This window comes from Rhodobacter lacus (assembly GCF_042683065.1).
GTDB classification, from domain to species: domain Bacteria; phylum Pseudomonadota; class Alphaproteobacteria; order Rhodobacterales; family Rhodobacteraceae; genus Rhodobacter; species Rhodobacter lacus.
Genome location: NZ_JBHUIX010000013.1, coordinates 1 through 55,175, shown reverse-complemented (window position 1 = coordinate 55,175; position 55,175 = coordinate 1). Strand labels below are relative to the sequence as shown.

General features: G+C 65.6%; 52 protein-coding genes, 2 tRNA genes and 1 pseudogene. 25 read left to right on the top strand and 30 right to left on the bottom strand.

Annotated elements, in window-relative coordinates; genetic code table 11:
• Positions 1-233: 233 nt before the first annotated feature.
• Positions 234-2,069: a peptidoglycan-binding domain-containing protein gene (locus ACFSM0_RS12470; protein WP_377390833.1), complete on the bottom strand. Its 1,836-nt coding sequence runs from the start codon at positions 2,067-2,069 to the stop codon at positions 234-236.
• Positions 2,070-2,207: 138 nt separating this feature from the next.
• Between ACFSM0_RS12470 and lipB the strand changes: the two are divergent.
• The 4 genes and pseudogenes from lipB to ACFSM0_RS12450 all read left to right on the top strand — a co-directional run.
• Positions 2,208-2,909: pseudogene (gene lipB / locus ACFSM0_RS12465) on the top strand (lipoyl(octanoyl) transferase LipB); the annotation flags it as partial.
• A 113-nt stretch (positions 2,910-3,022) separates the two neighbouring features.
• Positions 3,023-3,436 (top strand): c-type cytochrome, encoded by a 414-nt coding sequence (locus ACFSM0_RS12460; protein ID WP_377390831.1) that lies wholly within the window; start codon positions 3,023-3,025, stop codon positions 3,434-3,436.
• 256 nt (positions 3,437-3,692) lie between these two features.
• Positions 3,693-4,133 (top strand): YeeE/YedE family protein, encoded by a 441-nt coding sequence (locus ACFSM0_RS12455; RefSeq protein WP_377390829.1) that lies wholly within the window; start codon positions 3,693-3,695, stop codon positions 4,131-4,133.
• On the top strand, positions 4,133-4,561 hold the full coding sequence (locus ACFSM0_RS12450; RefSeq protein WP_377390827.1) for a DUF6691 family protein: 429 nt from the start codon (positions 4,133-4,135) through the stop codon (positions 4,559-4,561). Before ACFSM0_RS12455 ends, ACFSM0_RS12450 begins: the two co-directional genes overlap by 1 nt.
• A 70-nt stretch (positions 4,562-4,631) precedes the next feature.
• Here the strand turns inward: ACFSM0_RS12450 and ACFSM0_RS12445 are convergent, their stop codons facing one another.
• Positions 4,632-5,084, bottom strand: a complete 453-nt coding sequence (locus tag ACFSM0_RS12445) for a GatB/YqeY domain-containing protein (protein ID WP_377390825.1) — start codon at positions 5,082-5,084, stop codon at positions 4,632-4,634.
• 169 nt (positions 5,085-5,253) lie between these two features.
• Between ACFSM0_RS12445 and carA the strand changes: the two genes are divergently transcribed.
• Together carA and ACFSM0_RS12435 are read left to right on the top strand one after the other, a co-directional pair.
• Positions 5,254-6,414 carry a glutamine-hydrolyzing carbamoyl-phosphate synthase small subunit gene (gene carA, locus ACFSM0_RS12440; protein ID WP_377390823.1) on the top strand — a complete coding sequence of 387 codons (1,161 nt, stop codon included), beginning with the start codon at positions 5,254-5,256 and terminating at the stop codon, positions 6,412-6,414.
• A 380-nt stretch (positions 6,415-6,794) separates the two neighbouring features.
• The gene (locus ACFSM0_RS12435) at positions 6,795-8,672 is read left to right on the top strand and encodes a glycosyltransferase family 2 protein (protein ID WP_377392451.1); all 1,878 of its coding nucleotides are present in this window, start codon (positions 6,795-6,797) and stop codon (positions 8,670-8,672) included.
• 12 nt (positions 8,673-8,684) lie between these two features.
• Here the strand turns inward: ACFSM0_RS12435 and ACFSM0_RS12430 are convergent, their stop codons facing one another.
• On the bottom strand, positions 8,685-9,320 hold the full coding sequence (locus ACFSM0_RS12430; protein ID WP_377390821.1) for a GntR family transcriptional regulator: 636 nt from the start codon (positions 9,318-9,320) through the stop codon (positions 8,685-8,687).
• Positions 9,321-9,476: 156 nt separating this feature from the next.
• On the opposite strand from ACFSM0_RS12430, the gene ACFSM0_RS12425 reads away from it, so the two are divergent.
• The 4 genes from ACFSM0_RS12425 (at position 9,477) to ACFSM0_RS12410 (ending at position 12,140) form a co-directional block, all read left to right on the top strand.
• Positions 9,477-10,136: a pyrimidine 5'-nucleotidase gene (locus ACFSM0_RS12425; protein WP_377390819.1), complete on the top strand. Its 660-nt coding sequence runs from the start codon at positions 9,477-9,479 to the stop codon at positions 10,134-10,136.
• 119 nt (positions 10,137-10,255) lie between these two features.
• On the top strand, positions 10,256-10,477 hold the full coding sequence (locus ACFSM0_RS12420; protein ID WP_377390817.1) for a hypothetical protein: 222 nt from the start codon (positions 10,256-10,258) through the stop codon (positions 10,475-10,477).
• Positions 10,478-10,680: 203 nt separating this feature from the next.
• Positions 10,681-10,860, top strand: a complete 180-nt coding sequence (locus tag ACFSM0_RS12415; RefSeq protein ID WP_377390815.1) for a hypothetical protein — start codon at positions 10,681-10,683, stop codon at positions 10,858-10,860.
• 65 nt (positions 10,861-10,925) lie between these two features.
• The gene (locus tag ACFSM0_RS12410; RefSeq protein ID WP_377390813.1) at positions 10,926-12,140 is read left to right on the top strand and encodes a UbiH/UbiF family hydroxylase; all 1,215 of its coding nucleotides are present in this window, start codon (positions 10,926-10,928) and stop codon (positions 12,138-12,140) included.
• Between the two features lie 181 nt (positions 12,141-12,321).
• Here ACFSM0_RS12410 and urtE read toward each other — a convergent pair whose 3' ends face one another.
• The 8 genes from urtE to ACFSM0_RS12370 all read right to left on the bottom strand — a co-directional run bounded on the left by urtE (position 12,322) and on the right by ACFSM0_RS12370 (position 20,369).
• Positions 12,322-13,017 carry an urea ABC transporter ATP-binding subunit UrtE gene (gene urtE / locus ACFSM0_RS12405; RefSeq protein ID WP_377390811.1) on the bottom strand — a complete coding sequence of 232 codons (696 nt, stop codon included), beginning with the start codon at positions 13,015-13,017 and terminating at the stop codon, positions 12,322-12,324.
• A gap of 1 nt (position 13,018) precedes the next feature.
• Entirely contained in the window at positions 13,019-13,759 is a 741-nt protein-coding gene (urtD, locus tag ACFSM0_RS12400; RefSeq protein WP_377390809.1) for an urea ABC transporter ATP-binding protein UrtD, read from the bottom strand.
• Positions 13,756-14,982: an ABC transporter permease subunit gene (locus ACFSM0_RS12395; RefSeq protein WP_377390807.1), complete on the bottom strand. Its 1,227-nt coding sequence runs from the start codon at positions 14,980-14,982 to the stop codon at positions 13,756-13,758. Before ACFSM0_RS12395 ends, urtD begins: the two co-directional genes overlap by 4 nt.
• 94 nt (positions 14,983-15,076) lie before the next feature.
• Positions 15,077-17,062, bottom strand: coding sequence for an urea ABC transporter permease subunit UrtB (gene urtB, locus ACFSM0_RS12390; protein WP_377390805.1), 1,986 nt, complete (start codon positions 17,060-17,062; stop codon positions 15,077-15,079).
• Positions 17,063-17,123: 61 nt separating this feature from the next.
• Positions 17,124-18,416 carry an urea ABC transporter substrate-binding protein gene (urtA, locus tag ACFSM0_RS12385; protein ID WP_377390803.1) on the bottom strand — a complete coding sequence of 431 codons (1,293 nt, stop codon included), beginning with the start codon at positions 18,414-18,416 and terminating at the stop codon, positions 17,124-17,126.
• 219 nt (positions 18,417-18,635) lie between these two features.
• Positions 18,636-19,262 (bottom strand): urease accessory protein UreG, encoded by a 627-nt coding sequence (gene ureG / locus ACFSM0_RS12380; RefSeq protein WP_377390801.1) that lies wholly within the window; start codon positions 19,260-19,262, stop codon positions 18,636-18,638.
• Positions 19,259-19,900 carry an urease accessory protein UreF gene (locus ACFSM0_RS12375; RefSeq protein ID WP_377392448.1) on the bottom strand — a complete coding sequence of 214 codons (642 nt, stop codon included), beginning with the start codon at positions 19,898-19,900 and terminating at the stop codon, positions 19,259-19,261. The genes ureG and ACFSM0_RS12375 overlap by 4 nt, the downstream gene beginning before the upstream one ends.
• Positions 19,887-20,369, bottom strand: a complete 483-nt coding sequence (locus ACFSM0_RS12370; protein WP_377390799.1) for an urease accessory protein UreE — start codon at positions 20,367-20,369, stop codon at positions 19,887-19,889. The genes ACFSM0_RS12375 and ACFSM0_RS12370 overlap by 14 nt, the downstream gene beginning before the upstream one ends.
• Positions 20,370-20,445: 76 nt before the next feature.
• Here ACFSM0_RS12370 and ACFSM0_RS12365 point away from each other — a divergent pair, with 76 nt between their 5' ends.
• Positions 20,446-20,760 carry a hypothetical protein gene (locus ACFSM0_RS12365; RefSeq protein WP_377390797.1) on the top strand — a complete coding sequence of 105 codons (315 nt, stop codon included), beginning with the start codon at positions 20,446-20,448 and terminating at the stop codon, positions 20,758-20,760.
• Between the two features lie 3 nt (positions 20,761-20,763).
• Here the strand turns inward: ACFSM0_RS12365 and ureC are convergent, their stop codons facing one another.
• From ureC to ACFSM0_RS12335, 6 genes are all read right to left on the bottom strand, one after another.
• Positions 20,764-22,470, bottom strand: a complete 1,707-nt coding sequence (gene ureC, locus ACFSM0_RS12360; RefSeq protein ID WP_377390795.1) for an urease subunit alpha — start codon at positions 22,468-22,470, stop codon at positions 20,764-20,766.
• Complete coding sequence (locus tag ACFSM0_RS12355) at positions 22,470-22,775, bottom strand: urease subunit beta (RefSeq protein WP_377390793.1); 306 nt, start codon at positions 22,773-22,775, stop codon at positions 22,470-22,472. The genes ureC and ACFSM0_RS12355 overlap by 1 nt, the downstream gene beginning before the upstream one ends.
• 9 nt (positions 22,776-22,784) lie before the next feature.
• Positions 22,785-23,087, bottom strand: coding sequence for an urease subunit gamma (locus ACFSM0_RS12350; protein ID WP_377390791.1), 303 nt, complete (start codon positions 23,085-23,087; stop codon positions 22,785-22,787).
• 9 nt (positions 23,088-23,096) lie between these two features.
• Entirely contained in the window at positions 23,097-23,909 is an 813-nt protein-coding gene (locus ACFSM0_RS12345) for an urease accessory protein UreD (RefSeq protein WP_377390789.1), read from the bottom strand.
• Between the two features lie 136 nt (positions 23,910-24,045).
• On the bottom strand, positions 24,046-24,504 hold the full coding sequence (locus tag ACFSM0_RS12340; protein ID WP_377390787.1) for an Lrp/AsnC family transcriptional regulator: 459 nt from the start codon (positions 24,502-24,504) through the stop codon (positions 24,046-24,048).
• The gene (locus ACFSM0_RS12335) at positions 24,501-24,959 is read right to left on the bottom strand and encodes an Lrp/AsnC family transcriptional regulator (RefSeq protein ID WP_377390785.1); all 459 of its coding nucleotides are present in this window, start codon (positions 24,957-24,959) and stop codon (positions 24,501-24,503) included. The genes ACFSM0_RS12340 and ACFSM0_RS12335 overlap by 4 nt, the downstream gene beginning before the upstream one ends.
• 125 nt (positions 24,960-25,084) lie before the next feature.
• Between ACFSM0_RS12335 and ilvC the strand changes: the two genes are divergently transcribed.
• From ilvC to ACFSM0_RS12320, 3 genes are all read left to right on the top strand, one after another.
• A complete protein-coding gene (gene ilvC, locus ACFSM0_RS12330; RefSeq protein WP_377390783.1) occupies positions 25,085-26,107 on the top strand; it encodes a ketol-acid reductoisomerase in 1,023 nt (340 codons plus the stop codon).
• A 167-nt stretch (positions 26,108-26,274) separates the two neighbouring features.
• Entirely contained in the window at positions 26,275-27,561 is a 1,287-nt protein-coding gene (locus tag ACFSM0_RS12325; protein ID WP_377390781.1) for a DUF2254 domain-containing protein, read from the top strand.
• A gap of 60 nt (positions 27,562-27,621) precedes the next feature.
• A complete protein-coding gene (locus ACFSM0_RS12320; RefSeq protein ID WP_377390779.1) occupies positions 27,622-27,990 on the top strand; it encodes a hypothetical protein in 369 nt (122 codons plus the stop codon).
• Between the two features lies 1 nt (position 27,991).
• Here ACFSM0_RS12320 and glmM read toward each other — a convergent pair whose 3' ends face one another.
• From glmM to ACFSM0_RS12280, 8 genes are all read right to left on the bottom strand, one after another.
• A complete protein-coding gene (gene glmM, locus ACFSM0_RS12315; RefSeq protein WP_377390777.1) occupies positions 27,992-29,338 on the bottom strand; it encodes a phosphoglucosamine mutase in 1,347 nt (448 codons plus the stop codon).
• Positions 29,335-30,351 (bottom strand): dihydropteroate synthase, encoded by a 1,017-nt coding sequence (gene folP / locus ACFSM0_RS12310; protein WP_377390775.1) that lies wholly within the window; start codon positions 30,349-30,351, stop codon positions 29,335-29,337. The genes glmM and folP overlap by 4 nt, the downstream gene beginning before the upstream one ends.
• 48 nt (positions 30,352-30,399) lie before the next feature.
• Positions 30,400-31,314, bottom strand: a complete 915-nt coding sequence (locus ACFSM0_RS12305) for a dihydroneopterin aldolase (protein WP_377390773.1) — start codon at positions 31,312-31,314, stop codon at positions 30,400-30,402.
• Positions 31,315-31,397: 83 nt separating this feature from the next.
• A complete protein-coding gene (locus ACFSM0_RS12300; RefSeq protein WP_377390771.1) occupies positions 31,398-32,069 on the bottom strand; it encodes a cell wall hydrolase in 672 nt (223 codons plus the stop codon).
• Positions 32,070-32,342: 273 nt separating this feature from the next.
• Entirely contained in the window at positions 32,343-34,880 is a 2,538-nt protein-coding gene (locus ACFSM0_RS12295; protein ID WP_377390769.1) for a putative PEP-binding protein, read from the bottom strand.
• 94 nt (positions 34,881-34,974) lie between these two features.
• The gene (glyS, locus tag ACFSM0_RS12290; protein WP_377390767.1) at positions 34,975-37,185 is read right to left on the bottom strand and encodes a glycine--tRNA ligase subunit beta; all 2,211 of its coding nucleotides are present in this window, start codon (positions 37,183-37,185) and stop codon (positions 34,975-34,977) included.
• Entirely contained in the window at positions 37,185-37,610 is a 426-nt protein-coding gene (locus ACFSM0_RS12285; protein ID WP_377390765.1) for a DUF6446 family protein, read from the bottom strand. Before ACFSM0_RS12285 ends, glyS begins: the two co-directional genes overlap by 1 nt.
• Positions 37,607-38,539: a glycine--tRNA ligase subunit alpha gene (locus ACFSM0_RS12280; RefSeq protein WP_377390763.1), complete on the bottom strand. Its 933-nt coding sequence runs from the start codon at positions 38,537-38,539 to the stop codon at positions 37,607-37,609. Before ACFSM0_RS12280 ends, ACFSM0_RS12285 begins: the two co-directional genes overlap by 4 nt.
• 175 nt (positions 38,540-38,714) lie before the next feature.
• On the opposite strand from ACFSM0_RS12280, the gene ACFSM0_RS12275 reads away from it, so the two are divergent.
• Positions 38,715-40,523, top strand: coding sequence for a trypsin-like peptidase domain-containing protein (locus ACFSM0_RS12275; protein WP_377390761.1), 1,809 nt, complete (start codon positions 38,715-38,717; stop codon positions 40,521-40,523).
• Positions 40,524-40,658: 135 nt separating this feature from the next.
• Positions 40,659-44,093: a pyruvate carboxylase gene (locus tag ACFSM0_RS12270; RefSeq protein ID WP_377390759.1), complete on the top strand. Its 3,435-nt coding sequence runs from the start codon at positions 40,659-40,661 to the stop codon at positions 44,091-44,093.
• 231 nt (positions 44,094-44,324) lie between these two features.
• Here the strand turns inward: ACFSM0_RS12270 and ACFSM0_RS12265 are convergent, their stop codons facing one another.
• On the bottom strand, positions 44,325-44,522 hold the full coding sequence (locus ACFSM0_RS12265) for a CsbD family protein (protein ID WP_377390757.1): 198 nt from the start codon (positions 44,520-44,522) through the stop codon (positions 44,325-44,327).
• 166 nt (positions 44,523-44,688) lie between these two features.
• Here ACFSM0_RS12265 and ACFSM0_RS12260 point away from each other — a divergent pair.
• From ACFSM0_RS12260 to hisH, 4 genes are all read left to right on the top strand, one after another.
• Positions 44,689-44,763, top strand: a tRNA-Gly gene (locus ACFSM0_RS12260).
• Positions 44,764-44,799: 36 nt separating this feature from the next.
• A tRNA-Gly gene (locus tag ACFSM0_RS12255) sits at positions 44,800-44,874 on the top strand.
• 100 nt (positions 44,875-44,974) lie between these two features.
• Positions 44,975-45,562: an imidazoleglycerol-phosphate dehydratase HisB gene (hisB, locus tag ACFSM0_RS12250; RefSeq protein WP_377390755.1), complete on the top strand. Its 588-nt coding sequence runs from the start codon at positions 44,975-44,977 to the stop codon at positions 45,560-45,562.
• Positions 45,562-46,203, top strand: a complete 642-nt coding sequence (hisH, locus tag ACFSM0_RS12245; protein ID WP_377390753.1) for an imidazole glycerol phosphate synthase subunit HisH — start codon at positions 45,562-45,564, stop codon at positions 46,201-46,203. Before hisB ends, hisH begins: the two co-directional genes overlap by 1 nt.
• A gap of 41 nt (positions 46,204-46,244) precedes the next feature.
• Here hisH and ACFSM0_RS12240 read toward each other — a convergent pair whose 3' ends face one another.
• The 4 genes from ACFSM0_RS12240 to fabI form a co-directional block, all read right to left on the bottom strand.
• On the bottom strand, positions 46,245-46,493 hold the full coding sequence (locus ACFSM0_RS12240) for a hypothetical protein (protein ID WP_377390751.1): 249 nt from the start codon (positions 46,491-46,493) through the stop codon (positions 46,245-46,247).
• Between the two features lie 132 nt (positions 46,494-46,625).
• Entirely contained in the window at positions 46,626-47,462 is an 837-nt protein-coding gene (locus tag ACFSM0_RS12235) for an alpha/beta fold hydrolase (protein WP_377390749.1), read from the bottom strand.
• 8 nt (positions 47,463-47,470) lie between these two features.
• On the bottom strand, positions 47,471-48,676 hold the full coding sequence (locus tag ACFSM0_RS12230) for an acetate/propionate family kinase (protein WP_377390747.1): 1,206 nt from the start codon (positions 48,674-48,676) through the stop codon (positions 47,471-47,473).
• Between the two features lie 117 nt (positions 48,677-48,793).
• Positions 48,794-49,558 (bottom strand): enoyl-ACP reductase FabI, encoded by a 765-nt coding sequence (gene fabI, locus ACFSM0_RS12225; RefSeq protein ID WP_377390745.1) that lies wholly within the window; start codon positions 49,556-49,558, stop codon positions 48,794-48,796.
• Between the two features lie 226 nt (positions 49,559-49,784).
• Between fabI and ACFSM0_RS12220 the strand changes: the two genes are divergently transcribed.
• The 5 genes from ACFSM0_RS12220 to ACFSM0_RS12200 all read left to right on the top strand — a co-directional run.
• The gene (locus ACFSM0_RS12220; RefSeq protein WP_377390743.1) at positions 49,785-51,188 is read left to right on the top strand and encodes a phosphomannomutase; all 1,404 of its coding nucleotides are present in this window, start codon (positions 49,785-49,787) and stop codon (positions 51,186-51,188) included.
• A 46-nt stretch (positions 51,189-51,234) separates the two neighbouring features.
• The gene (locus ACFSM0_RS12215; protein WP_377390741.1) at positions 51,235-52,680 is read left to right on the top strand and encodes a mannose-1-phosphate guanylyltransferase/mannose-6-phosphate isomerase; all 1,446 of its coding nucleotides are present in this window, start codon (positions 51,235-51,237) and stop codon (positions 52,678-52,680) included.
• A gap of 3 nt (positions 52,681-52,683) precedes the next feature.
• Positions 52,684-53,850 carry a nucleotide sugar dehydrogenase gene (locus ACFSM0_RS12210; protein ID WP_377390739.1) on the top strand — a complete coding sequence of 389 codons (1,167 nt, stop codon included), beginning with the start codon at positions 52,684-52,686 and terminating at the stop codon, positions 53,848-53,850.
• 3 nt (positions 53,851-53,853) lie between these two features.
• A complete protein-coding gene (locus ACFSM0_RS12205; RefSeq protein ID WP_377390737.1) occupies positions 53,854-55,086 on the top strand; it encodes a WcaI family glycosyltransferase in 1,233 nt (410 codons plus the stop codon).
• A 16-nt stretch (positions 55,087-55,102) separates the two neighbouring features.
• A partial coding sequence (locus ACFSM0_RS12200; RefSeq protein WP_377392445.1) for a GDP-mannose 4,6-dehydratase occupies positions 55,103-55,175 on the top strand: 73 nt, incomplete at its 3' end.

Here is a 55,175-nt window from a genome sequence, read left to right as displayed (position 1 = left end):
CGCCGGTTCACAACAAACGCAAGGGGGGGCGCCAGCCCCCTCTTTTCATTTGGCGTGTGCGGTCCGCTCAGCCTGCCCCGCTCGGCCTGCCCCGCTCAGCCTGCCCCCCCGCGCCATGATCCGGCTCCCGCTGCGGCGCAACCTGCCGCACCGCGCCAAACCATCGCCGGGCCGAGCACGCCATGCAAAAGGGGCGCCAAAGCGCCCCTTTGAAGACTGTTCTGGCCCGTTTCTCAGGGTTGGGTCGGCAGTTGTGCCGCGCCGGTGGCGACCATATTGGCCGCCCCCGCCGCCAGCCCGGCGAGGCCCGCAAGCCCGCCCGCGGCCGACGCCGATTGCGTCGAGACGGTGGCCGCCGGCGCGGAGGCCGGGATCGCAGGCGCGGTTGCGCTCGGGGCCGCCACCGGCACCGGCAGCATCGGCACGAGGCTCGCACGACCGTTAAGCGCCATCGACGCTTTCTTGATCAGACCGGCGCGGTCCGCCTGCTCGGGCAGGAACACCGGCGTCTGGCCGACAGAGAGCGCATTTCCGCTCAGATCATACCAGTCGAGGGCCAGATCGGGATGGGCCTCAAGGCCGACGCCCGAGGTCAGGTGGTGCCCCAGCAGTTCGGCATAGACCATCTGCCCGGCCCCGGTCAGCACAAGCGCCGAAGCGATGGCCACCTCCGGCTCGTCCAGCCCGTAGCCCATCGAGAGGCAGACTTTGGAGGTCGAGACGAGCTGATCTTGCGACATCCCCGATTGCGCGATCCAGCCCTGGATCGAGGCGACCATATCGTCGCGCGGGGTCGTCGTCAGCAGCGCCACCTGATCCTTCAGCGCAGCCCCGAAGCCACGGCATTGCGTGGCGATCTGCTCGGGCGTGAAGCCTTGAATCTGCTTGCCAATCGCATCGCCATCGGCCTTGGCCGCGGCAGAGACGGCGCAGAATTGCTCGCCGAGCGCCTGGCCGGCATCCGAAAGCATCGCGACGGTCTGCGGCCCGCCATTCGCGCCGGTTTTCGCGCGCACGCCCGCGCAGTAGCTCGTCAGCGTCACCTTCGGCGGCGCCATCGAGGCGCCAAAGTTCGGCATCGCGGCGGGCGGCGCCGCGGGCGCGGCAGCGGCGAAGTTCGGCATCGCCGCAGGCGCCGGCGCCGCGGGCTGCGCCGCCATCATCGCGGGCGGTTGCGGCGCGCTCGGCATCGGCATCGGCACCGGGGTCGCGGCCATCATCGCGCCGTCTTTCTTCACTTCGCACAGGCCGTGCGAGCAGGAGAACGAGGCCGGCGTCGCATTGGCGACCTGGAAGTCGTTGCGCTGATAGCCCTGCGGCGTCGAGGCGAAGACCCGCACCGTGCAGGCCGGGCCGTTGCACCAGAAGCCCGAGCCGGTGACCGAGGTGTCGATCAGGTAATCGGTGCGCCCGTCGCTGTTCATGTCGGCCAGTTGCACAAAGCCCGCGCGCTGCATCAGCTGCATCGGTTCAACATTGGTGTTGCGCGCAATCTCGAACACCGCCTCCGAAACTTCGGGCGGCAGGCCACCGATCGTGCCGCCCGCATAGCCCGCAGACGCCATGCCCGCCCCGCCCCCGCCCATCATCTGATCACGTTGCGCAACCAGCATTCCGCGAATCCCCTGCGGGCTCGTCGAGATGATGTTTTGCACCTGCGGCCCACCGAGTTGGGCGCGGTTATAGGCGGTCACGAGAATGTTGCGCTCTGTCTCGGTGAGCTGGCCCGTTGCCGGATAGCCGAGCAGCGCCTGATACTGCGAGATCGCGGCGCGCGATTTGGAGCCGAGAACACCATCCGGGGTGCCCACGGGATAGCCGAAATAGTTCAGCGAATTCTGCACCTCGCGGTTCTGCTCGCGGGTCGCCGAAGAGACCGAAGAGCTTGAGGAGCTGCGGCGCACGGTGCGCGGTTGATGGGTGCGGCTCGCCTCGTTGATGATGGCCGCGCCGATCATCCCGCCGATCAGACCGCCGACAACGTCGCTCCCGCCAGCGAGCACCGGGGCGCCGGAGGTCATTCCAACACTGAGGGCAAGAACACTTGTGAGCAGATGATGGGTTTTCATATCTCTCTCCAATTCCGGGCCAAGGGCCACCACGCGACGAGAGGGCGCACCCTCGAGGCTGTCAAACTTCCGTGATTGTTTCGCAAGAATCGGCCTTGAGGCAAGCGATTTGTTCTTTTACGTCGACAGGAAAAGGAAAACGTCATGCCAGAATGGATCCGCTCTGAGACCCCGGTGCCATACCCGGAGGCACTTGCATTCATGGAGGCCCGCGTTGCCGCGATCGCCGCGGGCACCGCGGAGGAGGCGATCTGGCTGCTCGAGCATCCGCCGCTTTACACGGCGGGCACCTCGGCGCGGCGCGAAGACCTTGTCGACCCGGACCGGTTCCCCGTTTATGAGGCAGGCCGCGGCGGGCAATACACCTATCATGGCCCCGGGCAGCGCGTCGTTTATGTGATGCTCGATCTGAACAAGCGCGGGCGCGACGTGCGTTGTTTTGTGCAGGCGCTCGAACATTGGGTGATCGCGGCACTGGCGGCCTTCAACGTGCGCGGAGAGATTCGTGCGGGCCGCGTTGGCGTTTGGGTGGCGCGCCCGGAGAAGGGGCCTGGCCCCGATGGCGCCCCGCGCGAAGACAAGATCGCGGCGATCGGCGTGAAGCTGCGCCGCTGGGTCAGCTTTCATGGCATCTCGATCAATGTCGAGCCCGATCTGAGCCATTTTTCCGGCATCGTGCCCTGCGGCATCCGTGAGCATGGCGTGACCTCGCTCGTTGATCTGGGGCTGCCGGTGGCGATGGAAGATCTTGATCTGGCACTGGAAGCGACCTTCCAAACCGTCTTCGGCGCGCCGCAGGCTTCGGGCCAACCCAAGGATATAGTGACCAATCCGTCATAATGTGAGATGCGCGACCATTTGCCCTGTGGTATTGGGATTGGCGGGCACCAAGACTGCCTGGTGATCCCGGCCAAGCCGGGCAACAAAGCATCAAACAGACCAAGGATCCAGCGATGAAGATCAGCCTCTACGCCACCCTCGCCGCGTTTGTTCTGGCCACGCCCGCGCTCGCTGAGGGCGATGCCGCCAAGGGCGAAAAAGAATTCTCGAAATGCAAGGCCTGCCACTCGATCATCGCGCCCGACGGGACCGAGATCGTGAAAGGCGCCAAAGTCGGCCCGAACCTCTATGGCGTGGTCGGCCGCACCGCGGGCACCTACCCCGAGTTCAAATACAAGGACTCGATCATCGCCCTCGGCGAGACCGGCTTTGCCTGGACCGAAGAGGAGATCGCCGAATACGTGAAAGATCCGGCGAAGTTCCTCAAAGCCAAGCTTGACGACAAGAAGGCGAAATCGGGCATGGCGTTCAAACTCGCCAAGGGCGGCGAAGACGTCGCGGCCTATCTCGCCTCGGTCGCGCAATAAGTTCAGGCGCCCCGGCGCCAAGGGGCCCGGTCGTTCGACCGGGCCCTTTTCTTTTGCCTCGATCCGAGCTCCGGGCCAGAACGTTTTCCCGCCTGCCCGCCCAAGCGCCGGAACGGCCCCCCGCCCCGGCGCGCCAAGCCGCACCACCGTTCGGCCCCGCCGCCGCGGCCCGCCGACAGCCTCCTTGTTTTTCTGCCCCGGTTGTAACCCCCCGGTGCAAATGCGATCTGACAAGGGACCCACCGGAGCCCCTCGCATGCCGCCTCTCTTCACCCAAACCCATCTTCTCGGCCTCGCGGGCGGAGTGCTGATCGGCACCTCTGCCGCGGTGCTTTTGCTTGGCAATGGCCGCATTCTTGGCGCCTCGGGCATTCTTGGCCGCCTTGTCACGCGGGAGAGCCGCGGCGCGGATGCGCGCGATCTCGCCGCCTTTGTGGCCGCCCTCGCCCTCGTGCCGGCCATCGCCGCCCTGATCGGGGGCGCGCCCGCCTTCCACAGCCAGGCCTCGCTGCCGGTGCTTGTGCTTGCGGGCCTCGCGGTGGGGCTCGGCACGCGGATGGCGAATGGCTGCACCTCGGGCCACGGTGTCGTCGGCATGACGCGGTTTTCGCGGCGCTCGATCCTCGCCACCGTGATCGCGCTTGGCACCGGCTTTGTCACCTATCACATCGCCCATTCCACTTTGGGAGCCCTCTGATGCGCCGCGTGATCTGGACCCTCTCGGGCGCCCTTTTCGGCCTTGGCCTCTGGCTCTCGGGAATGACCGAGCCGGGCAAGGTTCAGGGCTGGTTCGACCTTGCCGGGGCCTGGGACCCGACGCTCGGTTTTGTCTTCGCGGGCGCGATGATCCCGATGCTGATCGCCTGGCGGATCGCGGCGCGGATGCCGCGCGCGCTCACCGGTGGCCCCTTGCCCGCGCCGCCCGAAAAAGGCATCGACGCGCGGCTCGGCCTGGGCTCGGCCCTGTTCGGGTTCGGCTGGGCGCTTGCGGGGCTCTGCCCCGGCCCGGCGATTGCGAGCCTCGGCTGGTCCGGCCTTGCGGGGGCAAGCTTCACCGCGGCGATGCTCGTCGGCATGGGGCTTTGGCATTTCCTCGCCGCGCGCCACAGCCCGGCCCTCGCCTGAGCGTAAAACAGCGCGGCGCATGAAAAAGGGGGGCAGCGCCCCCCTCTTTTATTCTCGCGGGCGTGCCGGCTCAGCCGAGTCGCGCTTTCACCATCGGCCCGACGGCGCCAAAATCCATCTGCCCGGTATGGGCGGCCTTGAGCTCCGCCATCACCCGGCCCATGTCGCGGATCGAATTGGCGCCAAGCTTTTCGATTGCCGCCGTGATCGCCGCCTCCACCTCTTCGGGGGAAAGCTGGCGCGGCAGGAATTCCTCGATCACCGCAACCTCGGCAAGCTCCTTCTCGGCCAGTTCAAGCCGCCCGCCCTCTTCATAGGCGCGCGCCGATTCCTGCCGTTGCTTCACCATCTTGCCGAGGATCGCGAGGATCTCCGCATCGCCAACGGTCGCCCCGTCGCCGGCGCCGCGCAGCGCAATCTCGCGGTCCTTGATCGCCGCATTGATCAGCCGCAGCGTCGACAGCCGCGCCGCCTCCTTGGCCTTCATCGCCTCTTTCAGCGCCGATGCCAGCTTTTCGCGCATGCTCTGCCCCATCCGTGATTGCTCAGAGCCGCCACTCTAGCCCGAAGCGCCGCCCGGCACAACCGGCGCAAGCGCATGATTTCATTGGATTTCATCATTTTCCCAAAAGCCTTGACGCCCCCCGCCCGGCCCCGTAGGTTCGGCCGAATTTATCTTGGGGAGTCGCGCCATGCCCATCAGCCATCAACCGTCGGAAAAACCAACCGCGCTGATTGCCACCGCAGATGGGCAACTGTTCTATGGCCGCGGCTTTGGCGCCACCGGAGAGACGGTCGCGGAGCTGGTCTTCAACACCGCGATGACCGGGTATCAGGAGATCATGACCGACCCGTCCTACGCCGGGCAGGTTGTCACCTTCACCTTCCCCCATGTCGGCAATGTCGGCGTCACCCCCGAGGATGACGAGACCGCCGAGCCGGTTGCCGCGGGGCTGGTGGTGAAATGGGATCCGACCGAGCCCTCGAACTGGCGCGCGGCAGAACATCTTGTTGGCTGGCTGGTGAAGCGGGGCCGGATTGGCGTCGGCGGCATTGATACCCGGCGCCTGACCCGCGCGATCCGCCAGCAGGGCGCGCCGCATGTGGCGATTGCGCATAACCCCGAGGGCGTGTTTGACATCGAGGCGCTGGTGAAAAAGGCGCGCGACTGGAAAGGCCTTGTGGGCCTTGATCTCGCCAAGGATGTCACCTGCGCGCAAAGCTACCACTGGGACGAGCAACGCTGGGCCTGGCCTGAGGGCTACAGCAAACGCTCCGAACCCGGCTTCAAGGTCGTCGCCATCGATTACGGCGCAAAACGCAACATCCTGCGCTGCCTCGCCTCGGCGGGCTGTGACGTGACCGTGCTGCCCGCCACCGCCACCGCCGAAGAGGTGCTGGCGCTCAACCCCGAGGGCGTGTTCCTCTCGAACGGCCCGGGCGATCCGGCGGCCACGGGCACCTATGCCGTGCCGATGATCAAGGGCGTGCTCGAGACCGAACTCCCCGTGTTCGGGATCTGCCTTGGCCACCAGATGCTGGCGCTGGCGCTCGGCGCCAAGACCATCAAGATGAACCACGGCCATCACGGCGCGAACCATCCGGTGAAGGATCTCACCACCGGCAAGGTCGAGATCACCTCGATGAACCATGGCTTTGCGGTCGATGCCCAAACCCTGCCCAAGGGGGTGAACGAGACCCATGTGAGCCTGTTCGATGGCTCAAACTGCGGCATCGCGCTGGAGAATCGCCCGGTGTTTTCGGTGCAATATCACCCCGAAGCGAGCCCCGGCCCGCAAGACAGCTACTATCTTTTCGAGCGTTTCGCCGCCGCAATGGCCGCGCGGCGCTGACCGGGGCCCCCAAGCCGCACGGCGCGGCGCTGAAAATGCTTGAGATTTCATGAACCGTCGCGAAAGCGCGCCCGCCACCCCGAAAGGATGGGCGGGCGCGCTTTCGTATTAACCGCTTCTTAACCAAAGTTCCGGCACCCTGACCGCGTATCGAGTGTTTGGTGACGAGGTCAGGATGCGGGACGCGGCAGAGCGCAAGGTGATCCACGCCGATTTTGGCGCCGCGGCACGCCGCGCGGTGGCGGCAAAGCTCGCCAAGCCCCTCCTCGCCGAGGAAGCCGCCCCGCCGCGACCGCTGCCCCCCCCCTGCCCCGGCAAGCGCACCGCCGCGCCCGCGCCCGCAGCCGGGCCGCAAACCGCTTGGTCAGATCTTGCTCGAAATGGGGGCGGTGGCGCCGGGCGATCTGCTCAAGGCTGTCACGTTGCGCTCGCGCCAGCAGGTGCGGCTGGGGGATATCCTGCTCACGCATGGCTGGGTGAGCGAGGCGAACCTGATGGCCGCGCTTTCACGGCAATGGGGGGCGGCCGTGGTCGATCTGATCGCCGCGCCCCCCGATCCGCGGCTGATCGACCTGATCGGCCCCGAAGCCTGCCTGACCGGCGGGTTTGTGCCCTGGCGCCGGGTCGGCGCGCTGACTTTGATCGCCACCGCGCGCCCGGAAGATTTCGCCCGCGCCCGCGCGCAGTTCCCGCCCGGGCTCGGGCCCTGCCGGATGGTGCTCGCCCCGGAGGCAGACATTCACACCGCGCTCCTCTCCCGGCGCCAGACCGCGCTGATCCGGCGCGCCGAGATCCGCGTTGACCCGGCACAAAGCTGCCGCTCGCGCAATGAGCTGCGCGCCGCCCGGCTCGCGCTTGGCACGCTTGCCGCGCTGGGGCTCGGCATCGCGCTCGCGCCGATCCCCATCTTTGCGCTCCTGTTTGGCTGGGCGCTGGCAACGCTCTTCGCCACCATGGGGCTGAAGATCGCCGCCGCCAGCGCGGAATATCTGGCCCAGCGCCGCGCGCTTTTGGCGCCACGGCGCGGGCCGCGCGCGGACTTGCCGATGATCTCGATCCTCGTGCCGCTGTTTCGGGAACGCGACATTGCCGCGCGGCTCGTCGCACGGCTCGAACGGCTCCATTACCCGCGTGAATTGCTCGATATTCTCCTTGTTGTCGAAGAGGTTGACACCACCACCCGCGCCGCGCTCGCCTCCGCGGCCCTGCCGCGCTGGATGCGCGTAGTGACCGTGCCCGATGGGCCGATCCGCACCAAGCCGCGCGCGCTCAACTATGCGCTCAGCTTCTGCCGCGGCGCGATCGTGGGGGTTTATGATGCGGAGGACCGCCCGGAGCCCGATCAACTGCATGTGGTGGCGCGCCATTTTGCCGAAAGCCCGCCCGACGTGGCCTGCCTGCAGGGCATTCTGGATTATTACAACCCGCGCACCAACTGGCTCGCGCGCTGTTTCACCATTGAATATGCGGTCTGGTTTCGCGCCGTTCTGCCGGGGCTGGCGCGGCTTGGCCTTGTTGTGCCGCTGGGCGGAACCACGCTCTTCTTCCGGCGCGACGTGCTCGAAAAGCTTGGCGGGTGGGATGCCCACAACGTCACCGAAGATGCCGATCTGGGGCTGCGGCTCGCGCGGTTTGGCTATCGCACGGTTTTGATCCCGACCGTGACCGAGGAGGAAGCGAACTGCCGCCCGCTGCCCTGGGTGCGGCAACGCTCACGCTGGCTCAAGGGCTATGCGATGACATGGGCCGTTCATATGCGCGACCCGCGCAAGCTCTGGCGCGAGCTTGGCGCCTGGCGCTTTTTCGGCGTGCAGGTGGTGATCCTGGGCACGCTCTCCCAATTTCTGCTCGCGCCGCTCCTGTGGAGTTGCTGGGCAATCCTGTTCGGCCTGTGGCACCCGGTCGCCGCGATCCTCTCGCCCCGGCTCGAAACGCTGTTGCTGGTCAGCTTCGTGATGACGGAACTGGTCAATATCGCCGTTGGGGCCTGGGCGGTGCGGGGGGCGGCGCATCGCCACCTGATCCCGTGGGTGCCGAGCCTGCATGCCTATTTTCCGCTGAGCGCTGTTGCGGGCTGGAAGGCGATTTATGAGGTGATCGTGAAGCCGTTTTATTGGGACAAGACCGCCCATGGCGTGTTTGACACTGCGCCGCGCCACCAGCCCGCAGGGCGCTCAGAACGGGTCGCGGCCATTGCCGCCGCCAAAAAACCTCTGCCTGATCCGGTGCGCATCGCGCTCGCGCCGCAGATTGATTGACCCCGCCGCGCCTCAGGGCTGCTCGCCGCGGGTCTCCGCATCAAGCTTGAGCCGGGTTTCAAACGCTTGCGAGATATGGCTGCGCAAGGCGAGCGCCGCGCCCTCCTCATCACCCGCGCGGATCGCATCGACGATCGCCTGATGCTCATCGAGCGCACGCGCGCCCCGCCCCTCCGCGGCAAGCGAGGTGGTTGCCAAAAGCGCCATCGAGCGATGCACAAGGTCAAGCTGCTGCACGAGGTAGCGGTTGTGCGAGGCCAGATGCAACTGACGGTGAAAGCGCTTGTTTGCACGCGAAAGCACCAGCGGGTCATCCTGCTGGGTGCGATCAATGTCGATCATCTCCTGCAACACCCGAATTTCCTCTGGCGCCGCATGTTTGGCGGCAAGCCGGGCGGCAAGCGCCTCCAGCTCGGCCCGCACCACGTAAAGCTCGGCAAGCTGGTTGTGATCGAGCGAGGCGACAATCAGGCTGCGCCCGTCGCGCGCCAGCATCGCCTGCGTCTCAAGCCGCTGCATCGCCTCGCGCACCGGCGTGCGCGAGACGCCGAAACGTTCCGCCAGTTCCGATTCCACCAACCGGTCGCCGGGCCGATAAAGCCCCGCGTCGATCGCTTCGAGGATCAGCGTATAAGCGTCCTTCTGCATCGCGCTTCCGGCCTTTCGTGCTGCATCTGCATTGTATGCCGCGGTATGCGCAAACCGGGCGCCGCCAACTTAGGCGCTGCAAGTCCCCGTGACAAGCCGCCACAGGCGCAAAATCCCCCGCTTGCGCGCCCTGCCTTGCACGATTAGCTTCGCGCCATGCCGCACACTGCCTTTTCCCATGTCGCGCACTGGGTGTTCGACCTCGACAACACGCTTTACCCGCCCAGCGCGCGGCTGTTTGACCAGATCGAACGGCGCATGACTGATTATGTCGCGCGCGTGCTCGATGTGGGCGAGGCGGAAGCCAATCACCTGCGCGACCATTACTGGCGGCTTTACGGCACCACTCTGGCCGGGCTGATGCACGAACATGGCCTCGCCCCCGGCCCCTATCTGGCCGAGGTGCACGATATCGACTTTGGCGTGCTCAGCCCCGACCCGGAACTGCGCGCCGCCATCGCCGACCTGCCGGGGCAAAAGATCGTTTTCACCAATGGCTCGGCCCCCTATGCCGAGCAGGTGCTGGCGGCCCGCGGCCTCTCGGGCCTGTTTGACGGGGTGTTCGGTGTCGAGCATGCGGAATATCATCCCAAACCGCACCCAGAGGCGTTTTCCACGGTCTTTGCCAAAGCGGGCCTGACCCCGGATCGGGCCGCGATGTTCGAGGATGATCCGCGCAATCTCGCGGTGCCGCACGGGCTGGGCATGCGCACAGTCCTTGTTGCACCGCGCCCTGCGCCCGCGCCGCATATCGAGCATCATACCGCCGATCTGCCGCAGTTTTTGCGCGCGCTTCGCGCGCCGCGGCACGGCTGAGCCCCCCTCCCCGGATCTTCAAAGTCCCTATACCAGATTGGCAAATAACTGTTTCATTTTGTCGCATGCCACTGTATGCAAAGCCCCGGTGTCAGGGAGACACCCACGGGAGAATCGCCATGACCATGACCACCGCCAACACCGGCATGATTTCGTCCGCCTCGCATGGGCATGACGAAAAGAAAGATTACACCCTCGCCATGTATCTGATCCTCGCCGTGGTGATCGGGATCGTGGCAACCGCCGTTGTGACGATGGGCCTTGGCGGGCTGATCCTCTGTGGCGTCGGCGCAACCTGGTTCATGCTGGCGCTTCTCGTTGTGATGACCGCGGGCGGCTGAGACGCCGTTTGGCGCTGAAAAAAGGCCCGGGCTCCTGCCCGGGCCTTTTCGTTTGGGGCTTCCGTTTTGACGGCTCCCGACCTTCGCCTCACGACGCGCCCGTGATCCGCGACGATCTGCGACATGGTCAAATCGCCGCATCTGAGTCACTTATTCATATATTGTGCATCCACAAATACCTGCGCCGCAGGGGGGGATTTCAGATGAGCGCTACACAAACATCTTCGGTCAAAGGCACGCTTTTCATGTATCTGGTCGCGCTGATCATCGTCGGCGGCGCGGTCGCGGGCTTCCTGCTCGGCGGCATCGGCATGATGACGATCTGGTTTGTCGGGCTCACCTTCTTCATGCTGGCGCTGATGGTGGTGATGTCGATCTCCTGACGCCCGCAAGCGATTGACATGGCGCCCCGGCACGCCATCTTTGGGCAAAGCTCAGGGAGAGTGCCATGCATGAAACAACCGCGCCGCGGCAGCAAACCGATGTCCTGATTTCCGGCGGTGGCGTCGCGGGGCTTGTTGCCGCGGCCGCCTTTGGCGCGGCGGGGTTCACCACGGTCTGTGTCGACCCCGCCCCCCCGGTGACGGAGGAAGGCGCGGCGGGCGCGGATATGCGCACCACCGCCTTCCTGCACCCCTCGCGCGCCGTGCTGGAACGCGCCGGGCTCTGGGGCCGGCTTGCGCCCCATGCCGCCGCGCTCCAGATCATGCGCATCATCGACGCGGGCGGCGAAACGCCAAAGGCGCGCCTCGTGCGGGATTTCGACGCCGCCGATCTCTCGGAGGAGCCCTTCGGCTGGAACTTCCCGAACTGGCTTTTGCGCCGCGAAATGGTGGCACGCCTCGCTGAACTGCCGCTCGTCGACTTCCGCCCCGGTGTGGCGACGGTCGGGCTGGTGACGAATGAAAGCGGCGCAGAGGTGCGGCTCTCGGACGGCGCGCGGATCTCGGCCAAGCTCGTGATCGGCGCAGACGGGCGCAACTCCTTTATCCGCGAGGCCGCCGGGATCGGCGTAAAAACAACGCATTACGGGCAAAAGGCGCTCGTCTGCGCGGTCACCCATCCGCGCCCGCATGAGAATGTGTCAACCGAGATCCACCGCTCGGGCGGCCCGTTCACGCTGGTGCCGCTCCCCGACCGCGACGGGGTGCCCTCCTCCGCGATCGTCTGGATGGAGCGGGGGCCAGAGGCGGAACGGCTCGCCGCCCTCCCCACGCCAGAATTCGAGGCGGCGATGACCGAGCGCTCGACCGGCGTGCTCGGCCCGCTCACCCTCGTCACCCGCCGCGCGCTCTGGCCGATGATGACGCAGATCGCCTGCACCTTCTCGGGCGCGCGGGTGGCGCTGCTGGCCGAGGCCGCGCATGTGATCCCGCCGATCGGTGCGCAGGGGCTGAACATGAGCCTCGCCGATCTGCGCTGCCTGCTCGATCTGGCCGAGGCCGACCCCGCCCATCTGGGCGAAGCGGCGATGCTCGCCACCTATACGCGGCGGCGCTGGCCCGAGGTGAAGGCGCGCGAGATCGGCATTGACCTTCTCAATCGCGCCTCGATGCTCGAACCGCGCCCGCTGCGCGATCTGCGCGCAAGCGCGCTCGGCGCGCTTTACGCCTTCAAGCCGGTGCGCAAGACGCTGATGAAGGCCGGGCTCGGCCTGCGCTGAGGCACAGATCTGTCATCTCTTCAGGCCGACAAGGAAGGGGGGCGCTGCCCCCCTCTTTTGGCTTCGCCAAAATTCACCCCCCGGGATATTTTTACAAAGTCGAAGGCAAAGCGGTTCTGGCCTTCGACTTTGTGCAAATATCCCGGGGGGAGTCCGCTTGCGGACGGGGGGCAGCGCCCCCCTACACGCTCACCACGTCGCGCAACGCCTCGCGCGAGAGGCTCTCTTTCGTCCCCTCCATTGCCACCGCGCCGCGCTTGAGCACATAGAACCGATCCCCCAGATCATGCGCGAAATCGAAATATTGCTCCACCAGAACGATTGCCATCCCCTTGGTGTCGCGCAGATATTTGATCACCCGCCCGATCTGCTGGATGATGTTGGGCTGAATCCCTTCGGTTGGCTCATCAAGCAACAGAAGCTTCGGCTTCATCAGCATCGCGCGGGCAATGGCAAGTTGCTGTTGCTGGCCCCCCGAGAGATCGCCGCCGCGCCGGTTGAGAAAGTCCTTCAGGATCGGAAACAAGTCATAGATCTCGTCGGGGATGAACCGCTCCGAGCGCGGCAGCACCGCAAAGGCGGTTTCCATATTTTCGCGCACGGTCAGAAGCGGGAAGATCATCCGCCCCTGCGGCACATAGCCAAGGCCGCGCCGGGCCATCGCCTGCGGCGCGACCCGCCCCACCGCTTCGCCATCAAGCGTGAGGCGGCCGCCCGAGCGCGGATGCGCCCCGGCAATGGCCTTGAGAAGCGAGGTCTTGCCCACGCCATTCGTGCCCATGATACAGGTGACTTCTCCGGCCCGCGCCTCGAGGTCGATGCCATAAAGGATCTGCGAGCCGCCGTAATGGAGCGTAAGCCCCTCTGTTTTCAGCATTTCATCGCCCCAGATAAACTTCGATGACCTGTTTGTTTGCCGTGACATGGTCGAGCGAGCCCTCGGCCAGCACAGAGCCCTCATGCAGCACGGTGACCTTGCAGTTGAGCCGGCGCACAAAATCCATGTCATGTTCGACCACGACAACGGCATGGGTTCTGGCAAGCTCCACAAGCAGCGTCGTGGTTTGCTCGCGCTCGGCCAGCGTCATGCCCGCGGCAGGCTCATCCACCAGCAAAAGCCGCGGCTCCTGCGCCAGAAGCATGCCGATTTCGAGCCATTGTTTCTGCCCGTGCGACAATTCCCCCGACTTGCGCGAGAGGCTGTCGCCGAGCCCCACCTGCACCGCCAGGGCCTCAACGCGCGCATGATCCGCGGCGGCGGGCTTCCAGAGCAGCACCCGCCACGGGCTGCGGTGCGCTTTCAGCGCCATCATCAGGTTTTCCGCCACGGTCTGATCTTCGAACACGGTGGGGCGCTGAAACTTGCGCCCCACGCCCGCCCGCGCGATCTGCGCCTCATCGAGCCGCAACAGATCAATCGAGCGCTCGCCCCAGAGCACCCGGCCCTCGTCAGGCCGGGTCTTGCCGGTGACGATATCCATGAAGGTGGTCTTGCCCGCGCCATTCGGCCCGATCACCGCGCGCAGCTCTGCCGCGCCAATCGAGAAGGAGAGGTTGTTGATCGCGCGAAAGCCGTCAAAGGTGACGGAGATCCCGGACACTTCGAGCAGCCCGCTCATTCCTGTGCCTCCCGTTCCTGAAGCGCGCCCTCATTCGGCCCGAGCGGCGCGCCGCGGCGTGCAGGCGCGCGCAGCCCCGTGAGCAGATCGACAAGGCCCGAAAGCCCCTTCGGCGCGAAGAGCGTGACAAGCACGAAGGAGAGGCCCAAAAGCACCTGCCACCAATCGACCCATTTGACGATGTAAACGCCAAGGTTGAGATCGGGCGCGCGCCCCCCGGTGAACCAGGTCGAGACGAGCGAGACAAAGGCGGCCCCGAGCACCGCGCCCCAAAGCCGCCCCCGCCCCCCGATCGCCACCCAGACGGCAAGGTAGATCGAGGCGATGGGCGCGATCTCGGCGGGGTTGATGATGCCCGCCTGCGGGTAATAGAGCGCGCCCGCGATGGCGGCGATCAGCGCGGTGAGGGTGAAGACGAAAAGCTTGTAGCCCTCGACCGGGTAGCCGAGAAACCGCACCCGCGCCTCGTCATCGCGGATCGCGCGCATCACCGAGCCGAACTTGCCCGAAACGATGAAGGTCGCGGCGAGATAGCCAAGCCCGAGTGCAAGCGCCGAGGCCCAGAGGAACCAGACCGAGAGCCGGTCCTGCCCGGCCCAGGCAAGGCCCGGAATGTTTTGCAGCCCTGACAGCCCGTTGTTGCCGCGCAGGCCCGAGTCGTTCTGGAACAGATAAAGCGCAAGCGCGAGCGTCATCGCCTGGGTCAGGATCGAGAGATAGACCCCGGTGACGCGGGCGCGAAAGGCCAGCCAGCCGAACACGAGGGCGAGCAGCCCCGGCACGATGAGCACGAGCCCGAGCTGGGCGGGCAAGGAACCGGCAAAGGCCCAGACGGCAGGCATTTCAGAGGTGCCGACAACGCCAAAGATCTGTGTCGCGATGGCGTCGTTCAGCTCTTGCGGCGTCATCGGCAGTCCCGCGGCGGAAGAGAGCACGATGTCGCGGGTGCGCGCATACATCAGCCACATGCCGACCATGTAGCCGCCGAGCCCGAAAAAGGCGAAATGGCCGAGCGAGAGGATGCCCATATAGCCCCAGACGAGATCCATCGCGAGGGCGATGAGGCACAGGCAGAGTGTTTTGCCGAGCGTCTTCACCATCGAGGTCGAGACGAGGTCGAGCCCGTAGGCGTTGGAGAGCACCGTCACCACAAGCGTGAAGATTGACAGCGCGAGAAGGAAGATCAGCACCGAGGGGTTGCGGGAGAAAAAGCCTTGGGTCATGCGCGGGCCTCCGGCCGGGCGCCGGGGGCTTCGCGCCCCCGGACCCCCGCGGGATATTTGGAGCAAGATGAAAGCGAACGGGATGTTTGCATGATCAATCTCCCGCGGCGCGGCCCTTGAGCGCGATGATGCCGCGCGGCCGGAACTGGATGAAAACGATGATGAAGAGGATCATATAGGTCTGGGCGGCGAGCGTGTTCGAGGGGTTGAGGGCCTCGATCCCCTTTTGCAAGCCGCCGACGAGCGCGGCGCCCGCGAGCGTGCCCCAGATATTGCCAACCCCGCCGACCACCACCGTCATGAAGCTCTGCACGATGTAATCGGCGCCGAGTTCGGAGGTGACCTTGGCGAAAAGCCCGATCGCAACCCCCGCAATGCCCGCGATGCCCGAGCCAAGCCCGAAGGTAAGCATGTTGATGCGGTCCGGGTTGATGCCCATCGAGGCCGCCATCGAGGGGTTTTGCGTCACCGCCCGCACCTCGAGCCCGAGCCGCGTGCGGTTCATCACAAAGAGGAAGAGGCCGAGGAAGACGAGCGCCAGCACGAAGATCGCGATGCGGATATAGCTGATGCCGACGATGTCGTTGAGCACCCAGGCGCCATCGAGCCATTCGGGCGCGGTGAGCGGGCGGGCCTGGGTGCCGAAGATGTTCTTGAAGAGCTGTTGCAGCGCAATCGAGATCCCGAAGGTGGCGAGCAGCGTTTCGAGCGGGCGGCGCAGCAGATGGCGGATAACGAGCCGCTCCATCGCCACCCCGGCGGCAAAAGTGACCGCGAAGGCGAGCGGCAGTGCGACGAGGATCGAGATCGTGTAGTCGGATATATGCTGCTGCACCACATAGCCGGTGTAGGCGCCCATGGTGATGAACTCGCCATGCGCCATGTTGATCACCCGCATCACCCCGAAGGTGACGGCAAGGCCGATGGCGGCCAGAAAATAGATCGAGGCAAGCGAGAGCGCATCAAGCGCGAGATCGGCGCCCTGCATGGCATCGACCTTGAGCGAGACCGATTTCAGCGCCGCGGCGGCGGCGGTGGTGACGGCGGCATCCGGCTCGGCATAGATATCGGCATAGCGATGCGCGGCGACACTTTGCGCAACCTCGTCATCGGTGGCCGCGGCGGGGACGGCGCCCGCGCTTTCGAGCGCGGTATAGGCGGCGTCGCGGCGGGCGGGCGTGTCGAGATCTGCGAGCGGAATGCCTGCGACCGCCCCGTTTTCGATATGCGCCTCCAGCGCCGCGCGCAGATCGGCGCGGGTGAGGCGCGCGGGCGCGCGGCCCTCTGCCACAAGGAGGTCATAGGCCGCCTCTGCCGTGAAGCCCGCCTTGCCGGGGGCGAGCTCCGCAGCCACATTGCCCGCGGGGGCGGCGTCAAACGCCTGGCGCGTGGTGGCGAGAAGCGGGTTCAGCGCAGCGCGGAAATCGAGTCCCAGATCGGCGCCGAAGCCCTCGATTGCGGCCACGCGGGCGGCGGGATCGGTGCCAAAGCGGATCGTCAGAAGGCCGAGCATCCGCTCTTTCTGGGCGCGGATTGCGGGGTCGGGCTCGTCCGCAATCGCGGCGGCGAGCGGCTCGAGATGTTGCGGCCCGCCGTCGCGGGACAGTGCCGTCAGCGCGGCCTGACGTTTGGCGATATCGGGATCGGAGAGCTGGAACCGGATCAGCGCGGCAGCGATCAGCCCGCGCACCCCGGCATTGGGCTTGATCTCGGAGATCTCGGCGCGCGGCGCCTCACCGGCCTCGGCACCGGTGACCGGATCAAAGAGCGCGTAGCCCGCGCCCGCCTTTTTCACCCGGAAGATCGCGCCATCGGATTTGCGGCTGCCGAGCGCCTTGTCGGCCCAGGCTTCCAGAAAATCCGGGGCGCCCGGCCCGGCCTTGCCAAGCGCGGCGATCACCGGGGCAATGCTCTGGCGCGAGGGTTTGGCAATATCGGCCTTGTGCTCCGCAATCACCGCGGCCAGCCCGCTTGCGGGCGCCTCGGCGGCAACGGGAGAGAGCTCTGAGGGGGCATCCTGCGCGCTTAAAGGCGCGCTCAGGGCAAGGCTGGCGGCCAGCGCCAGAAGCAAGCGTCGCATGGGAGATCCCGACTGGAGGGAGGGGGCCGCAGGGCCCCCTCCGGTAGGGTTGGAAATCGGCTCAGTAGTTCGATTTCAGCTGCACGCAGGTCTTGGTTTCGGTGTTGTACATGCCGCAATGGAGATCTTTCCAATCCGACTCGAGCACCGCCGACTCGGGCAGGTAATCGGTCCAGGCGTCGCCCGGCACCGGATCGGTTTGCGAGATGATGTCGAACTGGCCGTCTTCCTTGATCTCGCCGATCAGCACCGGCTTGGTCAGGTGGTGGTTGGGCAGCATCGTCGCGGTGGTGCCGGTAAGGTTCGGGAATTCCTGGCCAATCATCGCCGCTTCCACGGCATCCGTCTCAGTGGAGCCCGCCTGCTCAACCGCGTTCACCCACATGTTGAAGCCGATATAGGTGGCTTCCATCGGGTCGTTCGTCACCTTGTTCTCGCCCATCCGCGCTTGCCACGCCTTGATGAACTCTTCGTTCGCCGGGCTCTCGGCGCTCTCAAAATAGTTCCAGGCCGCAAGCTGGCCGACGAGGTTTTTCAGATCGCCCTCGCCAAGGCCCGAAAGTTCTTCCTCGCCCACCGAGAACGCCACCACGGGGATGTCTTCGGCGGTGATGCCGGAGGCGGCGAGCTCCTTGTAAAAGCCGATGTTGGCATCGCCGTTGATCGTCGAGATCACGCCGACTTTCTTGCCGTCTGCGCCGAGCGCCTTCACATCCGCCACGATCTTCGACCAGTCGCTATGGCCGAACGGGGTGTAGTTGACGAAAATGTCTTCCTTTGCGATGCCCTTCGATTGCAGATAGGCCTCAAGGATGTTGTTGGTCGTGCGCGGGTAGACATAGTCCGTGCCGAGCAGCGCGAATTTCTGCACCCCAAGCTCGTCGAGGAAATAATCCACCGCCGGGATCGCCTGCTGGTTCGGCGCGGCGCCGGTGTAGAACACGTTATAGGAGCTTTCTTCGCCCTCGTATTGCACCGGGTAGAACAAAAGCCCGTTCAGCTCCTCAATCACCGGCAGCACCGATTTGCGGCTCACCGAAGTCCAGCAGCCGAAGATCACATCGACATCATCGACCGAGATCAGCTCACGGGCCTTTTCCGCAAAAAGCGGCCAGTCCGAAGCCGGGTCGACCACAACCGCCTCAAGCTGCTTGCCGAGCACGCCGCCCTTTTTGTTCTGCTCGTCGATCAGCATCAGAACGGTGTCCTTCAGCGTGGTTTCCGAAATCGCCATCGTGCCGGAGAGCGAATGCAGGACGCCCACCTTGATCGTATCGCCCTCGGCCATCGCCATGCCGGCGGTGAGCGCGAGCCCGAGCGCGGCCCCCGAAAGCAGTTTCCCAATCCCTGTCATTGCATTCCTCCGTTTCGCGCCTCGGAACGGGCGCCGCGGTGTTGATTTCTGGCGGGTCACACCCGCGTGAGCAGAAGAGCCGGGGGGGTTTGTCGCAGCAAGGGGCACGCAGGTTTGAACGTTTGCAGGGAGAGAATTTGTTCAGCAAAAAGGCAAATGCCCGGTTCCTGCGCAAGAACCGGGCACCGTCAACACTTCAGGCCCGACGCGATGGCCCGCTCAACCGGGAATCGGTGCAAGCTCAAGCCCGCCCTCTTGCAGCAAGAAAGCGACCACCTGATCGAGGCCGATGCCGTTTTTCAGCTCTGCCATCACATAGGGCCGCGCTCCGCGCGCCACTTTTGTATCGGCTTCCAGACGCACGGGGTCCACGCCAACATAGGGCGCAAGATCGGTCTTGTTGACCACAAGCAGGTCGGACCGGGCGAGGCCGGGGCCGCGCTTGCGCGGAATATCCTGCCCGGCGGCCGTGTCGATCACATAGATCGTCAGATCGGCCAGTTCCGGGCTGAAGGTGGCGGCAAGGTTGTCTCCGCCCGACTCGATCAGCACGAGATCGAGATCGGGGATCTCTTTCGTCAGCTCGGCAATGGCGGCAAGGTTGATCGAGGCATCTTCGCGGATCGCCGTATGCGGACAGCCGCCCGTTTCAACCCCGCGAATGCGGGTGGCGGGCAACACCTGCGCGCGCATCAGCGCCTCGGCATCCTCGCGGGTGTAAATATCATTCGTCACCACCGCCATCGAGAGCCGGTGCGCCAGAGCCCGGCAGAGCTGTTCGGTCAGCGTGGTCTTGCCCGCACCGACCGGGCCGCCGATACCGACACGCAAAGGTCCATGGGTCATGTCTTGAAGATCCTCACATCGAGCGTTTCATGGGCCGCCGAGTGCAGATCGGCGCGGACGGCGGATTGCGCCAGATCGGCGCGGGTCGCGGTGGCGGCCCTTTGTGCGATTTGTGCAATAAGCGGGTGCAGCGCAGCCAGAACCCGTTGGCCGGCAGATTGTCCCAAAGGGATAAATCTGACCCCGGCAGAAACGAGGTTTGAGGCGAAGGAATGTTGAAAAAGGGCAATCACCTGTTCGGGCGGCAGCCCCAGTCCGCGCGCCGCTTCGGCCAGCGCAAGCGGCAGCGGCAGCGGCTTTGTGACAGTGCTGGTCATCTCGGCCCGTGCCCGTGCAAAAGCCGCGCCCTGCTCTTCGGTCTCTTTCAGACGCTCTGCCGTGCCCGCAAGCGCGCGCGCCAGATCACACAAGTCTTCAAGATCTTCGCCCCGCAAAGCGCAGGCCAAGAGCACCGCATCATTCCAGCCCGTGCCATGCTCGAGAATATCGGCGAGCCAGTCTGAAAGCGCCTGCTCCGAGGTCACCTCAGCTGCCGCCACGGCCATCTCCAGCCCGTGGCTATAGGCAAAGGCCCCCGTGGGAAAGGCGGGCGAGAGCCATTGCACAAGGCTCAGAAGCGCAAGCTCAGCCGTGGGCATGGAAGGCGCCGTGGCTGTGGCCATGCTCATGCCCCATCGTGCGCCCCATGCCGTAAGCGCCGCTCTCGGGGCGGAACGGCTCCATCCGCTTCTCGACGCGCGCGCCAAGCCCTTTCAGCATCGCCTCGAGCACGTGATCGTCGCGGATCACCAGCCGCGCAGGCTCGATCTGGCAAGGCGTGTGGCGGTTGCCGATATGCCAGGCAAGGCGGGTGAGATCTCCGGTGATCACCAGCACCGGCTCAAGCGCAGGGCGCACCTCGATCAGGCTGCCATCCTCCAGCGCGAAAGCCTCGCCGCCGGTGAGGTTTGTCACCTCCTCCAGATCGACGAGGAAATCCGCGCCCGAGGCGGCCACCAGCCGCTTGCGCCGCAAAAACCGCCCCTCGTAATCAAGCGCCACATGATCCGCCGCCCCCGACCAGCTTCCCGCTGCCCGAACCCGTGTCGCCCGTCGCATCAGCGCCATGATTTTCTCCGTCTTTAGAGTTTTCTTAAACATGAACGGGCAGCATGAGCCAACCCACCCAGAACGGGAGCCCCAGATGCAGCCGCAAACCGCCGCCGAAGAACTCACCCAGATCCGCGCCGAAATCGCCCGACTGCGCGTCCGCGAGGCCGAACTCGCCGAGGCGGTGCTGCGCGCCGCGGCGCTGCCGCAGGTCACCCGCATGCAAACGACGCCCCTCGTGAGCAAGCGCGAGCGCGTGTTCGACCCGCGCCTCCTGCCCGCCGAGATCCTTCTCGACCCGGCCTACAGCCGCGAGAAGATCACCGGCACCGCGCCCGGAATGCCGCGCCCGCAGCCGCGCCGGTTGCAAGCGCCGGCGCCGCTTCAGGCCCGCTTCAGCGGCCATTGAGGCTCAGTAGAGGAAGTAGCGCTGCGCCAGCGGTAGGCTTTCTGCCGGTTCGCAACTGAGCAGCTCTCCATCGGCTCGCACCTCGTAAGTCTCTGGATGCACGTCAATTTTTGGCGTTGTGGTGTTGAGCTTCATATCCGCCTTGCCGATGGTGCGCGTGCCCTTCACGGCCAGAAGTTGCTTTTCGAGCCCAAGGCGCGCGCCAAGCCCCTCGGTCTCGGCGGCCTGTGAAATGAAGGTCGCGCAGGTCGCCGAGCGCGCCTTGCCAAAGGCCCCGAACATCGGGCGCGTGTAAAACGGCTGCGCCGGGATCGAGCCGTTCGGGTCGCCCATCTGCGCGGCCACAATCGCCCCCCCCATCAGCACCATCTCCGGCTTGGCGCCAAAAAACGCCGGGTGCCAGAGCACCAGATCGGCGCGTTTGCCCACTTCGACCGAGCCGATATGCTCGGCCATGCCATGCGCGATCGCCGGGTTGATCGTGTATTTCGCCACATAGCGGCGCACCCGCATGTTGTCGTTTGCGCCCGTCTCATCGGCGAGCCGCCCGCGCTGTTTTTTCATTTTATCAGCGGTTTGCCAGCAGCGGATGATCACCTCCCCGACGCGTCCCATGGCTTGGCTGTCAGACGAAATGATCGCCATCGCCCCCATGTCGTGCAAAATATCCTCTGCCGCGATCGTCTCCTTGCGGATCCGGCTCTCGGCAAAGGCGACATCCTCGGGCACCTTGTTGTCGAGGTGGTGACACACCATCAGCATGTCGAGGTGCTCTTCGACCGTGTTCTTGGTATATGGCCGGGTCGGGTTCGTCGAAGACGGGATAACATTCTGGGAAGACACAACTTTCAGGATGTCGGGCGCGTGCCCGCCCCCGGCCCCTTCGGTGTGGAAGGCATGGATCGTGCGGCCCTTGAAGGCGGCGAGCGTGTTTTCCACAAAACCCGATTCATTGAGCGTGTCGGTGTGGATCATCACCTGCACATCCATATCATCGGCCACGCTCAGACAGCAGTCGATCGCAGCCGGGGTGGTGCCCCAATCCTCGTGCAATTTCAGTGCACAAGCGCCCGCTTTGACCTGTTCGACCAGCCCTTCGGGCAGGCTCGCATTGCCCTTGCCCGCAAGGGCGAGGTTCATCGGGAAGGCCTCGAAGCTTTGCAGCATGCGCGCGATGTGCCACGGCCCCGGCGTGCAGGTGGTGGCGAGCGTGCCATGCGCGGGGCCGGTGCCACCGCCAAGCATGCAGGTCACGCCCGAGGCGAGCGCATCTTCGATCTGTTGCGGGCAGATAAAGTGGATATGCGCATCCATCCCGCCAGCCGTCAGAATTTTCCCTTCTCCGGCAATGATTTCCGTGCCCGGCCCGATGATCAGCGTCACACCGGGCTGGGTGTCGGGGTTGCCCGCCTTGCCGATCCCGGCAATCCGCCCGTCGCGCAAGCCCACATCGGCCTTGTAGATGCCGGTGTAATCGAGGATCAGCGCATTGGTGATGACAGTATCCATCGCCCCGCCCGACCGCGGGATCTGGCTTTGCCCCATGCCGTCGCGGATCACCTTGCCGCCGCCAAATTTCACCTCTTCCCCGTAGGTTGTGAGGTCTTTTTCAACCTCGATGATGAGGTCGGTATCGGCAAGACGGAGCTTGTCGCCGGTGGTGGGGCCGAACATGTCGGCATAGGTCGCGCGCGAAATCAGAGCGGGCATCAGAGGTCTCCCATCACTTTGGCGTTGAAGCCGAACACACGGCGGTTGCCGCCAAACGGCACAAGGCGCACCTCGCGCGACTGGCCGGGCTCAAAGCGCACCGCCGTTCCCGCTGCAATATCAAGGCGGTAGCCGCGGGCCGCGGCGCGGTCGAAGCTCAGGCCGGGGTTTGTTTCGGCAAAGTGGTAGTGCGAGCCCACCTGCACCGGGCGGTCGCCGGTATTGGCCACCATCAGCGTGATCGCCTCGGCGCCTTCGTTGAGGGTGAGATCGCCTTCTGCGGGAAAGATTTCTCCGGGAATCATGGCGTTACCTCAGCGGATCGGGTGGTGAACGGTGACGAGCTTGGTGCCGTCGGGGAAGGTCGCCTCGACCTGAATCGAATGGATCATCTCGGGGATGCCCTCCATGCACTGCTCGCGCGTGAGGACCGAGGCGCCCGCCTCCATCAGATCCGCGACCGAGCGGCCCTCACGGGCGCCCTCAACCACGAAATCCGAAATGATCGCAATCGCTTCGGGGTGGTTGAGCTTCACCCCCCGCGCCAGCCGGTTGCGCGCCACCATGGCGGCAAGGCTGACGAGCAGCTTTTCCTTTTCGCGCGGTGTCAGGTTCATCGCTTTTCCTCAGGTTTGCCAGACGCGCGGCGGCGGGGCGCCCCGGCGCAGCACGTGCATCAGTTTCAAAATCTGTTTGCGCAGCGGCCAGCCATCTTCGGCCAGAAGCCGCACCACGCATTTGCCATCAAAGCCCGAGGCCGCCGCCTCGACGCCGGGTTCGGTGAGCGCCGCGCGCACCGCGCCAACCGCATCTTCGGCGCCCGATGCGCATAAAACAAGCGTTGCAAAGGCACGCGCGCGCCCGAGCAACGCAGAGCGCGGGCCCTTTGCAATGATGTCGGAATTGAGCAAGAGCGGCTCAAAAAACACCACTTTTCCGGCACGTTCAATCCGCCGAATGTCGGAAAAGTGCAAGTTGTTTACCACCTCGCCCATCGCCAGACGGCCCAGGATCACCGCTTCGAGCATCAGGCAGCCCGCATCCGGCGCAAGCCGGATCGTGGTCTCGCGGGCAAGGTTCGAGCGATCAAACAAGATCGTTTCCTGCGGCAGCCAGTCGAGCCAGGCGCCCGCGCCAAGCGCATGCGTCACGGCCACCTGGGCCGCCTCGCCCTCGGCACGATAGGCGCGCTCTGCCGCTTGCGTGGTCGCCACGGCCCGGGTGCCCCCCTCGAGATCGAGGCGATAGCAGAGCGTATCGCCCGATGTGAGCCCGCCCGAGGTGTTGAGAAAGACCACCTCCGGCACATCGCGCACATGCGGAAGAAGCGCCTTGGCCGAACCTTGCTGACGCAGGCCTTTCAGGCGCGCAGCCTCAAAGCGCACGGCCGCAAGACCATGGCTGCGCTGAGGACGAAGGGGGCGCGCGGTATCGAACATTGTAACCTCGCCCCGATCTGAGCAGATTTGCGCCAAGCGTCCATGCGGCGGCGCCAAGAAGGGGGGCCGGGGCTCGGCTGCCCCCGAATTTTGCACAAAATTGCGCCGCAACGCACACAAAGCGGGCCGAAGTGAATCAGCCAAGTGGCCCGGGCCGCCGCTCCTCGCTCAACATCACATTCGCCTCGATCTGCCCGACGCCCGGCAAGGTCATGATCCGCCGCCGCAGCACGCGTTCGAAATCAGAGATATCGCGCGCCACGACCTTGAGCCGATAATCGAACCGCCCGAGAACGTGCTGAACCACCTGCACCTCCGGGATCGCCTGCACCGCGCGCTCGAAATCTTCGAACGAAATCCGCCCCTTGATTGCGAGCTTGACGCCAAGAAACACGGTGACGCCAAAGCCCAGAGCCCGCTCGTCAAGCAGCAGGCGCCGGCCCGCGATCACCCCGGCCTCCTCCAGCCGCTTCACCCGACGCCAGGCCGCAGGCTGCGAGAGCCCGAAGCGCCGCCCCAGCGCCCCCGCCCCCAGCGTTGCATCGACGGCAAGCGCGTGCAAAATTGCCCGGTCGGTATCATCAAGCGCAATCATAGCGGCAGAGCCTCGCTGTCTTTCAGCGTCGAGATCAGCATCAGCGCATCCACCTCGGCAATATGCGGCAGCGTCAGGATGCGGGCGCGGTAGATCTCCTGATAATGCGCCATGTCCCGCGCGATCACGTTGAGGCGCACATCGGTCAGCCCCAGAAAGGTCTGAATCTCGATCACCTCCGGCACCGTCCGCGCCGCTTCGAGAAATTCGTCAAAGGCGCGGGGATGCGCCTTTTCGAGCGAGAAACGCAGGCTCACCTCGACCGCCCAGCCCAAAGCGCGCCAGTCGATCACCGCCTCCTCGCCGCGGATCACGCCCGCCTCGCGCATCCGCTCGATGCGCCGCCAGAGGCTTGCCGCGGTCACTCCGGCCCGCTCGGCAAGCTCTGCACGCGAGGCCCCCGGCGTGGCCAGCATCTGCCGCAGGATGCGGCGATCCAGATCATCCACCTGCATGATTTTTCCGTATTACATAACTTTCGTGCATGATCATTACCGCATAGCGCAAAATTCTTCAAATCCTGAACGGATACTTTTTGCAAAAAGCGTAGGATGCAGGCATCAAACAGTGGAGGGACGCCATGCGCGTTTATTATGATCGCGATTGCGATGTGAATCTGATCAAAGACAAGAAAGTCGCCATCCTCGGCTACGGCAGCCAAGGCCACGCGCATGCGCTGAACCTGCGCGATTCGGGCGCGAAAAACGTTGTCGTCGCGCTGCGCGAAGGCTCCGCCTCGGCGAAAAAATGTGAAGCCGAAGGCCTGACCGTGATGGGGATCGCCGAAGCCGCGGCCTGGTGTGATCTGATCATGTTCACCATGCCCGACGAACTTCAGGCGGAAACCTACAAGAAATACATCCACGACAACCTGCGCGAAGGCGCGGTGATCGCTTTTGCGCACGGCCTCAATGTGCATTTTGGCCTGATCGAGCCGAAGCCGGGCGTGGACGTGATCATGATGGCGCCGAAAGGCCCGGGCCACACCGTGCGCAGCGAATATGTCAAAGGCGGCGGCGTGCCCTGCCTCGTTGCGGTCGACACCGATGCCACCGGCAAGGCGATGGATATCGCGCTGTCCTACTGCTCCGCGATCGGCGGCGGCCGCTCGGGCATCATCGAGACCACCTTCCGCCAAGAATGTGAAACCGACCTCTTCGGCGAACAAGCCGTGCTCTGCGGTGGCCTTGTCGAACTGATCCGCATGGGCTTTGAAACCCTCGTGGAAGCCGGTTACGAGCCGGAAATGGCCTATTTCGAGTGCCTCCACGAAGTGAAGCTGATTGTCGACCTGATCTATGAAGGCGGCATCGCGACGATGAACTACTCGATCTCGAACACCGCCGAATATGGCGAATATGTCTCGGGGCCGCGTGTTCTGCCCTACGACGAAACCAAGGCCCGCATGAAAGCCGTGCTGACCGACATCCAGAACGGCAAGTTCGTCCGCGACTGGATGCAAGAATGCGCCGTCGGCCAGCCCTCGTTCAAGGCGACCCGCCGCAACAACGACGCCCACCAGATCGAACAGGTCGGGGCGACGCTGCGCGCGATGATGCCGTGGATTGCCAAGGGCAAGATGGTCGACAAGACCCGCAACTGATTATGTCCTCCTGAAAGGAGCGGGGGCGGGTTTCGGCTCGCCCCCGTTCACCCCTCCGATGAGGCCCCGGCGGATGGACCCGCCCGGGGCCAGCGATGCCCCCCCTTTTCTTGCGGCGCGAACGCGCCATCTTGAAGGCTGCACCTGCGGCCATGAACGGGGAAGGCATGAGCTCTGTCTGGAAATGGAACCTGCGCCAGATCGGACGCCAGATCTGGGTGCCGATCGCGGCCTTTGCGGCGCTCGGGCTTGCCACGGCGGGCGGCGCGGTTTTGGCAAAACCCTTCGTTCCGGCGGAGCTGGGGTTGAAGATCGGTGCCGAGTCCGTGGGCACGCTGCTCCAGATCCTCGCCTCCTCGATGCTCACCGTCACCACCTTCTCACTGTCGATCATGCTTTCGGCCTTTGCCTCGGCGGCGGGCTCGGCCACGCCGCGCGCGATCAAGCTGATGCAGGAGGATGATGTCTCCCGCTCGGTGCTTGCCACGTTCATGGGGGTGTTCATCTTTGCACTGGCCGGGCTGATCGGGTTGCAAAGCGGCATCTATGATGCCTCCGGGCGGCTTGTGCTGTTTGTCGTGACGCTCGCCGTGGTTGCCGCTGTGGTGGTGCAGCTGGTGCGCTGGATCGGGCATCTGGCCGATTTCGGGCGGCTCGGCGACACGCTCACCCGGCTTGAGGCGGCGGCGGATACCGCCTTGGCAGACCGGCTCGCAACGCCCTTTCTGGGCGGGCAGCGCCTCACCCCGACAGAGGCGCGGCACCCCGGTCAGGTGATCCGGGCGCCCACAACGGGTTATCTGCAAACGATTGACATGAAAGGGATCGAAGGGGCCGCCAAGCTTGCGGGCACGCGCATCGCCATCACCGTCCTGCCCGGCCATTTCCTGCATCAGGCGGCCCCGCTCGCGCATTGCCTGAGCGACATATCGCTCGACGAAAACACCACAAAATTCATCGCCTCACGGTTCATCGTCGCCGAGGCCCGGACGTATGAGCAAGATCCGCGCTTTGGCGTTCTGGCGCTCACCGAGGTGGCGTCGCGCGCGCTCTCGCCCGCGGTGAACGACCCCGGCACCGCCATCGACATTCTGGGCCGACAGGTCCGGGTGCTCTCGCGCTGGCGCGTGCGGCCCGAGCCGGTGGTGCTCTACCCAAGCCTCTCGGTGGCCGAACTCAGCCTTGCCGACATGATGACAGATGCCTTTGCCGCCATCGCCCGCGATGGCGCGGGGCTGATCGAGGTTCAGATAAGGCTGCAGAAGATGCTGATCGCGCTTGCCGATCTTGAGCCTGCGCTGTTTGGGGCGGAGGCGCGGGCGCTCTCGGACCGCGCGCTTGCCTTGGCCGAGGCGGCGCTCGTCTATGCGCCAGACATGGAGGTTTTGCGGGCCTTGAACGCCACGCTCCATGCCCGCGCCCTGGCCGCGGATGCCCGGCACCAGAGCACCTGAGCCGCGCTTGCGGGGGCGGCGGTTTTGCGGCAGGGTCGCGCACGAACACGGGAGGATGCGATGAGCGAACTGAACGAGGAGCAACTTGCCGCGCTGGAGCGGGAGCGCGCGCAGATCTTCATGCCGCGCTGGTTCGGCGATCTGCTTGGCGCAAGGCTCGGCTTTGGCGATACGTTCTGGCTCGGCCTGTTCGGTGTTTTGATGTTTGTCGTGCCCGGCGTGGTGCTGATTTCGGGGCTGCTCTATGCTCAGGCCACAGCGCTCATGGTGCCGTTCCTGAAGCTGATCGCGGGGCTTTATGCGCTCTGGGCGCTGTTGATCTTGCGCGCGCTGATCACCCGCGGGGGCCGCGGCGGCTGGGCCGTCACCGGCTATGTGCTCACGGTGATGATCGCGGCGGGGGCGCTGCTGACCGCCGCGACGCTCTGAGTCACGCGGTTTCGCGCTCCACCGCGGCAACGATCCCGGCCACGGTTTCTTGCAACAAGGCCTCGTCCTCGCATTCCGCCATCACCCGGATGAGCGGCTCCGTCCCCGATTTGCGGATCAGGATCCGGCCCTTTCCGGCCATGCGCGCCTCTGCCGCCGCAATCACGTTTTGAACATTTTCGGCCTCAAGAGGCGCTTGGCCAGCTTTATAGCGGACATTTTTCAACATCTGCGGCACGGTCTCGAATTGCGCCACCAGCTCCGAGGCGGGCCGGCCCGTTTGCCCCATCGCGGCAAGGAATTGCAGCCCCGCCATCAGCCCGTCGCCAGTGGTGGCATAATCGGTCATCACGATATGGCCCGATTGCTCGCCGCCAAGGTTGAACCCGCCCGCGCGCATCCGCTCCACCACATAGCGGTCGCCCACCGCCGTGCGCTCAAGCCCGATCCCGCGGCCCTGCAAGAACCGTTCAAGCCCGAGGTTTGACATCACCGTGGCCACCAAGGCGCCCCCGCGGAGCTGCCCGGCTTCGGCCCAGCGCGCTGCCAGGAGCGCCATGATCTGATCGCCATCCGCCACCCTGCCCCGCTCATCGAGGATCATCACCCGATCGGCATCGCCATCGAGCGCAATCCCGAGATCGGCGCCATGCGCCAGCACCGCCGCAGCGGCGGTCCCGGGGTGAGTCGAGCCACAATTGTCGTTGATATTCAGTCCATTGGGCGCAACGCCCACGGGCACAACCTCGCAGCCCAGCTCCCAAAGCACCTCCGGTGCGGCCTTGTAGGCGGCGCCATGTGCGCAATCCACCACCACCTTGAGCCCCGAGAGCCGGTCACGCGCCGGGAAGGTGGTTTTGGCATATTCGACATAGCGGCCAAGCCCGTCGTCGATGCGCTTGGCGCGGCCAATGTTGTGCGGCTGCGCGAGCCGGATCTCGCCTGCGACAATCGCCTCGATCTCGGCTTCGGCCTCATCGGAAAGCTTGAAGCCATCGGGGCCGAAGAACTTGATGCCGTTATCTTTGGCCGGGTTGTGGCTGGCCGAGATCATGATGCCCAGATCGGCGCGCATCGAGCGGGTGAGGTAGCCCACCGCGGGGGTGGGCACGGGGCCGAGAAGCAGCACGTTCATCCCGGTCGAGGTGAGCCCGGCAGTGAGCGCGTTTTCCAGCATATAGCCCGAAAGGCGCGTGTCCTTGCCGATCACCACGCGGTGCCCGTTGCGGCCATCCCGGCGGAAATAGCGCCCGGCAGCGGCGCCAAGGCGCAGCGCGAGCTCTGCCGTCATCGGCGCGGTATTGGCCTCGCCGCGCACCCCGTCGGTGCCAAAAAGCTTCCGGGTCATGCTGTGTAACCTCTTGTTATAGCGTCATGAAGGCGGATGCCTTGGGCAATCTCCGCGACGTCGTGCACGCGGTGCATCTGCACCCCCTGGGCAATCCCGGCAAGCGTCACGGCCAGCGTGCCCGGCGCGCGGGCATCGGCCTGATCCGCCCCGCCAATGGTGCCGATGAAGCGCTTGCGCGAGACGCCCAGCAGGAGCGGGCAGCCAAGCCCGTGAAACAGGCTCAGCCCCCGCAGCAGCGCCAGATTGTGATCAAGCGTCTTGCCAAAGCCGATCCCCGGATCAAGCAGAACGCGGGCGCGCCCGATGCCTGCCGCCTCGGCGGCAGCGAGCCGCTCCTCAAGATGGTCATAGACATCGAGCAGCACATCGTCATAGCGCGGCGCGGCCTGCATCGTTTCGGGCCGGCCCTGCGCATGCATCAGGCAAAGCGCGGCATCGGTGCGGGCCACCGTGGCGGCCATCGTCGGGTCAAAGAGCATCGCCGAAACATCGTTGACGAGCCCCGCTCCCGCCGATACCGCCGCCGCCGCAACCGGCGCCTTGCGCGTATCAATCGAGATCGGCGCGGGGAAGGCTTGCGCCACAAGCGCGGCAATCACCGGAGCGGTGCGGGAAATCTCTTCTTCAACCGAAACCTCTGCGGCACCCGGGCGGGTGGATTCGCCCCCGATGTCGAGCATGTCCGCCCCTGCCGCAAAAAGCGCACGGGCCTGGGCCAGCGCCGCCTCGGGCGCATCGAAGCGCCCGCCATCGGAGAAGCTGTCCGGCGTGACGTTGAGAATGCCCATGAGCGACGGGCGCGCGAACTCAACACCCGCAAGCGCGGGGCGCGGCGCGCTCAGGCGGGCAAGAACCTCTGCAGGCAGGTCCGCCGCGGGCATGCGCCCCCGCGATCCGGCGCGCGAGAGCACTTCGACCGTGTCAAACCAGCACCAGCCCCCGGCAAGCGCAAAGGCCCCGTCAGGGCGGGCGGCATCGGTCTGGGCGATGGGGCGATAATAGAGCGTCATATACCTGTCTTGGCCCGGCGCGGCGGGCTTGGCAAGGTCAAGGACAGCTTATCCCGCAATGCTCGTCAGCGGCACGCGGCTTCCCGCCGGGGCTGAAACATCGCCGTGAAGTTCGAGCCGCACCGCCGCCATCTGCTCGGCCAGCCACAAGATCAGGTTGCCCGCCTCGCGCACCGCCCCCTTTGGCCCGTCGACCGCGTCGAGCACGAGCTTCGAGGGCGCCCAGACCACCATCTGCCCGTTGCGCATCGCCCAGTCGATCTCGGTGCGGGTGGCCACCACCACGCAGCGCGGATCGCGCGCGGCCAGCACCCATGCGTTTTGCTCGATCGCCAGAAGGTCGATGCGGCGCTGGGTCGGGCGGTGCCCGGTTTCGGGCGGCGCCACATCGGGCATGCCCACGGCGAGAATCACCGGCGCGCCGGAAGCGGCCAACCGGTCGAGCCGGGCGGCAAGATCGGGCGCGGTGATCACCGCATTCGAGAGATATGCCACGACCGGATGCAGCGCCGTTGCTTCCTCGTCGAGCGTGTGGGTGGGCGCGGAGGCCCGCGCCCGCACGATTTCGACACCAAGCGCGCCGGGGCCGCGGTCGAGCTTTTCGATGCGGATGAACACCCGCATCGCGCGCGGCTCAAGCAAGATCCGCTCGGCCACACGTTCGGCCAGCGTTTCCAAAAGGTTGAGCCGCTCGGCGGCCAGTTCGGCGGCAATCGCCTCGGTGATCCGGTCATAGGAGAGGATGCGGTCGACATCATCCTCAAGCGGCCCGGCCTCGGGGCGCACCTCAACGACAACGTTGAAATTCAGCCGCTGGCTATGGCCCCGCTCCTGCTGGAACGCGCCGATATCGGCCTCGACCACATGGTCACGCAGGCTGATCCGGTCACGCGGATCGGCGGGCGCCGAGGCCAGCGCGCGCTCCTCGGGATGGGCGAAGGCAAGGGAAGTGTCGGATGTCATCGGGCCGCCTTTTTGCCCCAGATATAGAAAAAGGGCGGGCTGGAGCCCACCCCGAAACGTCATTTGCCGCCGCGGTTGCGACTTCAGTTGAGCGCGGTCTGATCCGGGCGGCGGTAGAACGTATGGCCGCCGATCCGCACCGTCTGCTCGAACCGCTTCGCCCAGCCGGGCTTCACCGCGCGGGTATGAAAGAAGGTGGCGCCATCGGTCAGCGCACGCGGTGCGCCGTCGAGCATGGCGCGGGCGATGCGCGCGGCGCGATCCCATGCGGCGCGATCGCCGATCCGGTCAGAGCGGCCATCACAGGTCCAGCTGAACTGGCAGCCCTGGCTCGACCCTTGTTTCACCACACCGCAAACGGTGCGCGGAAAGCGCGGATCGTCAACACGGTTGAGCACCACTTCGGCCACGGCGACCTGGCCCGGAATGCTCTCGCCGCGCGCTTCGTGATAAAGCGTCTGGGCGAGGCATTGGAACTGCGCATCCCCGGTGGGCTGGGGTTGGGCGGCGAGCCAGGCGGCAGTGATTTCGGCAGGTTTTTCATCGCGTTTGCGCGACCAGGGCCAGAAGCCACGGCGCGGCTTGGGCGCCTCGGTCAGGGCTTCGACCCGCTCCGCGGGAACCTGATCGAGCCCGGTGCGTTCATGGAACAGAAGCGCCATAAGGCCCTGTTCCGGCACCTGGGTCGGATCATTTGACTGGCTTACCGTCGTATCGGCACGCGAGCCTCCGGCGAGGGCCAGGAGGATCAGCATCCCCCCTGTCCAGCTTTTCAGCACTGACATGGTTTTCTTTCGATAAGGACAATCGCCCCGGCCGAAGCCGCGACGGAGGGGACTTATCGAGAAAGGGTGGCGATGTCCACCAAGCAAAAGGGCACAATGACTTTCCCGCTCGAAAGCGGCGAAAATCCGCGCAAATGTCAGGGGCGACTCCCTCGCGATCCCTCTGTTCTGCGACTAATCGTAACGCAAAAGAAATACCAGAGCCTTTGTTTTGTTAACCGTGTTTTTACGCTTCAAGAGGAGTCAGAATCGGTTTCGCGGCGCGAGCAAGGCGAAATGTGCGGCAGCGAGGCGCGCAACCGGCACACGAAAAGGCGAACAGGAAACATAGTCGAACCCCGCCGCGCGGCAGAAGGCGATTGATTCGGGGTTGCCGCCATGCTCCCCGCAGACCGAGATCGTCACGTCCTTGCGCGCCGCCCGCCCGCGCGAGGCGCCCATCAGCAAAAGCTCCCCCACCCCCTCGACATCGAGAATGTGGAACGGGTCTTCCGCATAGACATGCTGGTTGACGTAAGCCGACATGAACCGCCCGGCATCGTCGCGCGAGAGGCCATAGGTCATCTGCGTCAAGTCATTGGTGCCGAAGCTGAGGAAATGCGCGTGCTCGGCAATTTCGCCCGCGCGCAGCGCCGCACGCGGCGTTTCCACCATCACGCCGAGGCGATAGGCAAACTCGGCCTTCATCTCGGTGCGCACGGCCGCCGCCACCGCGTCTATGCGCGTTTTGACGATCTCCACCTCGCGCGCGGCAGAAACAAGCGGGATCATCACCTCGGGCACCACGGGCGCACCGCGCCGGCTTGCCTCTACCGTCGCCTCGAAGATGGCGCGCGCCTGCATGTCATAGATTTCGGGCACGGTGAGGCCCAGCCGCACGCCGCGCATCCCCAGCATCGGGTTGAATTCGGAAAGCGCCTCGACCCGGCGCGACACCTCCGAGAGCGAGCGGCCAAGCGCCTCGGCCAGCTCCCGCATTCCCTCGCGGTCATGCGGCAAGAATTCGTGCAGCGGCGGGTCGAAGAGCCGGATGCAGACCGGCTGGCCCGCCATGATGTCAAACAGCGTGATGAAGTCGGCGCGCTGCATCGGCAGCAGGCGTTCGAGCGCGATGCGCCGGTCATTCGGCGTATCGGCAAAGATCATCTCGCGCATCACCGTGAGCCGGTCCTCGTCAAAGAACATGTGCTCGGTGCGGCACAGCCCGATGCCATCGGCATCAAACATCCGCGCGGTGCGGGCATCGTCGGGCGTGTCGGCATTCGCGCGGATGCCAATGTCGCAGACCGTTTCCGCCCAGCGCAAAAGCGTGCGGAAGCCATCATCCAGCGCGGGTTCGAGCATTTCGGCCGCGCCCGAGAGCACCTCGCCATTGGTGCCGTCAACGGTGATCAGCTCGCCCTCGGAAAAGCTCTGCCCACCCGGCCCGCGCAACACCTTTTCGCGCCCCGAGATATGAATATCCGAGCAGCCGACGATGCAGGGGAGGCCGAGCCCGCGCGCGATCACCGCCGCGTGGGAGGTCATGCCGCCACGTTCGGTCAACACGGCCACGGCGGCATGCATGCCGCGAATATCCTCCGGCCCGGTCTCGCGGCGCACGAGGATGCAGGGCTCACCGCGCGCCGCCGAGGCCTGCGCGGCAGTGGCGGTAAAGACGATCCGCCCGACCGCAGCCCCCGGCGAGGCGGCGATGCCGCGGGCAAACGGCTCGCGCGGTGCGCGCGGGTCAACCTGATAGTGCAAAAGCTCGGAAAGGGCCCGCGGTTCAACGCGCAAAAGCGCCTCCTCGCGCGGGATCACCCCGTCCTCGGCCAGCGCCACGGCAATCTTTACCGCAGCACGGGAGGAGCGCACCACGCGCAGCGCGTCGATCACCGCAACCCGGCCCCCTTCGACGGTGAACTCGATCTGCATTTCCTCGCGCAACCGCGCCCGGCACACCGCACCATAGCCGCGCAATTCGGCAAACACATCGGGGGCAAGCTCCTCCAGCGAGGGGCCGCGCGGATCGCGGGTGAGGAACAGCGTGTCTTGCGCCATGCGCCGCCCCTGGCTCTGGCCGCGGAACCGCCCGGTGATGCGCGGGGCGCCGGTGACGCTGTCGACAAATTGCATCGTGCCCGAGCCGGAAATGCCCGGGCCGATGCCCAGCGCCATGCGCTGCACCAAAAGCCCCAGTACCGCATCGGGCGGGGCGCCCTTCGCCTGCCGCAAAAGCCGCGCCGTTGTGCCCTCCCAGGCGCGCGCCATCGAGCGCAGCACCTCGGCAAGCTGGCGCGCGGGCGCTTGCGGGAAGGGCTCGTCGGTCTCGCTTTCAAATGCGGCGAGCGCCGCAGCAAGCGCCCCCGGCCCCGGACCGCCGTGGAACATGTCCGGGTCAAGGCGCGCGACATGAATGGCGTAGCTCTGCACGAAGCGCAGGTAGAGCGCGTCTGCCGCCTCCGGCCCATGGCTCTCCACAAGCTTTTGATGCATCACGTCGTTCATGCCGACATTCAGCACCGTGCCCGGCCCGCCCCATTCGGGGTTTTCGGGGCTGGAGCGCACAGAAACAAGGAAATCCGGGCCAAAATGCGCGGCAATGCGCGCGGTGTCGGGCATGACACCCATCGCAATCGCCCGCACCGTCTCGACCGGAAGCGCCACGGTTGCAGGCACCGGCAGATCGAGCCGGATCAACCGTTGCAGGCATTTTGCACGCCAACCATGGCGCGCGGCCTTCACTTCGGCTGCGGGCGTGAGTTCGACGAACTCGCTCACATCGGCGATCTTCTGCATTGTCGGCTGGTCCCTGTCCTCGGCGGGCAGGATAGGCTTCCTGCCGCGCCACGCAAGTGTGAACGGAACGTAACGGCCCCCTGGCCGCTCGGGATCAGCCTTCGAGCTTGGTCAGATCGGCAACGGACAGGCAGATCTGGCGAATGCGCGACAAAAGATTGAGCCGGTTGCGCCGCACGATCTGGTTTTCGGCGTTGATCTGCACCGCGGTGAAAAACGTGTCGATGGGCGCGCGCAGCTTTGCCATTTCGGCCATCGCTTCTGCGAAGGCTTCGGCCTGCATCGCCGGGGCCAGCGCCGCCTCGGCGGCATCGAGCGCGGCAAAGAGCGCGCGCTCCGCGTCGCTTTCGGCAAATTTGGGATCGGCGCCGTAGCTGTATTCCACCCCGTCCTTCGCCTCGGCCTGCGTCAAGATGTTGTTCGCCCGCTTGAAGCCCTGCAACAGGTTGGTGCCGTCTTCGGTCTTGAGGAAGGCCGAAAGCGCCTCGGCGCGTTTGACGACAAGGGTGAGATCGTCATTGCTCGGCATGGCCAGAACGGCGTCGATCACATCATGACGGATGCCCTCGTCTTTCAGGAACACCTTGAGGCGGTCATGGAAGAAGGAGAGGAGGTCGTGTTGTGGGATAGGAATGCCGGACTCAATCTTCGCAGCCGACAAAATTTCGATGAGCGGATCTACGACTTCGGCGATTTTCAATCCCGTAGACTTTTCAAAGAGTTCGACGGCCGACGCTTCATCCTTCTCTGCCCGCTCGGCGATTTGCTCCCAAATCAGTTGCTCGGCTTCATGGGTAATCAACCTATCAAGCTTGATCCGCAACCCATTCCCCAGCACCAGCCGGATCACCCCCAGCGCGGCGCGGCGCAGCGCGAAGGGGTCTTTCGAGCCGGTGGGCTTTTCGTCAATCGCCCAGAAGCCGGTCAGCGTGTCGATCTTGTCGGCCAGCGCCACGGCGACCGAGACCGGCTCGGAGGGCACGGCATCCGAGGGGCCAAGCGGCGAATAATGGTCCTTGCAGGCGGCGGCGACCGGTTCGGGCAGCCCCGCGGCGCGGGCATAGTAGCTGCCCATCAGGCCCTGAAGCTCCGGGAACTCGCCCACCATCGCGGAGCGCAGGTCAGACTTCACCACCCGCGCGGCCTCCGCCGCAAGGTCGGGCGCAGCCCCCACATGGGGCGCGATCTCGCGCGCGAGCGCCTCGATCCGGGCGATCCGCGCGGCCTGGCTCCCGAGCTTGTTGTGGAAGGTGACATTGGCGAGCCCCGCGCCCATGCCCTCCAGCCCCTCGGTCTTCACCACGCGCAGATCGTGCTCCCAGAAAAAGCGCGCATCTGAAAGCCGTGCCGAGAGCACTTTCTGATTGCCTTTCAGGATCGTTGCGCCGTGGTCGGTGGTCTCGCGGTTGGCAACCGTCACAAACCCCTCGATCCGGCCCGTTTTCGGGTTTTTGACCGAGAAGAACTTCTGGTGTTCCTTCATCGAGGTTTGCAGCACCTCGGGCGGCAGGTGCAAAAAGTCTTCCGCAATCACGCCCATCAGCGCGACCGGGCATTCGACCAGCCCCGCCACCTCGGCCAGCAGCCCCTTGTCCTCGACAAGCTCAAGGCCCTGCGCAAAGGCGAGCTGGCTTGCATCATGCCAGATGATCTCGGCGCGCTCGGCGGGGTCGAGCACGACCTTGGCGGCTTTCAATTTCGCGGCGTAATCCTCGAAATTCGTGACCGAAAAGCGCGCGGGCGCCATGAAGCGGTGGCCGGCGGTCGTGTCCCCCGCGGCAATGCCTTCCACTTCGAGCGGCACCACCTCCGTGCCCGCCTCGGAAGAGAGGATGCACAGGATCGAATGCAGCGGGCGCACCCATTTCAGCGTGCCATTGCCCCAGCGCATCGACTTTGGCCAGGGGAAAGTGCGGATCGTGCGGTCAAGCACTTCGGCGATGATCTCGGGCGCCTTGCGGCCCGGTTTCTCGATCAGGGCAAACCAGACCTCGCCCTTTTTATCGGCGCGTTTTTCAAGCTGATCGAGGCGGAGCCCGGTCGCGCGCAAAAAGCCCTGCAGCGCCGCCTCTGGGGCGGAGACGGAGGGGCCCTTGCGTTCCTCCCGAAGCGTCGGGCTTTCGGCGGTGAGGTCGGTCAGCACCAGCGTCAGCCGCCGCGGCGTGGAAAACGCCTCTGCATGGCCATAGGTGAGCCCGGCCTCGACAAGCCCGTCGGTGACGAGCTTTTTCAGCGCCTCGCGCGCCGCGCCCTGCATGCGGGCGGGGATTTCCTCGGAGAAAAGTTCGATCAGAAGCTCGGGCATTACTGGGTCCCCGCAAGGTCGCTTGGTTGTTGCCAGGCATAGGCCCGGCCATCGGGATAGACGGCGACAACGCGGTCAACGCCGGGGGCGATGTCGCGCGCGCTCAAAAAGGCAACCGCCGCGCCGGTGGCGAGATCAGCCCCGATCCGGCCCGCATCGTAGCAGGCAAAGCCGGGCGGGGCCGAAAGCGGATGGGCGGCGTCGTAAATCGTGAAGGTCTCGGTCAGAAGTCCGAGGCTCAGGGGGGTGCGGAAACAGGCCCGAAAGTCGATGGGCGCGCTTTGCTCCCCCACCGCCTGCCAGTTCTCCGAAAGGATCGGCTCGGGTCGCCCGGTGATGAGCGAGGTCAGCTCCACCGTTTGCGGCACGGCCGCTGCCGCCGCCCCGGCAAAGACGAGGCTGAGAGGGACTGTGGCGTGTCTCACGCCTCGGCCTCCGCCACCCAGCCGCCCGCCTCGGTCTGCACAAAGGCATCGGCGCATTTCTTGGCGAGCGCGCGCACGCGGCCAATGTAGGCCTGCCGTTCGGTGACCGAGATCACCCCGCGCGCATCGAGCAGGTTGAAAAGGTGGCTCGCCTTGATGCACTGGTCATAGGCCGGATGCGCCATGATGATGCGCTTGCCGGAATTGGCATCCTCTGCCGGGAAAGCGAGCAGCTTTTCGCATTCGGCTTCCGCATCCTCGAAATGGCGCAGCAGCGCCTCGGTATTGGCCGCATCAAAATTGTGGCGCGAATATTCCTCTTCCGTCTGGCGGAAGATGGCGCCGTATTTGAGCGGGATCGGGCTCGCCGGGTCGTTGAAGGGCATCTCCATCACATGGTCGATGCCAAGCACATACATGGCAAGCCGTTCAAGCCCGTAGGTCAGCTCCCCCGACACCGGGCGGCAGTCATGCCCGCCCACCTGTTGGAAATAGGTGAACTGGCTCACCTCCATGCCGTCGCACCAGACCTCCCAGCCCAGGCCCCAGGCGCCCAGCGTCGGGCTTTCCCAGTCGTCTTCGACAAAGCGGATGTCGTGCAGGCCAAGGTCGATGCCGATCGCCTCGAGCGAGCCGAGGTAGAGCGCCTGCAGATCGGGCGGGCTCGGTTTGATCAGCACCTGATATTGATAATAGTGCTGCAGCCGGTTCGGGTTTTCGCCGTAGCGGCCATCGGTCGGGCGGCGCGAGGGCTGCACATAGGCCGCCGCCCAAGGCCGCGAGCCGAGCGAGCGCAGCGTGGTGGCCGGGTGGAACGTGCCCGCGCCCACCTCCATATCGTAAGGTTGCAACACCGCGCAGCCCTTTGAGGCCCAGTAGGTCATGAGCCGCAGGATGATTTCCTGAAACGAGCGGGGCGCGTCTGCCATGGTCTCTCACCGATCTGTTCGTGACGCCCCTCTCTAGGCAAGGGGCGCGGGGCGGTCAACGGGGCGGGCTGCGCGGGCGGGCGCGAAAGCACGTTTTGGCCGCTTTTGGGGGTGACGTGCGCGTGCGAGATGCTACTTTGCCGCAAAGCTGTCACGGAACGATTTCGAGGAAAATATGCAGGCAGGAATTCGGGCGAAGCTTCGCGCAAGCGCGCTGGGGCTGGCGGTGGTCGTTTGTGCGGGTCAGGCCGGGGCCGAGGCGGCCTGGGTGCAGATCCAGGCCCTGCCGACGCTCGATCAGGCCGAAGGACGGCTGCGCGAACTGGCCACGGGCTTTCCCGACATTGCCGGTTTTGCGCTTGCGGGCGGCTGGTATGGCATCGCGCTTGGCCCCTATGCGAGCCCGGAGGCGGCGCAATCCGCGCTTGCGACGATGCGGGCGCAAGGCCAGATCCCGGGCGACAGCTATGTGGCAGACCCGAAAACCTTCCGCAACCAGTTCTGGCCGGTCGGCGCCAATCTGGCCGCGCCGCCGGTGCCGATGACGCCGCCCCCGGACACGCCTGCCGAAACCGCCGCAGAAACCGCCACACCGGCGCCTGCCCCGCAGAGCCCCGCGCCCGAAGCCCTGTCCGCCCCCCCTGCCCCGGCTGAGCCGGTCGAGACGCTCGCGGAATCGCGCCGCCTCGAGGCGGCGCTCTCGCGCGAGGGGCGGATGGAAATTCAATCTGCCCTGCAATGGCTTGGCCTTTATTCGGGCGGCATCGACGGGGCCTTTGGCCCGGGCACGCGCGGCTCGATCTCGGTCTGGCAGGAAACGCAAGGGGCGGAGCCCACCGGCGTTCTCTCCTCCACGCAGCAGGCGCATCTGGTTGAGAGCGTTGCCAAGGACCGCGCCAGCCTTGGCATCACACCGGTCGATGAGGTCCGCGCCGGCATCGCCATCGACCTGCCGCTCGGGCTGGTCGAGTTTGACCATTACGACCCGCCCTTCGTGCATTATCGCGCCAAGGGCAGCTCTGGCGTGCAGGTGCTCCTGATCTCCGAACCGGGCGATCAAAACACGCTCGTCGGCCTTTATGACGCAATGCAAACGCTTGAAATCGTGCCGCAAAACGGGCCGCGCGAGCGCTCCAACTCAGGCTTCAAGATCATTGGCGAGGATGCGCGCCGCCATTCCGTCACCGAGGTCGGGCTCTCGAAAGGGCTGATCAAGGGCTTCACCATCGTCTATCCGGCGAGCGAAGAGGCGCGGATGGTGCGCGTGGTCGCGGCGATGCGCGCGAGCTTCCGCCCGGTGGGGGAAAGCGCGCTTGACCCGACGCTGGGCCAACCGATGGCGGTGGGCCGGGCCGATCTGATTGGCGGGCTTGATACCCGGCACCCCGAATTCGCCCGCTCGGGCTTTTTCATCAACCAAGCGGGCGCCGTGCTCACCGCCGACGCCGGGCTTGGCCAATGTGGCCGGGTGACGGTCGAGGGATTGCCGGTGAAAGTCGCCTTTGCAGAGCACAGCCTCGGCATCGCCGTGCTGACCCCGGACGCAACGCTCGCGCCCCCCGCCGTTGCCACTTTCGAGACCGAAAGCGCCCGCCCCGGCGCCACGATCGTGGTTGCGGGCTATTCCTACCCCGAGGCGCTCTCGGCCCCGGTGCTGAACTTCGGCACGCTTTCTGACCTGAGCGGGCTTGCGGGCGAGGAAAGCCTTGCGCGCCTTGCCGTCACCACGCTTCCGGGCGATGCGGGCGGCCCGGTGCTGGACCAGACCGGCGCCGTGGCGGGGCTCGTGCTGCCGCATGATGGCGATGCGAGCCGCCTTCTGCCCGCCGAGATGACAGTGGCGGTGCAGACAGCGGCGCTGGTGCCGGTGCTGGCCGAGGCGGGCTTTGCGCCGCAGGCCGCCGATGGCGCCCATGCGCTCGCCGCCGAAGATATTTCGGCGCTGGCGCAGGGGTTCACCGTGCAGGTCGAATGCTGGAAGTGAGCAGACTTTGCAAACTCGGGTAAATTGGACAGTAAATTTGCCCGATTTCGCAGATAGTCCTTGCGCCGCGATGCGGCGCCGCTAGGTTTTGCCGCAACCCCCTCATCAGGGTGCGTTTTCGGGGAGAGACCTCACATGTTCAAGAAAATCCTGGTCGCCAACCGTGGCGAGATTGCAATCCGTGTGATGCGGGCGGCGAACGAGCTGGGCAAGAAGACGGTCGCCGTCTATGCCGAGGAAGACAAGCTCGGGCTGCACCGCTTCAAGGCCGATGAGGCCTACCGCATCGGCGCGGGTCTCTCGCCTGTCGGCGCTTATCTGAGTATCCCCGAGATCATCCGCGTGGCGCAGGAATCGGGCGCGGATGCGATCCACCCCGGCTATGGGCTCCTGTCCGAAAACCCCGATTTTGTCGAGGCTTGCGTCGATGCGGGCATCACCTTCATCGGCCCGAAAGCCGAAACGATGCGCGCCCTTGGCGACAAGGCCTCCGCGCGCAAGGTGGCGATGGCGGCGGGCGTGCCGGTGATTCCGGCAACCGAGGTGCTGGGCCACGATTTCGACGCGATCAAGCGCGAGGCCGCCGAAATCGGCTATCCGCTGATGCTGAAGGCAAGCTGGGGCGGCGGCGGGCGCGGCATGCGCCCGATCAACGGCCCGGACGAGCTGGTCGACAAGGTCCGCGAGGGGCGCCGCGAGGCCGAGGCCGCTTTCGGCAATGGCGAGGGCTATCTGGAAAAGATGATCACCCGCGCGCGCCATGTCGAGGTGCAGTTGCTCGGTGACACGCATGGCCACCTCTATCACCTCTTTGAGCGCGATTGCACCGTGCAGCGCCGCAACCAGAAAGTGGTCGAGCGCGCGCCCGCCCCCTATCTGACCGAGGAACAACGCGCCGAGGTCTGTGCGCTGGCGCTGAAAATCGGCAATGCCGTCGGCTATCAGAACGCGGGCACGGTCGAGTTCCTCATGGATATGGAGAGCCAGAACTTCTACTTCATCGAAGTGAACCCGCGCGTGCAGGTGGAACATACCGTCACCGAAGAAGTGACCGGCATCGACATCGTGCAAAGCCAGATCCGCATTGCCGAAGGCGCCACGCTGGCCGAGGCCACCGGCGTCACGAAGCAGGAAGATATCCACCTTTCCGGCCATGCGCTGCAATGCCGGGTAACGACGGAAGACCCGCAAAACAACTTCATCCCCGATTACGGGCGGCTGACCGCCTATCGCTCCGCGACCGGCATGGGGATCCGGCTCGATGGCGGCACGGCCTATGCGGGCGGCGTGATCACGCGCTATTATGACAGCCTGCTCGTCAAGGTCACCGCCTGGGCGCAATCACCCGATCAGGCGATCCGGCGGATGGACCGCGCGCTGCGCGAATTTCGCGTGCGCGGGGTGAGCACGAACATCGACTTCGTGATCAACCTGCTCAAGCACCCGACCTTCCTCGACATGAGCTACACCACGAAGTTCATCGACACGACGCCCGAACTGTTCCAGTTCCGCAAGCGGCGCGACCGGGCGACGAAGATCCTCAGCTACATCGCCGATATTTCGGTGAACGGGCACCCGGAAACGGCGGGCCGCCCCAAACCCGCGGCCGAGGCGCGCCCGCCGCGGCTCCCCGCGATCACGGGGCCGGTGGTTCCCGGCACGCGCGACCTGCTCGAGGCGCGGGGGCCAAAGGCCGTGGCGGACTGGATGCTGGCGCAAAAAAAGCTCCTGATCACCGATACGACGATGCGCGACGGCCACCAGTCGCTTCTCGCCACCCGCATGCGCTCGATCGACATGATCAAGGCCGCGCCGGTCTATGCCGCGAACCTCTCGGGCCTTTTCTCGGTCGAATGCTGGGGCGGCGCGACCTTCGACGTCGCGTATCGCTTCTTGCAGGAATGCCCCTGGCAACGGCTGCGCGACATCCGCGCGCAGATGCCCAACATCCTCACGCAAATGCTTTTGCGCGCCTCGAACGGGGTCGGCTACACGAACTACCCTGACAATGTGGTCTCGTTCTTCGTGCATCAGGCGGCGAAATCGGGGGTTGACGTGTTTCGTGTGTTCGACAGCCTGAACTGGGTCGAGAACATGCGCGTGGCGATGGATGCGGTGATCGCGGCAAACAAGGTCTGCGAAGGCACGATCTGCTACACCGGCGACATTCTGAACCCGGAGCGTGCGAAATATGACCTGAAATATTACGTCGGCATGGCGAAAGAGCTGGAGGCCGCGGGCGCCCATGTGCTCGGGCTGAAAGACATGGCGGGGCTTCTCAAGCCCGCCGCCGCGCGCGCGCTTGTCACGGCGCTGAAAGAAGAGGTCGGCCTGCCGATCCACTTCCACACCCATGACACCTCTGGGATCGCCGGCGCCACTGTGCTTGCCGCCGCCGATGCCGGGGTCGATGCCGTCGATGCGGCGATGGACGCCTTCTCGGGCGGCACCTCGCAGCCCTGCCTTGGCTCGATCGTGGAAGCGATGCACCACACCGAGCGCGACACCGGGCTCGATATTGCGGCGATCCGCTTGATGTCGAACTATTGGGAAGCGGTGCGCCATCAATATGCCGCCTTCGAAAGCGGGCTCGAGAGCCCCGCCTCCGAGGTCTATCTGCACGAGATGCCCGGCGGGCAATTCACCAACCTCAAAGCGCAGGCGCGCTCGCTCGGGCTTGAGGAACGCTGGCACGAGGTGGCGCAGGCCTATGCCGATGCCAACAGGATTTTTGGCGATATCGTCAAGGTCACACCCTCGTCGAAAGTGGTGGGGGATATGGCGCTGATGATGGTGGCGCAAAACCTCACCATGGCCGATGTGCTCGACCCGGCAAAAGACATGGCCTTCCCGGATTCGGTGGTCGATATGCTCAAGGGCAATCTCGGCCAACCGCCCGGCGGCTGGCCCGCGGCCATCGTGACGAAAGTGCTCAAGGGCGCGACGCCCTCGACAGAGCGGCCCGGCAAACATCTGCCGTCCGTCGATCTGGAGGAGACGCGCACAAAACTCTCGGCCGAACTCAACGGCTTCAAGGTCGATGACGAAGATCTCGCGGGCTATCTGATGTATCCCAAGGTGTTCCTCGACTATATGGGGCGGCACAAGCAATACGGGCCGGTGCGCACGCTGCCCACGCCCGTGTTCTTCTATGGCATGCAGGCGGGCAACGAAATCTCCGCCGAGATCGACCCCGGCAAGACGCTCGAGATCCGCTATCAGGCGGCCTCGGAGACCGACGAGCAGGGCGAGGTGAAGGTGTTCTTCGAGCTCAACGGCCAGCCCCGCGCCGTGCGCGTGCCCAACCGCGCGGTGAAAGCCGCGACAAAGGCGAAGCCCAAGGCCGACCCGAGCAATCCGACCCATGTCGGCGCGCCGATGCCCGGCGCGATCGCCTCGGTGGCGATCAAGGTCGGCCAGAAGGTGCATCCGGGCGATCTGATGCTGACGATCGAGGCGATGAAGATGGAAACCGGGCTTCATGCGGATCGCGCCGCCACGGTGAAAGCGCTGCATGTGGGCCCCGGCGCACAGATCGACGCGAAAGACCTGCTGATCGAGCTGGAATAAAACAGAAAAAAGGGGGCGCTGCCCCCTCTTTTGCTACGCAAAATTCACCCCCGGGATATTTGCACAAAGTCGAAGAAAAGAAGCGGTCTGCCTTCGACTTTGTGCAAATATCCCGGGGGGAGTCGCGGCACGCGACGGGGGGCAGCGCCCCCCCCCTTCGGCCGGACCGAAAGCGGGGGCCGCAAGGCCCCCGGTTCCGGTTCGGCATCCCCGGCAGGGCGGAGCGCGGCGTCAGATCGAATCGAAGAAGTCGTCGACTTCCTTGCGGGCCGCGTCTTTCGTCTTGCCGTATTTCTGTTGCACGAGGCCTTCGAGCTTTTCGCGCTCCCCCGCGACCTGCTCGATTTCATCGTCCGTCAGCTCGCCCCATTTGGCGCGCACGGTGCCCTTGAGTTCTTTCCACTTGCCTTCGATCATATCGGAATTCATGGCCGTCTCCCTTGGCTGTTGCATGTCATGCGGGCTCCCTCCCGCATCTGCCTTACCAACGCCGCTCCCCCCGCCCCGGTTCCCGATCGAGTTTTTCATCCGCGCGCGCATTTTCCTCTTGCGGGTCCGCGCGCGATTGCCTAAATCGCCTGCACCGAAAGGAAGCGCGGGCGTAGCTCAGGGGTAGAGCATAACCTTGCCAAGGTTAGGGTCGTGAGTTCGAATCTCATCGCCCGCTCCAATCGGAACCCGGACCCGCAAGGGTCAAAGCCAGGATGCGGGCGTAGCTCAGGGGTAGAGCATAACCTTGCCAAGGTTAGGGTCGTGAGTTCGAATCTCATCGCCCGCTCCAACAAAAACCCTCCCCTCGGGGAGGGTTTTGTCGTTTCCGTTCCCGCTTAACAAGCCCCGCTCCAGGCCCTATAAGGCCTTGAACGCGAAAGGAGCCGCCGATGCGCAAGGCCACGATCACCCGCAAGACCGCCGAGACCGATATCTCGGTCACCGTCACGCTCGACGGCACCGGGACTTACGCGAACACGACCGGCGTGGGCTTTTTCGACCATATGCTCGACCAGCTCTCGCGCCATGCGCTGATCGACCTCACCATCACCGCCAAGGGCGATCTGCATATCGACGATCATCACACCGTCGAGGATGTGGGCATCGCGCTCGGCCAGGCGCTCACCCAGGCGCTTGGCGACAAGCGCGGCATCCGCCGCTACGGCCATTTCGTCCTGGCGATGGACGATGCGCAGGTGGCGACCGCGCTCGACCTCTCGGCCCGGCCCTTCCTCGTCTGGAATGTCGATTTTCCGACCCAGAAGATCGGCACTTTCGACACCGAGCTTGTACGCGAATTCTTTCAGGCGCTCTCGACCCATGGCGGCATCACGCTCCATGTCGACCGCCTGCACGGGATCAACAGCCACCACATCGCCGAGGCGGCGTTCAAATCCGTTGCCCGCGCGCTGCGCATGGCGGTCGAGCCTGATCCGCGCATGGGGGATGCGCTGCCCTCGACCAAGGGAGCGCTGTGATGAGCCTTACGGTTCTGGTCGATTACGACAGCGGCAACCTGCATTCGGCGCAAAAAGCCTTCGAACGCATGGCGCGCGAGGCGGGCACCGGCACGGTGGTCGTCAGCTCCGAGCCTGATGTGGTGGCGCGCGCCGACCGGATCGTGCTGCCGGGCGACGGCGCCTTTCCCGCCTGCCGCGCGGCGCTCATTCGCCACACCGGGCTTTTCGAGGCGGTGGATGAGGCGGTGACGCGCCGTGCCGTGCCGTTTTTGGGCATCTGCATCGGCATGCAGATGCTTGCCACCCGCGGGCTCGAATTCGAGCCCACGCCCGGCTTTGGCTGGATTGGCGGCGAGGTGGTGCGGATCACCCCCGCCGATCCGGCACTCAAGGTGCCGCATATGGGCTGGAACGATCTTGTCATCGACACGCCCCACCCGGTGCTCGACGGGGTTGCCACCGGCGATCACGCCTATTTCGTGCACTCCTACCACTTCGTGGTGGAGACGCCCGCCGAGCGGCTTGCCCATGCCGATTACGCCGGCGAGATCACCGCGATCGTCGGGCGGGACAATATTGTCGGCACCCAGTTCCACCCGGAAAAATCGCAGCGCACCGGGCTGCGTCTGATCGCCAATTTCCTCGCCTGGAAACCGTGAGGAGAGACCGGGCGGGCCCTTGGCGCCGCCCGGACTGCGCCTCAGGCATGAAGCCCTCCACTTTCACGCTGATGGCGGCGCAACAGCCGTGTCATCGAGCGGGCGGAGATAAGCTCGTGATGCTTGAGCACGACCACGAGCCGGTCGGTATCATCAAGCCCGGGCCCTTCGGGACCATGCTGCATCAGCGGTGCGAGCATCTCGCTATGGAGGGGCGCTTCAGGATCAACGTGTTTCATCCGCGCAAGCCGGGTCACCACCGCGGCAGCCGGGTATCGGGCCTTTTTCATCTGTCACCTTCCAAAACTGGATCGTTCAGAATCTCCCTGACCCAAAGGGTAGCACGCGCGATCCGAATCTCGAAACATGCCGCGCGCAGCGGCGCAAGATACCGGCCAAGCGGGAGCAATTTGCCCGATCTTTCAGCACTCTGCCGCGCGCACGCGGTCAAGCCAGGCGCCAATGCAGGCCAAGGCCTCCGGCTCATCAAGAAACGGGATATGGCCGCGGCCCGGCACATCGGCAAACAGCATGTCGGGGCGGCGCCGGCCCATTTCGGCGGCGGTCTGCGCGCTCAAGAGATCCGAGCCCGCGCCACGGATCAGCGCGAGCGGCAGATCGGCACAGGCGTCAAAAAGCGGCCAAAGCTCGACCGCAGGCGCTGACATTGCGGCCTCAAAGGCGGTTTTCAGCGCCGGATCGTAGCGCAGACCCAAGCCATCGGGCTCTTCGGTGTAATGATGCGCCACCTCCTCGGCCCAGCGCGAGGGCGGCACATCGGCAAAGCCAGCCATCGCCTCGGGGAGCCGCGCCGCCAGCGCCGCGCGGGTCTTGGCCGCGGGGCGGCGCCCGATATATTGTGCGATCCGCACCAGCCCGGCCGTTTCAAGAACCGGGCCGACATCATTGAGGCAAAGCCCGGACAGACGGTGCCTGGCCGTTGCGGCAAGCACCATGCCGATCAGCCCGCCGCGCGACGATCCGAGAATGGCGGCGCGGGCAAGGCCCAGATGGTCGAGGAGGGCCAGCACGTCGCGCGCCTCCTGCGCGACGGTATAGCTCTCCGCACCGGTCCAGTCAGAGGCGCCGCGGCCACGGCTGTCGAGCCGGATCAGGCGCACATCCGCGGGCAGATGCGGTGCGAGATAGTCAAAATCCTGCCCGTCGCGGGTGAGGCCGGGAAGGGCGAGCACCGCCATCCCCTGCCCGTCATCGCGATAGCCGAGCCGCGCCCCGTCTTCTGCTCGAAACTGCTGCATGCTCTCTCCTATGCTGCGGCGGCGTCGATCCCCACCGCCTTGCGCGCGGCGCGCACAATCACCAGATCCTCGCGCGTCGGCACGATCATCACCGCCGTGCGCGCAAATTCGGAGGAGATGATGGTCGCGCTTTCGGCATTGCGACCGTGGTCGATCTCCACCCCCATCCAGCCGAGCCGCTCGCAGATGCGCCGCCGCACCACGCGGGAGTTTTCGCCGATGCCGCCGCAGAACACGAGCGCATCGATGCCCCCCATCACCGCCGCCATGGCGCCCAGCTCGCGCTGCACGCGGAACACGAAATAGTCGATGGCGCGGTGGCTCTCGGCGCTGTCGGCCTCTTCAAGGGTGCGCATGTCGTTCGAAAGCCCGCCAGAAAGGCCCAGAAGCCCGCTCTTGTTATAGAGAATGTCGCGGATCTCGGCGGTCGAGAGCCCCTCGCGCTCAAGCATGTAAAGGATCACGCCGGGGTCAACCTGACCGCAGCGCGTGCCCATCGGCAGCCCGTCGAGCACCGAGAACCCCATCGAAGAGGCGACCGAGCGGCCCCGCATGATCGCGCAGGTCGAGGCGCCATTGCCCAGATGCGCGACCACCACGCGCCCCGCCATCAGATGCGGCGCGATCCGCGCCAGTTCGCCGGTGACATAATCATAGCTCAAGCCATGGAAGCCATAGCGGCGCACGCCCTGCTCGTAATAGCGGTGCGGCAGCGCGAATGTGTCGTTCACGAAGGGCTGGCCACGGTGGAAGGCGGTGTCGAAGCACGCCACCTGCGGCACCCCCGGAAAGGCCTCCATCGCGGCGCGGATGCCCGCAATATTGTGCGGCTGGTGCAAGGGCGCGAAGGGCGACAGATCGGTGAGTTCCGCCAGCACCTCCGGCGTCACCTCGACCGGCGCGGTGAAGTTCACCCCGCCATGCACGACGCGGTGCCCGACGGCGGCGAGCTGGAGCCCCGGAAAGGCAGCCCGCACCGTGGCGATGATCGCCACAAGCGCGGCATCATGGCTTGAGATATCGGTTGCCGCCACCGGCAGCACCCGCCCCTCGGCATCCTTGAGCTTGATCACGCCATCGGGGCCGATCCGCTCGGCCTGCCCGGTGACCAGCGCGCGGTCGCCGGTGGCGCCAAACAGCGCCACTTTCAGCGAGGAAGAGCCGGCGTTGAGCGCCAGAAAGGCGCGGCTGTCCGCCTGGGATGTTTCGGTCATTGCTCTTGCCTTTCCGCTGCAGCGTGATCGGTGCGGCCGGAGCGCAACCCCACCGGAGAAGATGCGCCGAAACTGCGGGAATTGCCGCTCCGGCGCAAGCCCGCGCCCGGCCTCCAGTCATGCGGTGATCGAATAGCCGCCGTCGATTTCGTGGATGCCCCCGGTCATGTTGCGGGCCTCGGGCGCGGCGAGAAAGGCCGCCATCGCGCCGATATCCGCGATCGTGGCAAGGTGATGGGTGGGCGCACGCGCGGCCGCTTCCGCCATCATCTCGTCGAAATGGTCGATCCCGCTTGCGGCACGCGTGGCGAGCGGCCCGGGCGAAAGCGCATGCACGCGGATGCCCTTTTCGCCCAGTTCGGCAGCGGCATAGCGCACCGTGCTCTCAAGCGCCGCTTTCACCGGGCCCATCAGGTTGTAATGGCGCACCACCCGGGTCGAGCCAAAGAAGGAGACCGAGAGGCAGGTGCCCCCCGCCCCCATCAGCGGCTCGGCGAGCCGGATCATGCGCAGGAAGGAATGGACCGAGGTATCCATCGCCCGCGCGAAGCCCTCGGCCGAGCAATCGACCACGCGGCCATGCAGGTCATCCTTCGGCGCATAGGCGATCGAATGGACGAGCGTGTCGAGCCGCCCCCAGCGCTGCGCGATCTCGTCAAAGACCGCCTCCATCTGGCCGGGCTGGGACACATCGAGCGGCGCCATGATCGTTGCGCCGATCTCTTCGGCGAGCGGGCGCACATGGGGTTCGGCCTTGGCATTGAGCCAGGTCACGCCAAGCTCGGCCCCCTGAGCCTTCAGCGCCTGGGCGATCCCCCAGGCGATCGATTGCGCATTGGCGATGCCCACCACCAGCGCCTTCTGACCTTCCAATGAAAACATGCTGATATCCATTTTCGATTGCTGCGAGCGCTATGCGGCGCCGACCGGACCGAGATGGGCCCGCGATTACAACCAGAGCATATCGCGGCGATGACAAAAATGATTCTGCACTGCGGCAATGGCGTCGCAGCACAACTCTGCGCGATCCCCCGGGCCGCGAACCTATCGACACCGCCCGTCCGAAAACTTAAGAACAATGCAACGACAGCAGCACTGGGAGCGGGTGATGGCCCCGAAATTCGGAACAAGCGGCCTGCGCGGCCTCGTGGTCGAACTGACGCCGGAGCTGGTGGCGGCGCATGTGGCGGCGTTCATCGCGGCCTGCCCGACCGGAACCGGCCTCTTTGTCGGGCGCGATCTGCGCCCCTCCTCGCCGCGCATCGCCGCCGATGTCATCGCTGCGGGCCGCGCCTGCGGCCTTGCCGTGACCGATTGCGGCGCGCTGTCGACGCCGGCGCTGGCGCTCGCTGCGATGCGGGCGGGCGCAGGCGCGGTGATGGTGACGGGCAGCCATATTCCGGCAGACCGCAACGGGCTCAAATTCTACCTGCCGAGCGGCGAGATTTCCAAGGCGGACGAGGCGGCGATTTTGGCGGCTCTGTCCACCCCCGGTGCGCCCAGCGGCGCGGAGGGCCCGCTTGCCACGGCCCCTCATGCCGGGGCGGAATATGTGGCGCGCTATGGTGCGGCCTTTGGCCCCGATGCGCTCGCAGGGCTGCGGCTCGGGCTTTATGAACATTCCTCCGTGGCGCGCGACCTCTTGGCGGAGCTGCTCACCGCGCTCGGTGCCGAGGTGGTGCGGCTTGCCCGCTCCGAAACCTTCATTCCCGTCGATACCGAGGCGGTCGCGCCCGAAACCCGTGCCGATCTCAAGGCGTGGTGCGCGGCGCAGGGGCTCGATGCCGTGCTCTCGACCGATGGCGATGCCGACCGCCCGCTTTTGACCGATGCGACGGGTCTGGTTGTGCCGGGCGATGTGCTCGGCGTGCTCAGCGCGCGCGCGCTTGGGGCAGAGGTGATCTGCACCCCGGTTTCCTCCAATGCGATGGTGGCCGAGATCCCCGAATTTCGGGCGCTGCATCTGACAAAGATCGGCTCTCCCTTCGTGATCGCGGCGATGGAGGCGGCGCTTGCCGCCGATCCTTCCGCGAAAGTGGTGGGGTTCGAGGCGAATGGCGGCTTCCTGCTCGGCTTCGAGGCCAAGGCGCCCGCGGGCCCCTTGCCCGCGCTGATGACGCGCGATGCGGTGCTGCCGATCGTGGCGCCGCTTGTTGCCGCGCGCGCGGCGGGGCAAAGCCTCGCGGCGGCGGTGGCGGCGCTTCCCGCGCGCTTCACCGCGGCCGACCGGCTCACCGAAATGCCGACCGAGGCGAGCGCGGCCTTCCTCGCATCGCTGCGCGCCGAGGCGGCGACCCGCGCCGCCTTCCTTGCGCCGCTCGGGCAGGAAACCGCGCTCGACAATACCGACGGGCTGCGCATCAGCCTTGAAGGCGGGCGGGTCGTGCATCTGCGCCCTTCCGGCAATGCGCCCGAGTTCAGGGTCTATGTCGAGGCGGAAACGCGCGAAGATGCTCAGGAATTGCTCAACATGGCGATGGCGATGGTGACCCGGGCGCTCGCGGCGTGCTAAAACTTGCTGCGCCGCAGAAGCCGGTCTTTTTTGGATATTGATTCGCATGGAGGTGCGTTTGATTTACCCGACGATTCTCTGCGGTGGCTCCGGCACCCGTCTGTGGCCGCTCTCCCGCAAGAGCTACCCGAAACAATTCGTGCCGCTTCTGGGCGAGGAAACGCTGTTTCAGGCGTCGGCAAAACGTCTGGCCGGGGCAGGTTTTGCCGCGCCCGTAGTGCTGACCAACTCCGATTTTCGCTTCATCGTGACCGAGCAGCTCGCGACCGTCGGCATTGACCCGGGCGCGATCCTGATCGAGCCGGAGGGGCGCAACACCGCGCCCGCAGTGCTTGCCGCAGCGCTCCACCTGCAGGCCAAGGACCCGCAGGCGGTGCTGCTCGTTGCGCCCTCCGATCATGCCATTCCCGATGCCGCGGCGTTTCAGGCGGCGGTGCAGCGCGGCATGGCGGCGGTGGCCGCGGGCCAGATCGTCACCTTTGGCATCACCCCCACCCGGCCCGAAACCGGCTACGGCTATCTGGAACTCGCCCATGCCCCGGAGGCGAGCGAAGCGCCCGTGGCGCTCAAGCGCTTTGTCGAAAAACCGGATCTTGCGCGCGCCGAAGAGATGGTCGCCGCCGGCAGCTATCTGTGGAATGCGGGCATTTTCCTGTTCCGCGCGGCGGACATGATCGCCGCGTTCGAGGCCCATGCGCCCGAGGTGCTGGCCCCGGTGCGTGCGGCCCTTGAAGGCGCGCAAGCGGATCTTGGCTTCCTCCGGCTCGCCCCCGGCCCCTGGGGCGATGCCCCCGAGATTTCGCTCGACTACGCGGTGATGGAGCACGCCACCAACCTTTCGGCGGTGCCCTTCTCGGGCGACTGGTCCGACCTTGGCGGCTGGGATGCGGTGCGCGCGGCAGGCCCCGAAGATGCAACCGGCACCGTCATCTCCGGCGCGGCCACCGCGATTGATTGCACCGGCAGCCTGCTGCGCTCCGAAAGCGAGGGGCTTGAGCTTGTCGGGATCGGCCTCGACAACATCATCGCCGTGGCCACGAACGATGCGGTGCTTGTGGCCGACATGAACCGCGCGCAGGATGTGAAAAAGGCGGTCGAGGCGCTCAAGGCGCGCAAGGCGCCGCAAGCGGTGCAATTCCCGAAAGATCACCGCCCCTGGGGCTGGTTTGAAACGCTCGCGCTTGCCGATCGCTTTCAGGTCAAGCGCATCGTCGTGCATCCGGGCGCCGCGCTCAGCCTGCAAAGCCATCACCATCGCTCCGAACACTGGATCGTGGTGCAGGGCACGGCCAAGGTCACGGTCGATGACACGGTGCAACTGGTGACGGAAAACCAATCCGTCTATGTGCCGCTGGGCGCCATTCACCGGATGGAAAACCCCGGCAAGGTGCCGATGGTGCTGATCGAGGTGCAGACCGGCTCCTATCTCGGCGAGGATGACATCATTCGCTACGACGATGTCTATGCCCGGGGTCAGGGCGCTAAAGGATAAAGCATGAAGATTGCGGTTTTCGGGCTCGGGTATGTCGGGCTCTCCATGTCAGTGCTGCTGGCGCGCCACAATCAGGTGATCGCGGTTGATATCTCCAAGGATCGGGTGGCGGCGGTGAATGCCGCACAAAGCCCGATTCAGGATACCGAGATCGAGGCGGCGCTGACGGCGGGGGGGCTCGACCTCACCGCCACGACCGCAGCCGCGGAGGCGATCGCGGGGGCCGAGTTCGTGATCGTGGCCACGCCCACGAACTACGACACCGCGACCAACACCTTTGACACATCGAGCGTCGAGGCGGTGGTGAAACAGGTGATCGCCGCCAATAGCTCTGCCACGGTGGTGATCAAATCGACGATCCCGGTGGGCTATGTGGAGAGCCTGCGCGCCGAGCTTGGCACGACCCAGGTGATCTTCAGCCCCGAATTCCTGCGCGAGGGGCGGGCGCTTTACGACAACCTGCATCCCTCCCGGATCGTGGTTGGCGAGCGCTCCGAGCGGGCGCGCCGCTTTGCCGATTTGCTGCTCGAAGGGGCGCTCGAAAAGGACGTGCCCGTCCTCTTCACCGACCCGGCCGAGGCCGAGGCGATCAAGCTTTTCGCCAATACCTACCTTGCGATGCGGGTGGCGTTTTTCAACGAGCTTGACAGCTACGCGCTCGCCCGCGGCATGGACAGCCGCCAGATCATCGAGGGGGTTGGCCTCGATCCGCGGATCGGATCGCATTACAACAACCCGTCTTTCGGCTATGGCGGCTACTGCCTGCCCAAGGACACCAAGCAATTGCTCGCCAACTACGATCAGGTGCCTCAAAACCTGATCGCGGCCATTGTCGAGGCGAACCGGACCCGGAAAGACTTTCTGGCCGATCAGATCATCGCGCGGCGCCCCAAGGTCGTTGGCGTCTATCGTCTGGTGATGAAAGCGGGCTCGGACAATTTCCGCCACAGCTCGATTCAGGGCATCATGAAGCGGGTGAAGGCCAAGGGCATCGAGGTCATTGTCTATGAACCCGCGCTTGCCGAAGACAGCTTCTTTGGCTCGCGGGTGGTGCGCGACCTCGCCGCCTTCAAGGCGGAGGCAGAGGTGATCGTGGCCAACCGTCAAGCGCCCGAACTCGCCGATGTGGCCGGGAAAATATTCACACGCGATTTATTCGGGGCGGATTGAGACATGCGGATTCTGGTGCTCGGGATCAACTATGCGCCGGAATTGATTTCAACCGCGGTCTATACGACCGGGTTGGCGGAGCATCTTTCGGAAGGCGGCGACCGGGTCGAGGTGATCACCGCCCTGCCCTACTACCCCGCATGGCGGGTGTTCGAGGGCTGGCGCGGCTTTCGCTGGCGCCGCAAGCGCCCCGCAGCGCGGCTCGGCGTGACGCATTGCCCGCTTTATGTGCCCGCGCGCCCCAGCGGTGCCAAACGGCTTGTGCATCACGCAAGCTTCGCGTTGACCGCCCTGCCGGTGGCGCTCTGGCGCGCGCTCACCTTCCGCCCCGATCTCATCTTCGTGGTGGCGCCCTCGCTCGTCTCGGCACCGGTGGGCTGGCTTGCGGCCAAGCTGTGCGGCGCGAAAACATGGCTCCATGTGCAGGATTTCGAGGTTGAGGCGGCTTTCGCCACCGGGCTTTTGCCGGAGGCGGGCCGGGTCGGGGCGCTCGCGCGCCGGTTCGAGGCGGCGGTGCTCGGCCGGTTTGACCGGATCAGCTCGATTTCGGTGCCGATGGTGGCCAAGCTGCGCGAAAAGGGCATTGCGCCCGAGCGCACCTATGAGTTCCGCAACTGGGCCGATCTGGGCCGCGTGACCCCGCGCGAGACCCCCTCGCCGCTGCGCGCCGAGCTTGGCATCGAAACGGCGCATGTGGCGCTTTATTCGGGCAACCTTGCCAACAAGCAGGGGCTCGAAATTCTCCCCGAGATGGCGCGCCGCCTTGCGCATCGGCGCGATCTGACCTTTGTCGTCTGCGGCGACGGCCCGATGCGCGAAACCCTTGTCGCCTCGGCGCAGGGGCTCTCCAACATCCGCTTCTTTCCGCTGCAACCTGTCGAAAAACTGGGCGCGCTGATGACGATGGCAGATGTTCATCTGCTGCCGCAGATCGCGGGCGCCGCCGATCTTGTGCTGCCCTCGAAACTGACCAACATGCTCGCATCGGGGCGACCGGTGCTGGCGACGGCAGAACCGCAAACGGCGCTTGGAGCAGAGGTGAGCGGCGCCGGGCTGCTGGTGGCTCCGGGGGATTTCATCGCGGCGTCACAAGCGCTGGAGACACTGCTCGACGATCCTGAGCTGCGCCGCAGGCTGGGGATCAAGGCGCGGGAACGCGCACTCGAACATTGGGACCGGACGGCCATTCTCGGCCGTCTGAAAAACGAATTTCGCGCTTTGGCGCGTCAGACCTGAAGACCGAGGGGACAAAATGAAGAAGGCATTGATCACCGGTGTGACCGGACAGGACGGCTCCTATCTGGCGGAATTTCTGCTCGCCAAGG

What these genes read in the sequence shown, in the direction of transcription:
- ACFSM0_RS12320 (WP_377390779.1), top strand. Translation starts at nt 27,622, where the DNA reads ATGAGCGAACTGAACGAGGAGCAACTTGCCGCGCTGGAGCGGGAGCGC.
- ACFSM0_RS12345 (WP_377390789.1), bottom strand. Translation starts at nt 23,909, where the DNA reads ATGTTCGATACCGCGCGCCCCCTTCGTCCTCAGCGCAGCCATGGTCTT.
- ACFSM0_RS12355 (WP_377390793.1), bottom strand. Translation starts at nt 22,775, where the DNA reads ATGATTCCCGGAGAAATCTTTCCCGCAGAAGGCGATCTCACCCTCAAC.
- hisH (WP_377390753.1), top strand. Translation starts at nt 45,562, where the DNA reads ATGAGCCTTACGGTTCTGGTCGATTACGACAGCGGCAACCTGCATTCG.
- ACFSM0_RS12395 (WP_377390807.1), bottom strand. Translation starts at nt 14,982, where the DNA reads ATGACCCAAGGCTTTTTCTCCCGCAACCCCTCGGTGCTGATCTTCCTT.
- ACFSM0_RS12435 (WP_377392451.1), top strand. Translation starts at nt 6,795, where the DNA reads ATGGGGGCGGTGGCGCCGGGCGATCTGCTCAAGGCTGTCACGTTGCGC.
- ACFSM0_RS12220 (WP_377390743.1), top strand. Translation starts at nt 49,785, where the DNA reads ATGGCCCCGAAATTCGGAACAAGCGGCCTGCGCGGCCTCGTGGTCGAA.
- ACFSM0_RS12325 (WP_377390781.1), top strand. Translation starts at nt 26,275, where the DNA reads ATGAGCTCTGTCTGGAAATGGAACCTGCGCCAGATCGGACGCCAGATC.
- ACFSM0_RS12275 (WP_377390761.1), top strand. Translation starts at nt 38,715, where the DNA reads ATGCAGGCAGGAATTCGGGCGAAGCTTCGCGCAAGCGCGCTGGGGCTG.
- glmM (WP_377390777.1), bottom strand. Translation starts at nt 29,338, where the DNA reads ATGACCCGGAAGCTTTTTGGCACCGACGGGGTGCGCGGCGAGGCCAAT.
- ACFSM0_RS12295 (WP_377390769.1), bottom strand. Translation starts at nt 34,880, where the DNA reads ATGCAGAAGATCGCCGATGTGAGCGAGTTCGTCGAACTCACGCCCGCA.
- ACFSM0_RS12215 (WP_377390741.1), top strand. Translation starts at nt 51,235, where the DNA reads ATGGAGGTGCGTTTGATTTACCCGACGATTCTCTGCGGTGGCTCCGGC.
- ACFSM0_RS12350 (WP_377390791.1), bottom strand. Translation starts at nt 23,087, where the DNA reads ATGAACCTGACACCGCGCGAAAAGGAAAAGCTGCTCGTCAGCCTTGCC.
- ACFSM0_RS12460 (WP_377390831.1), top strand. Translation starts at nt 3,023, where the DNA reads ATGAAGATCAGCCTCTACGCCACCCTCGCCGCGTTTGTTCTGGCCACG.
- urtA (WP_377390803.1), bottom strand. Translation starts at nt 18,416, where the DNA reads ATGACAGGGATTGGGAAACTGCTTTCGGGGGCCGCGCTCGGGCTCGCG.
- ureG (WP_377390801.1), bottom strand. Translation starts at nt 19,262, where the DNA reads ATGACCCATGGACCTTTGCGTGTCGGTATCGGCGGCCCGGTCGGTGCG.
- ACFSM0_RS12365 (WP_377390797.1), top strand. Translation starts at nt 20,446, where the DNA reads ATGCAGCCGCAAACCGCCGCCGAAGAACTCACCCAGATCCGCGCCGAA.
- hisB (WP_377390755.1), top strand. Translation starts at nt 44,975, where the DNA reads ATGCGCAAGGCCACGATCACCCGCAAGACCGCCGAGACCGATATCTCG.
- ACFSM0_RS12340 (WP_377390787.1), bottom strand. Translation starts at nt 24,504, where the DNA reads ATGATTGCGCTTGATGATACCGACCGGGCAATTTTGCACGCGCTTGCC.
- ACFSM0_RS12235 (WP_377390749.1), bottom strand. Translation starts at nt 47,462, where the DNA reads ATGCAGCAGTTTCGAGCAGAAGACGGGGCGCGGCTCGGCTATCGCGAT.
- folP (WP_377390775.1), bottom strand. Translation starts at nt 30,351, where the DNA reads ATGACGCTCTATTATCGCCCCATCGCCCAGACCGATGCCGCCCGCCCT.
- ACFSM0_RS12270 (WP_377390759.1), top strand. Translation starts at nt 40,659, where the DNA reads ATGTTCAAGAAAATCCTGGTCGCCAACCGTGGCGAGATTGCAATCCGT.
- ACFSM0_RS12300 (WP_377390771.1), bottom strand. Translation starts at nt 32,069, where the DNA reads ATGCTGATCCTCCTGGCCCTCGCCGGAGGCTCGCGTGCCGATACGACG.
- ACFSM0_RS12415 (WP_377390815.1), top strand. Translation starts at nt 10,681, where the DNA reads ATGAGCGCTACACAAACATCTTCGGTCAAAGGCACGCTTTTCATGTAT.
- ACFSM0_RS12335 (WP_377390785.1), bottom strand. Translation starts at nt 24,959, where the DNA reads ATGCAGGTGGATGATCTGGATCGCCGCATCCTGCGGCAGATGCTGGCC.
- ACFSM0_RS12205 (WP_377390737.1), top strand. Translation starts at nt 53,854, where the DNA reads ATGCGGATTCTGGTGCTCGGGATCAACTATGCGCCGGAATTGATTTCA.
- urtB (WP_377390805.1), bottom strand. Translation starts at nt 17,062, where the DNA reads ATGCGACGCTTGCTTCTGGCGCTGGCCGCCAGCCTTGCCCTGAGCGCG.
- urtE (WP_377390811.1), bottom strand. Translation starts at nt 13,017, where the DNA reads ATGCTGAAAACAGAGGGGCTTACGCTCCATTACGGCGGCTCGCAGATC.
- ACFSM0_RS12210 (WP_377390739.1), top strand. Translation starts at nt 52,684, where the DNA reads ATGAAGATTGCGGTTTTCGGGCTCGGGTATGTCGGGCTCTCCATGTCA.
- ACFSM0_RS12470 (WP_377390833.1), bottom strand. Translation starts at nt 2,069, where the DNA reads ATGAAAACCCATCATCTGCTCACAAGTGTTCTTGCCCTCAGTGTTGGA.
- ACFSM0_RS12280 (WP_377390763.1), bottom strand. Translation starts at nt 38,539, where the DNA reads ATGGCAGACGCGCCCCGCTCGTTTCAGGAAATCATCCTGCGGCTCATG.
- glyS (WP_377390767.1), bottom strand. Translation starts at nt 37,185, where the DNA reads ATGCCCGAGCTTCTGATCGAACTTTTCTCCGAGGAAATCCCCGCCCGC.
- ACFSM0_RS12240 (WP_377390751.1), bottom strand. Translation starts at nt 46,493, where the DNA reads ATGAAAAAGGCCCGATACCCGGCTGCCGCGGTGGTGACCCGGCTTGCG.
- ACFSM0_RS12370 (WP_377390799.1), bottom strand. Translation starts at nt 20,369, where the DNA reads ATGGCGCTGATGCGACGGGCGACACGGGTTCGGGCAGCGGGAAGCTGG.
- ACFSM0_RS12450 (WP_377390827.1), top strand. Translation starts at nt 4,133, where the DNA reads ATGCGCCGCGTGATCTGGACCCTCTCGGGCGCCCTTTTCGGCCTTGGC.
- ACFSM0_RS12410 (WP_377390813.1), top strand. Translation starts at nt 10,926, where the DNA reads ATGCATGAAACAACCGCGCCGCGGCAGCAAACCGATGTCCTGATTTCC.
- ACFSM0_RS12445 (WP_377390825.1), bottom strand. Translation starts at nt 5,084, where the DNA reads ATGCGCGAAAAGCTGGCATCGGCGCTGAAAGAGGCGATGAAGGCCAAG.
- ACFSM0_RS12425 (WP_377390819.1), top strand. Translation starts at nt 9,477, where the DNA reads ATGCCGCACACTGCCTTTTCCCATGTCGCGCACTGGGTGTTCGACCTC.
- ACFSM0_RS12305 (WP_377390773.1), bottom strand. Translation starts at nt 31,314, where the DNA reads ATGACATCCGACACTTCCCTTGCCTTCGCCCATCCCGAGGAGCGCGCG.
- ureC (WP_377390795.1), bottom strand. Translation starts at nt 22,470, where the DNA reads ATGCCCGCTCTGATTTCGCGCGCGACCTATGCCGACATGTTCGGCCCC.
- fabI (WP_377390745.1), bottom strand. Translation starts at nt 49,558, where the DNA reads ATGTTTTCATTGGAAGGTCAGAAGGCGCTGGTGGTGGGCATCGCCAAT.
- urtD (WP_377390809.1), bottom strand. Translation starts at nt 13,759, where the DNA reads ATGAGCGGGCTGCTCGAAGTGTCCGGGATCTCCGTCACCTTTGACGGC.
- ACFSM0_RS12420 (WP_377390817.1), top strand. Translation starts at nt 10,256, where the DNA reads ATGACCATGACCACCGCCAACACCGGCATGATTTCGTCCGCCTCGCAT.
- ACFSM0_RS12230 (WP_377390747.1), bottom strand. Translation starts at nt 48,676, where the DNA reads ATGACCGAAACATCCCAGGCGGACAGCCGCGCCTTTCTGGCGCTCAAC.
- ACFSM0_RS12265 (WP_377390757.1), bottom strand. Translation starts at nt 44,522, where the DNA reads ATGAATTCCGATATGATCGAAGGCAAGTGGAAAGAACTCAAGGGCACC.
- ACFSM0_RS12455 (WP_377390829.1), top strand. Translation starts at nt 3,693, where the DNA reads ATGCCGCCTCTCTTCACCCAAACCCATCTTCTCGGCCTCGCGGGCGGA.
- ilvC (WP_377390783.1), top strand. Translation starts at nt 25,085, where the DNA reads ATGCGCGTTTATTATGATCGCGATTGCGATGTGAATCTGATCAAAGAC.
- ACFSM0_RS12430 (WP_377390821.1), bottom strand. Translation starts at nt 9,320, where the DNA reads ATGCAGAAGGACGCTTATACGCTGATCCTCGAAGCGATCGACGCGGGG.
- carA (WP_377390823.1), top strand. Translation starts at nt 5,254, where the DNA reads ATGCCCATCAGCCATCAACCGTCGGAAAAACCAACCGCGCTGATTGCC.
- ACFSM0_RS12375 (WP_377392448.1), bottom strand. Translation starts at nt 19,900, where the DNA reads ATGCCCACGGCTGAGCTTGCGCTTCTGAGCCTTGTGCAATGGCTCTCG.